The organism is Priestia sp. TRM10 (genome assembly GCF_057808375.1).
This window is the reverse complement of record NZ_JBJZOT010000004.1, coordinates 1-57,671: the sequence shown is the minus strand read 5'-3', so window position 1 is coordinate 57,671 and position 57,671 is coordinate 1. Positions and strand designations below refer to the sequence as shown.

Genomic DNA, 57,671 nt, shown 5'->3' with positions numbered 1-57,671 from the left:
GAGTTCATATAATTTGCTAATAAAACTTTTTTAAAGATAGATAGTCATAACTTATAATTGAATAGTAGTCCCTACTTTGTTTTCAATTGCCTTTTTATAAAAATATTTAGCTACTATAATATCTACAACGGCTAGCCCAACCGATTTAAATACAGTAATTTCTTCATCCCCATCCCTTTTCTCACGTTCTCCAGCTACAATTTCTCCTAACTCTCCATAGATCTCGTTTGGATTAAAAATTCCTTCTTCTATCGGAACTCTTAAATCACCCGTCTCTTCTAGTGCAGCTTCCCTGGACTCTACTACCACTTTATCTGCTGAAGATATAGCATGAGATGGTAATTCCTGCATGGTAGGCCTAAATGAACCTACAGCATTTACATGAACTCCAGGTTTTAACGTTTCTGAAAATACAGGTGTGGAAGAATTTGTGGTTGTGACAATAATATCCGCCTCACGGACTGCCTCATTAGAATCCGTATATACTTTTGCAGGTTTACCAAATGTGGTCTTCACATATTCAGCAAATTCGTGAGCCTTTTGTTCAGTTCGGTTATAAAGAAGAATCTCTTCTATGTCTCGAATCGCTAATATTGCTTCAACTAAACCCTTTGCTTGCTCTCCAGTGCCGATAATACATAATTTTTTCGAGTTTTTGCGAGCTAAGTAATGTGTTGCAACACCTGATAAAGCACCTGTTCTAATCATTGTTAAGTAAGAGCCTTCTAAAAGGGCGAGTGGTTCGCCAGATTCGAAGTCAGAAAGCATTACGATTCCATTAATTGTTTTTTTACCTATCTTGTAGTTATTGGGAGCAACATTTACTACCTTTAAGCCTACGCTATTAAGACCTTCAGCTATAGATGGCATAATTAAAGCTGTATTTTGTTTATCATTAAAAGGAAGGGATGAACGAATGGGTGTAACCGTTCTCCCTGCTGAGAATTCCTTTAGAGCAACGGTAACATATTCTATAATTTCACCCATATCTACTAATTTTCTTTGTTCATCTGCGTTTATGATTAACATGATTCCTCATCTCCATTTCTATTTCGTTTATTAAGGTTTTGGTCTATTAAATATTCGGTTGAATGACAGGAAGCTTTTTATACATCAGCTATAAAAAGGAGAGTATGGAACGACTCATACGTATAACCTCTTATCTAGGTAAAAACAAGTTAAGATGATAAATATCTAATAAACGTATCTCTTTAACTTCCTATTTTTCTATCTGCTATTTTACTAATTGGATTACTATCCACTTCTTCCTCTACTTCATCATAATCAATGATTGCTCGAGGTAAGGCAGTATACTGACTCCAAATGAAAGATAAAAGAGCAACAGCTGCTACACTAATCAGATCAAAAGGATATTTTAAAATACCGATTCCTCCAAATGATCCTAAATAGGAAACAATCATCATCCCTAGATAGAAAGCTAACATCCACCAAACAGACTTTACTTGTTGTTTAAAGCTAACCTCTTGCACAGGAACTTTCTTTTTAGATGCCCAATAGAAAAGAAACATTAAAAATTGAACTCCTAAAATCCATGACACGGTTTTCCATCCGGCCCAGTATACGATAAAGGCGGCAAAGATAAAGGCTAATGGAGCTACTATCCTCATTCCTCTAACTCGATAAGGTCGCTCAACATGTTTAGCATTCTTTCTTAAAGCCGCAGCCGAAACGGGTGCGATGGCGTAGGAAAGAATAAGAGCCACTGAACACACATTGACCAAAGTATTCCAAGAAGGAAACGGTAATGTCCAAAAAACGGACATTAAAAAAGTTAGAAACAGTGATGCTTGAGGTACACCGGTTTTATGATTAATAGAAGCGAATTTTTTAAAAAATGTCCCGTTTTTCGCCCATGCATACATTAACCGAGAAGTTGTAGCCATATAAATGTTTCCATTTCCACCAGGAGAAATAATAGCATCTAACGCCACTAAATTAGCTAACCAAACTAAGCCAAGGATGATAGCTATGTCTTTGAAAGGTAAACTAAACTCCCTATGTACATCTCCCCAACCATTTGTCAGCATATTAGTAGGGATACTACCTACAAAAGAAACTTGTAAAAGTATATATATTATCGTTGATACAATAATCGTTAGAATTAATGCAATTGGCACCGTTTTTTTAGGGTTTTTCACTTCGCTGGCGGCCGCAACAATAGGATGTAAGCCTAGATAGGCAAAAATAACACCACCAGCTGATATAGCTGACTGAATTCCAGTTGCACCAAATGGTGCAAATCCATGAACAGTGAAATTCGCCTCATTAAAATGCATAAACAGAACTACAATAATTAGTATAGGAACAATATATTTAATAAACGATATGGATGTATTAAATTTAACAAATGCTTTTACGCCCCCATAATTAAGAAAGAAGAAAGCAGCCAGTAATAGAAACTGTACAAACCAGCCAAGGAGAGTAGGAGAATCAGATCCTTCAATGGTTAATGAAGGCCACCAAAATGTTGCATATTGACGAACCGCCACAACCTCAAGTGCAATAAGACTTGTATAGGCAATGATGGTGATAAAAGAAATCATATACCCCACTAAAGGTCCATGAGAATATACAGGATAACGTATAATACCTCCAGCTCTTGGCAAAGAGGAACCGAGTTCTGCATATACAAACCCAAGAACCAAGATGATCAAACCAGCAATAAGCCAAGAAATCCAGCCAGCTGGTCCTGCCATAGAAGCAACGTTACTTACAGCAAATAACCATGCGGAGCCAAAAATGGCTCCTAAACCTATCAAGAATAAATCTAGTAATGATATTTCCCTTTTGAATTTCCCGTTCATATCATCCCCCCTGTATGTCTCTGAGAAATTTAATTAAGCAGAAATCCCCTATTAAGCGGATCTTTTGGACTGATTACAAATTGATGAAATCCTGTTATATACGCTTTACCTGTTACTTTAGGAATGATGGCATTATAACCTTCTACATTTGCAAGAGTATGTACTGCCCCTACGAAATGTTCATCCGTTATACATTCATGCGCGAAACTTTCTCCTTCTTGAAGTACGCCGTGTTCATAAAGGGTCGCAACTCTAGCTGCAGTACCCGAACCACAAGGTGAACGATCTATCTGTTTATCAGCAAAGATGGTTACGTTTCGTAAATCAGCCTCACTATTCTTTGGTTCGTCAGAGAAAATTACACCATAGATTCCTGTTATATCTTCATAAGGGTGGATGACTTCCATTTGGCTTTCAATATAATGCTTGATTTTATCTCCCCAAAGTTGTAGACTCCATAAATCTTCATTATTCACTTTTAAACCCATTTCTTTACTATTTACAACGGCATAAAAAGCTCCACCATAGGAGATGTCTACAAGAAACTCATAACCATCAATTTTGACTGGAACGTCTTTTTTATAAACAAAAGAAGGAACGTTTTCAAAAGAAACAGCCTCCACTTCACCTCCATTACATTTTGCATAAGCCGTAACTGGACCACACGGACAATCGATGATGAATTTTTGTTCTTCCCCTTTAATCTCTACCATTCCTGTCTCAATAGCCATTGTTACGACAGCAATCACTCCATGTCCACACATTGTGCTCCAACCTTCATTATGCATAAACAGTACTCCCAAATCGGCTTCAGGACTTGCTGGTGGAGTGATAATACAACCATACATGCCATGATGGCCACGTGGTTCGTACATTAATACTTCCCGTACATGATCTAAGTGTTCCATGCAATAGGCACGTCTTTCTAGTTGTGTTTTCCCTTTAATCTCAGGTAGGCCCCCCGTAATAATACGTAACGGTTCTCCCGCCACATGAACGTCAATAGTAGTAAATAGTTTATTAAATTTCATACTTATTCCCCCAACTTTCGTTTTACTTTTTAAAATTAAATATAAATTTTAAAGAAAAAATAGTAACTCCTTTCTCACAAGCCCACCCCTTTCTAAGATTTTGAGATAACTAGATGTCCCACTTTAAATCTTGCAAGTTTTATGCCAACTTTTAAAAAGCCTATGTTATTAACATTTCTTTATAAAATATTTACAATATTTTATAATTAATGTATTATTTATTAACAAAAACAATATACAAAGTGTATACATAGTAAACATTTTTGTTTTATAAAATTTAAGAGGTGATTTTATGAAAATTCCAGATTCTTTTGCTGTTCATACCTTAAATACATTACTGGAAAATTTAGAGGAATCTATTTCTATTGTGAATAAGGACGGAGAAATGATTTATTGGAATGAAGTTGCAGAGGATACTTTTCATATAAAAAAGGAGGAAATTATAGGAAAAAATGTAACGGATTTTTTTCGTGAAGAAGATGTTATGAACTTGAAAGTACTTAAGTCTCAAAAGGCTGTTCGCGAAGTTCACCATCAGCCTCTTCCCAATCATCATGTACTCATTAGTACCATCCCTATTTTTGACGAGCATAATCAGCTTATTGGTTCGATGTCAGTAGAAAAAGATATTACCACTACGATTAGACTAACTGAGAAGTTATCAGCCAAATCACAAGAGTTGCAGCAATTAAAACAAAAAATCTCAGGTAATGACCTTAATGATCCATTTAATAAAATAAAGGGAACCAGTAAATCCCTTCATCGTGTCATAAATGATGCGAAAAAGGCAGCAAATTCAGATGCAACGGTGCTGATTACGGGTGAGAGTGGAGCTGGGAAAGAACTCTTTGCACAAGCTATCCACCATGAAAGCTCACGAAGCAAGAAAGCCTTTATCCCTATTAATTGCGGTGCTATTCCTGAATCTCTGTTTGAAAGTGAACTATTTGGATATGAAGGAGGAGCCTATACAGGAGCCTCAGACAAGGGTAAACCTGGAAAAATAGAACTAGCTGAAGGAGGGACCTTATTTTTAGATGAAGTGGGAGAACTTCCACTAGATATGCAAGTTAAATTATTGAGGGCTTTACAAGAAAAAGAAATTTACCGCATAGGGGGACAAACTCCGATAAAAGTGAATGTAAGAATTATCGCAGCGACAAATCGCATTTTAGAGAATATGGTAACAGAGGGAACATTCAGAGCTGATTTATTTTATCGTCTAAACGTGATCTCTACTCGAGTTCCTCCTCTCCGGGAGCGACTGGAAGATATTCCTATTTTAGTTTATGATTTCTTGAAAGAATTCTCTTCTATATACAACAAATCAATCCCAACTATTCATCAAGAGGCCTTTAATCGATTGTGTAAATACCACTGGCCAGGTAATATAAGAGAACTACGTAATTTAATTGAGAGAATGGTTGTTCTTCACGAAGGTAATGAAATTTTCGAACCGGATATTAACCATTTATCCCCAAACAAAATGGTAATCTCAAAATCTTTTAATCCAATTCCCTCTTCACTTACTGATGAAAAAGAAAGCTTAGAAAGAGAACGTATTCTCCAAACTTTGGAGAAAACATATAGAAATAAAAGTAGCACTGCAAAAGAATTAGGAATATCTAGGGCTACTCTTTATAAAAAGATGAAGAAATATGGGATTAGTTTTACAAAATAAGCTACCTTACATTACCAACACAAAATAGGTTATTAGCTATCCATTGTGATTGATATTAGGTGCTCATGATTCAAAACCGAAAAATGGATAGATAGATCTCTAAGGGTGGATTAATTTGAAAACATTATTGAAGGTTATAACTATAGTTTTATACTTATTTATTTTAAATTACATCCCAATTATATTTGATATACCTAGAGATAAGTACTTTATCATGTTATTCTTACCGTTAACTGTAGGCGGTGTTTCTATAATTGATTATCTATTCAAAGAAAAAATAAGAAGTGATAGAAAGACATCCATAATGATGGATGTCTTTCTTAATATTTTATATTCTTTAGCTTTTTGTTAATAAACAACCTAAAAAAAGGAATGATGCTAATTTGTAGGTTGTATTAATATTAAGGGGCACATTTAAGATCCTTTATGGGGTTACAAGATTTCTTAAAACCACATCTTATCAGGAAGCCTAGATTCCTGTTGATATGATTCCCTTTAAGTGCATAGTACCACACTAGGCCTAGGAAGGCATTCCCTACAAGGCGGTCCTTTTTACTTCTTGTAATATGTTTTATGTTAACTAAATATGTGCACAATAATTCGTTATGATAAGTAGTCTTAAGACACAAGTTATTTTTCAAAAGGAACTGTACTAATAAATAAAAAATTAGTGGGTTTTTCTGTCTTGTTAAACCAGTTATATGGTATTGCTGAATCCATATGAATGCTATCACCAGAGAAAAGGTCGTATTCAGTGCTATCAAGAATAAGGGTTAGAGTTCCTTCGGTAACATAAATAAATTCTTGTCCTTCATGAGAAAAAAGAGTCTCTCGCTTGTTACCAGGTAATAAGGTAACTAGAATGGGAACAAATAAGGGACTGGATACATTTCCGGAAAGATTTGAATAAATAAATGATGACTGATGTTCTGATTGTTTATGCGTTCCCCGTCTAATCATATCTCTGTCCATTTGTATTGTATCAGGAAAGAAATAACTAGGACTAACACCTAGAGCCTCAGCTATTTTACGCAAGGATTGTAATGTAATAGAACAAAGAGAACGTTCTACTTGAGATAAAAAACTTATAGATAAATTAGTTTTTTCTGACACTTCCCTCAGTGTCATTTTCTTAGACTTACGAAGTCTTTTTATTAAATTTCCCATATCGGAATCCATGTTATCAACCTCAACTATAAACTACTGTAATAAAGTACATAAAATGCTTAAATCTTTGTAAAGCTACTGCAATCCAGGTAATCGTAAGTAGTATTATTCCTAGCAATTAGCCTTCCCCTTATAATTTAGCCCTTTAAGTAAAAAGAATGGAATTAGTTAAGGAACTCCAGCTGTTATAGTACCTGCAACTCCCTATTCAATAAATATTGTCTAACAACTTGTACAAGCATATAAGATGGGTACTGACTCTTAATTCCGTTCTAGCGTCCTTATATTGTAGTATTATACAGAACGTCGTATTTAACGCAATAAAGGAATTATTACAATTAAAATTAATTAAGATATAACACATGTATAATTTGCAGGATACAAAAATAAACGGCTACCAATGCCAATAAAAAACTGTCCTTCCGTTTAATCACCTATTTTATGGTAAACATTATTCAATTGTTTGAGTTTATGGCCCCATCTCTTTCACATATTATGCGTGTCGATTCTTTCGTATATATCGGCCATATCAAGAGTTCAAGTATACAGACAATTGAACTCTTGATATGGCCTAATTTCCTTTTCAACTCAAAAAAAGTCAAATCGCATTTATTAGTGTCTCTATATAAGAAGTCAACTCTTTATCTATATTGGCCAAATAACTTCTCACCTGTCGTTTTAATACCATAAAATTGGGGAAGACTACCTGTGCTCCAAATTTTTAAAAGGTAGGTTTTTTTATGGATACCAATCAAAATCAAGAAAACATCTTAAACGATGTAAATACGGTAGTGTTTGATATCGTTGGAACTCTTCTCGACAGTACTGGTACCATTAAACGTGAAACTCAAGAGGTGTTGATTAGTTATGGAATTGATGAGAAAATTTCTCAAGATATAGCCGATGAGTGGATAGAGGGACAAGATTCTTTCCAACAAGCTATAATTGATGGAAAGCAACCTTGGGTGGTTGAAGATGATATTCGCCGATATCAGCTTGCATCTATTATGGAGAAGCAAGAGATTGTTCTAAATCATGATGATTTTGAATATCTAGCCACTGTAGGGAGACGTTTTGTCCCATGGCCAGAAGCATCCCGACAGCTCAACGACCTTAGTTCTTTAATTACAACGACCGGACTCACAAATTCAGGTTTTATTCAAATCATTGAGGCATGTACTCACGGTGAATTACGTTGGCACGCACTATTTTCAAGTCAGTTCGCTCGTACTTATAAACCACATCCGGCTGCATATAAGGTAGCTATTGACGGACTCGAAATCGACCCAACAAAAGCACTTTTTGTTTCTACCCATCCATGGGATTTACGCGCTGCAGCCTCTCATGGATTCCGTACTGCATATCTGCCACGTGAAAACGCACAAGGTCCAAAACCAAAAGATAACTTTGATTTAAACCTTGAGTCACTAGACGACCTTACGAATATGCTGCGGAGAGTAAAATAACATCCCATATGATGGTTCAAAAATCACTAGATAATATGAAGTGAACCTCAAAATTTAGACATTCATTTAAGCAGTTAATGAGGGTTGATTTCTGTATTGTACAGGAGTCAATCCTTCTAATTTTGCTCTAATTCTCTTGTGATTGTAATAGAAAATATAGGCTCTAATGCCTGTTTAAAGTGCTCTATACTGTTAAGCTCTTAAAGGAAAAATAACTCTGATTTTAATAAACCAAGGAAGTTTTCTATAACTATGTTATCTAAATAAACACCCTTATGGCCCATACTTTAGATTCCAGAGGTACCACATAGAAAGTGAGGAAACCGTGCAATTGTATACTAGTCTATTTTATTAAATATCAACAATATTTTATTTTTATCTTAATATTGAATTTAAAATAAATATTTGTTATAACTATATCATACTTAATCGATCGAAATAGTAATAATAAGAGGTTGACTAGACAACTAGAAACGACTCTTTAGTCTTATTAATTATGGTTAATAAGACTAAAGAGTCGTTTTTATTATTCTAACTGGTTTTAGAATTCTGTTCTTAATTTTGATAAAACATCTTCTACATTAAACACTTTAGTTCATACCTTTAAAGCTCCATATAGTATTCATCTATTAAAACGTTTATCAATCATCCCATTTCCATTATAAAAAGGATAATAATTGAAGAGTTAATTTAACTTAATAATAAAATTTCATCTAAAAAAAGGAGATAGTAAATGAAAAAAATACCTTTATGGATTCAAGTTATTATTGCATGTATACTTGGTGGGCTATTAGCAACTTTTAATAAATCATTAGGTGTAGAGGCGAAAATTTTAGGTGATGGTTTTATACGTTTAATCCAAATGACAATTGTACCTTTAATATTCCCAATAATAGTACTTGGAATTTCTCAAATAAGTTCAGTAAAAAGACTTGGTAAATTAACTTTTAAGACACTTCTCTATTTCTTTAGTGTCACTACACTAATCATAATTATGTCAGTATTTCTTTCAAATATATTTAAAATTGGGGAAGGAGTTAATTTGGCTGAAGGAGATCAAGCGAGTATAGCTAGTTTTGTAGGGAAAGAAATTAACTTTAAAGAATTTTTACTTAACATAATTCCTCAAAATGTATTTGTTAGTTTCTCAGAGGGACACATATTGTCAATATTATTCTTTGGTATCATTTTTGGTATAGCATTAGGATCACTTAATGAAAAAGCTAAACCATTAGAGAATGTATTAGAGTGCTTAGTTGCTGTAATGTCCAAAATTCTCAATTTTGTAGTAAGCTTATCACCCATTGGTATTTTTGGTTTTATCTCCTACAGCGTGGCCTCATACGGATGGGATAAAATTAAATTCCTAGATGATTTAGTCTTAGTAGTTTATATAGGACTTGCAGTGGTTGTACTATTTATTTTTCCAATTATATGCAAAATTTTTGATATTAAATACTTTGCATTACTCGCAGAAATTAAGGATTTGTTATTAATAGCTGCAACTACTCGAAGTTCTGAATCAATACTTAGTCCACTTATGAAAAGACTAGAGAATTATGGTGCACATAAATCAGTAGTATCTTTAGTATTACCTCTTGGATTTTCGTTTAATTTAGATGGAGGAATGACATACTTTGCACCAGCCATTTTATTTTTAGCTAATGCTTACGGTATGGATTTATCAGTGGCAGAACAAATTCAAGTAGTTCTGTTAATTATGTTGCTCTCGAAAGGTATGGCTGGAGTTGTTGGAGCACAGTTCATCATTTTAACATCCGTAACAGCAGCAATCGGATTGCCAACTGAAGGTATTGCGCTCCTTTTTGCTGTTGACTTCATCATGGATATAGCCCGAACCGCAACGAATGTAATAGGTAATGCAGTTGCCACAGTAGTGATGTCCAAGTCAGAGCGAATGTTTAAGCCTAACCAAAAACTTGTAGTAGAGCAGGTAAATAGTTGACTACAAAACTGTAGGAGTAATTTAGTTTTATAAAATGGTAGAAGGAGATTCTTATGGAAAATATTTTTTTAATTAATGCTTTCACTCAAAACCCTTTCAGTGGAAACCCAGCTATCGTTTGCTTACTTGACTCTCCACCGGATGAACTTTGGATGAAAAAGGTAACAAAGGAGTTAAATCAACCTGTTACTGCGTTCATACATCCCAAACAAGATGGGAGCTATTACTTACGGTGGTTCAGTCAGACAAAAGAATTGAAACATTGCGGCCATGGAACGATAGGTTGTGCCCATATATTATGGGAACAGGGTTTTGTGAAAACAGATGAGACAATAAAATTTCATACATATAGTGGACTATTTTGTACCAATCGTAATGAAGGTGAAATTCAATTAAATTTCCCATCTTATCAGTCAAAACAGGTTGAGGCACCTCAAGAGCTGTCGGCTGCATTAAATATACAATTAACATTAGTAGAAAAAAATCAGTTGGGGTACTTAGTTGAAGTGGACGATGAGGATATGGTAGGGTCCATACGTCCTGACTTTGAACTCTTAGATTCTCTTGCGGTTACCGGTATTATTGTAACCAGTAAGTCTAACTCCTCCTCGTTTGACTTTATATCTCGATATTTTGCTCCAAGCATAGGGATTAATGAAGATCAGGTAACAGGTTCAGCCCATTGTGCACTGGGCCCATATTGGTCAAAGAAACTTGGGAAAAATCCAGTGTTGGGTTATCAAGCTTCTCAACGTGGAGGAGTTATTAAAGTTAAAGTGGATGGTGATCGTGTACAATTAATAGGTCATGCTGTTACCATTTTTAAAGGGAATTTTCCTAGAATTCAGTGAGGAGATAGATAGGGAATACTGTGAAGAATTATTTTATAAATTTACATCAATTACTTTTAATTACCTTGTGACTCGATAAAAAATGAACATAAACAGATAGTTCGCAAAGTAAATGTCCGTAACAGTATACTTTTACGGACATATTAATACACACAATATCTTTTAACATAATTTGATTAAAGTTATTTCAAGGAGATACACTTATTTCGCATATTTAGAATCCTCTTTTAGTCTTCTCTAAAACACCTATAAATGTCATTTGTAAAACAATTTAATTTTTAGATCCTATGGTAACATATAGAGACCTAAATTCTAAGGAAGGTTGAGGATGATAAGTTGTGACCCAAGAAGAATTTATAGATTTCCGCAATGAGAGAGAACTTTATTTAGGGGTCATTATGGAGAATCCTGCCACACGAAAAAAAAACATTGAGGGAAGAAAATTTCTTTATAGAAAGTTAGATCAATGGCGTGATATAGCTCTCTTTATTTACTCTGAAAATGAGAAAATGAATCACTAGTGACCCACACATCACTAGTGATTCATTTTTATTTAGAGTTTTTTATATCTTCCACAAATCCCCTTGTTGCTCGTTTACCTCTCTTTCACACAAAAAGAAAGCTTTTTATTTATTTTCATATCTCTTTTCTAAAAGGAAAACATTCTTACACCTACCACAAGACTTCTTATCGTACTTTTCTCTAAACCCTGTTAATAAAACCTGTAGGTATAGTAATCTAAAAAACTGGTTAAACTAGTAAAGTATTCTCCCCTTTTTGTATATATTAAAAAGCCTTCGCTATTACTGAGCAAAGGCTTCTTTTTTATTAAAAGAAATTTACATAAAACAGGTTCGGGGAAGTAACAAAAAAAGCTTGAGGGTATAGAATCCAGAGCTTTTTTGTTCACATTTAAATTGTATTAATTATCGGACCTTAGCTGCTCTCTGTTAGACAGTTTTCCCTTTCCTGCAAAAAAAGCAACAATAAGGGATATAAGTAATAATCCACAAGAAGTTAAAAATACAGCGTGTATCCCATCTACAAATAGAGTAACAATCTGATTATACAGTTCTTCAGGCAAAACTTCTTTATTCGTGATGATTTGTTGAATATTTTCACTTAAAACAGGTTTAAACTCCATATTTTGACTAATAAGCGTTTCGAGTCCATTTGAAACTCGGTTGTTTAAAACAGCTCCTAATATACTAATCCCTATCGTAGCTCCCAAAGAACGGAATAAATTTACTGAGGAAGTGGCCGTTCCTATTTGGCTTTTAGGGACTAATTCTTGAGTTAAGGTATTTAACGCTGGCATAAGTATTCCCATTCCAATCCCCAAGATTCCTGCATAGATGGCTACGCTCCATAAGGAAGAATGGGCTGTAATGGTCGAAAATAACACAAAACCTATTACCATAATGGAAAGACTTCCCGTTAAAAGTAGTCGGTAACTGAGTTTTGGTAAAACAAATCCAGCTAATATTCCAGATACCATTGCTCCAATCATCATAGGCATTAATAAGTAACCCGAAGTAGTTGCCGAAAGTCCTTGTACATTTTGCAAATAGAGTGGAAGAAACGATATAGCTCCGAACATGCCAAGTCCCATAAAGAAACTAATAATCGATAGAATAGAAACGATTTTATTTTTAAACAGAGATAGAGGTAAGATTGGTTCTTTTACCTTTGTTTCAATCCACATAAAAATTCCAATTAATACCGCACCACTACCTAATAATGCTAAAACAAGTGGGGAAGTCCAGGAGTAAGATGCTTTTCCACCATTTTCTCCTCCAGTTAAAATAGTGGTTAACAACACAGCTATAATTCCAAGTGATAAAGTCACTGCCCCCCACCAATCTATTGATGGGCGTTGTTTTTGACTAGATTCTTGATATCCTATCCATATAAAGGAAGCAGCAAGAGCCGCAATGGGAATATTCACAAAAAATATCCAATGCCAACTAAAGGTTTCCGTAAGTATTCCTCCAATGGCAGGACCAATAATACTTGAAATCATAAAAGTAGATCCTAATAATCCTTGTACTTTTGCTCTTTTTTCAACTGGAAGAATGTCCGCGACCATGGTAAAGGCTAATGGCATTAAGGCACCAGCCCCTATTCCTTGAATTCCTCTGGCAACAATGAGAAATACTATATCTTGTGCTAATCCGCATAATATCGAACCTACGACAAAAAATCCAAGACCAATCAAATAAATTTTCTTTCGGTCAAATAAATCGGATAGCTTACCGAAAATAGGAATTCCAATTGATTCTGTTAACATGTAGACAGCAATCACCCAACTATAAAAAGCTAGGCCACCTAAATCCCCGACAATGGTAGGTAAGGCAGTAGAAACAATGGTCTGATCTAATGAAGCAAATAACAGACCAAGCATCACCCCTGCAATTACTAATTTATTATTAGTTTGTTTAGCTGTCATAGTGAATCCGCCTTCTTATACTGAGTATACCTATCGATCAATAGATGAATATCTTCCCTTAGCTCTTCATTTTGGGAAAGAAAGTAAGTCAGAGAGGTAATCAGATAGCTTCTAGGGTTTTTACATTCTAATTCTTCTTGCAATAGCTCTATATTAGATAAATATATAGATTCCTCTTCTTTGGAAAGCTTTTGTTTACCAATTAACTTTTTGAGTTCTTTAATAGAAATAGCTATCATCTCTTCTTTAGAGTAGGTCTTAACAGTTTTCAGAGGCTCTGCCAATTCAAAATCTTTCATTATTTCTTTAGTAAGTAAGGGAGCTGAAGCATCCCCTTTTTCTATATATGAATCTAAACAATGAACAATCATTAATGCAGACTGGTCGAAATCAATAACTGATTTGTTGAAGGTTATTAAATCCACATATTCATTAATTAGTCCTACATAAATAAGAACGAGGTCCCAAATTTTTTCATCTTGATTGTAAACTTTAAGCAGATTATTTTTATGAATTTGATATGTTTCAATTTTGTACTTTTTTATTTCTGCATCCAGTTTATAGATTTCTTCCGGCGGTAACACTTCCAAGAATGTTTGAAAGATTTTTCGATTGGATAAGGAACTTTCCATTATTTCCTTTGTCTTTTGAACCAGCTTAACTTTGGGATCAAAATTACTTGCATCAATTAATGAACAACTCTCTAAGAGGGAATCTTGTAAATACAATAATACATTAAAATATAAGTCTTTCTTTGATGTGAACAACTTATAAAAAGAACCTTTAGATACTCGACAGTCCGTAGCAATATCCTGTACAGATGTTGCGTTGTATCCTTTTTTTTTAAATAATCGTATAGCTGATTCCATAATGTCTTTTCTTTCCGCCAATGTACAATCGCTCCTTTTATAAAAAAAAATGATATACATTGAATAATATAGTACTAGTTAGTTCTTTGTAAATAAATTAATTGTAAAAACCAATGTTTACAAGGGAACTCATTGGTTTTTACAATTAATTTATATAAGGAAACATCATAGAATTTAAAGAATCTTACTTTACATAATACGTATTATAGGTAGCAACCTTTTTCATGGATCTTTTTATACAAAAATAGCGCCCCATTATTGGGGCGCTATTCCTATGTAAAAAATATAGAGATTTCGATATTAATAGTAATCAATCTGCATTTAGATAATGAGATAAAGCAACTTTATTCAAATAAAAAAGGACATTTCTTATATGCCCTGCTTCCCTGTATCAGCCCCACCTACGCTAAATACTGTGACAGCCACTCATGCTATCCCGCCTATCCTTAGTATAAATGAAAGCGATTACAAAGTAAAGAGAATATTTAATGATATGTTTTTCAGGTGAATAGTCTATTCATTCCTAATTAACTTAAAATATGTTATCGATATCTATCTTTATTGTAGATTTAAAATAAAGTTTAATCAAAAATACCCCGCAGAACCTCATTTTTGAGCAAATAGAAAGAATCCGTTTTGAAAAGAGATTGATCAAAATGGATTCTTCTCTTGTGAATTAGTATACATTTTTCATAAAAAGGTTTGAGCATTTTATAGCTGCGACCTTCAACAATCGTGCCCATATTATGGTGTTAGTGCTCTTACAATGTAGTAATAATTGGTCCTTCCTTGGTAAGAATAATCGTATGTTCGTATTGAGCCACAAAGCTTTCATTGGTTAGGAAGGTCCATCCATCTTCAGATTGGAAAACTTCCTCTTCAAATGTAGAGATCATAGGCTCAAAGGCAATGACCATACCATCTTTTAAAATTTCGTCATCCTCGTGAGAGTAGTAATTAAAAATATGTTTTGGTTCTTCATGTATCGAACGCCCAACACCGTGTCCAGTCAGATTTTTTATGACGGTTAAGCCATGCTGTTTGGCTACATTGTGTGCAGCTTTTCCGAGCGCGCTTTTTTTCGAACCTGGTTTTGCCTTCCTAAGTCCAGCGTCGAATGCTTCTTTAGCAACGTCACATATTTTCTGTAAAATGATCTCTCCTTTCCCTACTACAAAGGAAATTCCGGTATCTGCGAAATACCCGTTTTTTGAACCTGAAACATCAATATTTACAATGTCCCCTTCTTGAATGATCCGTTTATTCTTCGGAATCCCGTGCGCTACTTCTTCATTTATGCTAATGCACGTATATCCAGGAAAATTGTATTCTCCTTTTGGGGCAGATTGAGCCCCTGCCTTTTCAAACATCACTCTCGCAATTTCATCCAGTTCTTTTGTGGTAATTCCAGGTTTCGTACAATGAACTAATTCTTCTCGAATCGCTCCACAAATTTCACCAATTACTTTTAATCCATTAAGATCCTCTTTAGTCTTTGCAACCATTGTATCTCCTCACTTTTTAAAGTATTTTATGATTAGTATTCCATTTAGTTTCTAGCATAAACGGAACGGTTTCTCTTCAATTTAAACTATGTGTTCCATTGTATCTACATTCTATTCCGGCTAAACATGAACTTACTGCAATCAAAAGACATCTCCCTAGCTAAATACCTTTTTATACCAGTTTAACATAATCATTCTTAAAAAAGTCATGTATATCATATTCACTTTTTGTTACCATAATGTTAATTATCGGTATCCAATTTTCATGGAATTGATTTTAAGATACTTATCCATAGGTACTAAAAAACAAACAAGAAGTTTTCAATTTCTTATTTATTAAAGTATTCTTTTTTCCCTGCCTTTTAACGCTGTAATCATGAGCGCTTTTCTCCATTAAAAACCGATGTTCAGTCAAATTTAAGAGGATCCCCATTGAATGGTTCATCAGCAACTTTAATTGATTCTGTTGGGCACCCTTCAAAAGCATCCATAAGATCGTCTTCTAGTCCACCTTCTATTGCGATTGTACCTTGATTATCATCTATAACAACAAATGCAATTCCTTCTTCATCATAATCATAAATATCTGGAGCCGCCGCCCCACAAGCACCACATGCAATACAAGTTTCTTTATCTACTATCGTATATTTAGACATCTTCAAACTTCCTCTCTTACTATTTTTATTAACTCTTAAATTTTACTTATAAGCTTTCATCGGTAAATAAGTCAGGGACTGTCCTGTAGCAGAAGCCGTTAAGTTTTTTTCTAATTCAAACCCTTCCACTGATTCGATACGAGAAAACTTTTGTAAGAATGTCTCTAGTGCTATTTTCATTTCTAATCGTGCTAGAGGTGCACCTAAACAGAAATGTGGACCACTTCCGAATGTCAAATGCTTTTTATTATTGGAACGATGAATGTCTAGAGAGAACGGATCGCTATACATACTTTCATCCATATTGGATGCACTCATCCACGCAATGACTACATCTCCTTTTTTTAAGTCAACTCCTAATAAATTATTATCTTGTTTGACCGTACGATCTCTTCTTGAAATATGGAAACGATATCGAAGCATTTCTTCAACGGCTTTCGGGACTAATTCCATATTATTTCTTAGTTCTCCATATAGTGATTTGTCATCATAAAGCAATGAGTAGAACGTATTCGCTATCGCATGGCTGGTTGTTTCAATCCCTGCCCCTAAAAGAAGCATGGTGGCCTGAACAATCTCCTCATCCGTAAATGTTTCTCCATCTACTTCAGCTTGAATCAGATCAGAGATAATATCATCGCAAAGGTTCGAACGTTTTTGAACGACAATAGGATAAAGATATTCAAAATATTCTTTAGCTGCCTTTTGTTTTTGTTGTTCAATGTCTTCTAACCTTTCTTTGTCGTATGGCTGGAACAAAATATCAACCCATTCTTTAAACTGACCTTGCCCTTGTGCAGGTACGCCAAATAAATCGGCTATTACTAGACTAGGGAAAGACGACGCCAAAGCTTCCACAATATTAATTGTAGAATTTTCTTGTATATTTTCTACAAGCTCCGTTGCAATCTGTTGAATACGAGGCTCCCACTCTTTTAAACTGCGGGGAGTGAAAGCTGATGCCAATAAAGAACGCACTTTTCGATGATCAGGAGGATCAAGGAACGTAATCATTGTTATAGGTGATGTATTTTTTTGCTTTTTATTGTCACCGACAAAAATACCACTTCTAGGTCCGTGACTCGAAAAAATTCCATAATTTGTTAACACCTGTTTAACATCTTCATACTTAAACACATTCCATGTATTCGTTTTTGCGTGAAAATAAACAGGGTGATTGTGAAGCATTTTCTTGTACCATTCTATAGGGAAAAATTCTTCTGCACGTGTTTGAAAATTAGGGATTTCTGTAATGGCAATAACTTCTTTATTCATTGATATTCCTCCTTGAAAATTATATAAATTACTTTATAAATAATCATATTTTCAGTACATCAACTTTCCACCGTTCATAAGGATAGAAGCGATTTATTGCAAACATGTTGACTAACACATGGTATGGTATAGGTTGCTTCTTTTCTATCCAGAAATTCAAATGACTTTTAATGAGTTCTTAATTTCTTTGTTGTTACCGCCTCTGCAGAATTGTTATCTTCTAATTCAGAAGTCTGTTTAACTTTCTTTATAAAGAAGGAAAGTAGTAATCCGATGATACCAATTCCAATGATGACAAGATAAGCATCATTAACTCCCTGTATGGAGGCTTCTGTAACAAGCTCTCCTTGAGTCAAACCTTTAGAAGCTGCGGTAGGCATCATATCCTGCAGGTGCGATTTCGTACGGTCTGACATTACTGTCACGAGAAGCGAAGTACCGACAGCACCCGCAACTTGGCGAATGGTATTGCTTATTGCTGTTCCATGTGCATTTAACCGTTGTGGCAGTTGATTTAGACCAGCAGTTTGTATCGGCATCATCATTAAGGCCATTCCAATACGACGCCCTGTTGACATGAGGATCAAATAGGTATAACTAGTTGAATCCGTTAAGTTGATAAAACCAAGAGTTGTTACAATGGTCACAATCATGCCGATAATAGCTAACCATTTCGCACCAAATCGATCGAATAGCTTTCCTGTCACTGGCATAAGGAAGCCCATTACCAGCGCACCTGGAAGAAGTAGAAGACCAGACTCAATAGGTGTGTAACCACGCATATTCTGGAGATATAACGGAAGTAACATCATATCGGCATACATCACCATCGTAACTGCGATATTAATGCTGGTTGTTAAAGAAAACATATTGTATTTAAATACCCGCAAGTCAAGCAGTGGATCTTGAGATCTTAATTCCTTCCATGAAAAGAGTGCAAGAGCCAAGATACCTACAGCAATCGTACTTAATACCTCTATATCTGACCATCCAAGACTTCCGGCTTGGCTGAAGCCATAAAGTAATGCACCGAAACCAATGGTAGAAAGAGCGACACTTAGGATATTAAATTTTGTCTTGATGCGGTCGGATACATTTCGGAGGTAAATGAACCCTAGCACAATGACAAGAACAGCAAATGGAATCATTCCGTAAAACATTGTTTCCCATTTATAGTTTTCAAGAATGTATCCCGCAATTGTCGGCCCTATTGCGGGAGCAAAAATGATGGCAAGCCCGACCATTCCCATCGCTGATCCTCTCTTTTCACGAGGGAATATGGTTAAAATAACCTGTGTAAGTAATGGCATAATGATGCCTGCACCTGCTGCTTGAATCATACGTCCAGTTAATAAGATAGGAAACCCTGTTGCTACAGCTGAAACAATGGTTCCAGCTAGAAAGATAAACATGGAAGCTTGAAAAAGTTCACGTGTAGTAAACCGTTGCATTAAATAGGCAGTAATAGGAATCAAGACACCATTTACCAGCATGTAACCTGTCGTTAACCACTGGGCTGTTGTAGCCGAGATTTTAAATTCAACCATAAGTTCAGGAGTAGCAACGCTCATGAGGGTTTGGTTTAAGGTGGCAAGAAAAGCACCTAAAATCATAATGAACATAATAGGTCCTTTTTTTATCGAATTAGGGACTGTTTTAGTTTGAGTATTCAATTCTCTCTTATCCTTTCTCATTTTGCTGTAGACTTTTTTTACAAAGTGTTTAATAATTTACACTATATAAATTACATTATGAAAAGTCATGATGACAACAGACAATTTCCTAAGAACTGTATATTAGTTATCACTTCTTTTGATTTCTGTTGATAAAACCGAGAATAATAAACAAAATTTAGATAATTGTAAATTTCCAATTTACAGGAAAGGTGATTAGATATGACAGACCATCTCAAATCCCGTGTAGACCCTCGAGTCATTCGTACACGTCAGTTAATAAAAGATGCTTTAATAGACCTTCTACAGGAGATGGAAATTAGTAAAATAACCGTTAATAAACTTGCAGAACGTGCGACCATTAATCGTGTTACGTTCTATCTCCATTATTGTGATATTCCAGACTTGTTGGAGAAGATGGCGCAGGAAATGGTCAGAGATATTGAAAGGATAATGACGAGTACAGAAAATCCCTCAGATTCCTCTGAGGGTATAGAAGGGTTAAAACTTTTAGACCTACTTGAGTACATTGCTGACAATGCGAAGTTCTATAAAGTCGTTCTTAGTTCTAGACGAACACCAATTTTCACAGAACGTTTGTTAATTACACTTTCGAACAAAATAACAGAGAGAACAGAAAATGACTCTTTTCTCGCTACTACGGATATTCCAAAAGATATTGCGATCTGGCACGGTTCCTCAGCTTTAATCGGAACTATTGTAGCTTGGTTACGCGAGGATATGCCTTATACTCCACGATTTCTTGCTAAGCAGTTATCTATACTTTTTAAATTGGGTCATAAATAACAGAAGTTTGATGAAAAGGCAATCAAGGAAGGAGAGAATGGAAGCTTAAAGAATCAGTTCTATTTATTAAACGTTGATTGAGACATTCCTCTTTTAATTTTGCAACTGCAATGTCAGTAGCTACTACTTTCGCTCCCTCTTTTGCAAATAATTTTGTCGCAGCTAAGCCCATGTCACTTGCTACATCTGTAATAATTACAAATTTGGTATCTAAACGTCCCATGATAACCCCCCCGATTTATTTCCGAAAAACTCCTTGTAAAAGAGTTTAGAATAATAGAGGCAAATCAAGCAATAAGAGCTTGATTGCCCTCTGTTATTTCATTAAATCCATTGACTTCACTCAGCGTCAATCCAACAACATTTCTTGTGTTTAAAAGGAGACCGGAAGTGAGGATAGGCCTTGAGCGGCCAGCTTAAATTGCCAGCTGACATTCTCCCTTGGGATACTGAGTTGCAGATTTGGCATGCGCTTTAGCAGAGTGGTAAACGCAATATCTCCTTCCACACGGGCGAGAGGTGCACCTAGACACATATGAACACCCTGTCCAAAAGCGAGATGACGTTTGATTTTGCGCGTAATATCCAGCTCTTCAGAGTTTGTAAAATGTTTCTCATCCCGATTTGCTGACTTTAATAATGGAAAAATCATATCCCCTTTCTTAATCTGTTGTCCACCAAGCTCAAGATCCTTTTTCGCATAACGCGGTCCAGCAGTTGTTGAAGGGCCATTAAAACGCAATAATTCTTCAACTGCAGACGGGATTAAACTATGGTCGGCTTTAAGAATTTCCAATTGTTCCGGATGATCCAACAACATTAAAGTGCCAATAGAAATCAAAGTTGAAGTGGTTTCGTGCCCGGCAAAAATTAATAACTGAATCATCGAAATTAGCTCTGTTTCATCAAGTCGATCTCCTTGCTCTTCAATTGAAATTAATTGGCTGATTAAATCATCAGAAGGCTGCTTACGTTTGTGTGTTACAAGCTGCTTAATGTAGTCACCGAATTCTTTCAGGCTTTCAACAGTCTGTGGATCAGCAGTTCCCACACCAAGACCGTTAGCGATCCCCTCTGACCACTCATGTATCTTTGAATGATCCGATATAGGGACACCAATCATGTCAGATATAACATTGATTGGTAAGGGATTCGCATAATCTTTAACAAGATCCATCTCCCCTTTGTCCTGAACCTGATCGAGCAATTCATCTGCTAATTTTTGGACACGTGGGCGTAAGCTTTCCATATATCTTGGTGTGAAAGCTTTGGATACTAATATACGCAGCCGTTTATGATCAGGCTCATCAATGGCGTTCAACGAATTAGATAGAAATAGATCAGAACTGGATGAATCTGTGTTACCTGTCAAGGATTCCTTCACATTACTGTTCTTATCAATAGACTTGGGGTCAACGCAAAAATGCTCTTGATCTTTTAGTACCTTCATCGCCTCATCAAGATGTGTAACAGCCCAAGCTTGATTATCAGAGTCACCCATTGGAAACGGCAGTCTTACAACTGATCCCTTTTCTCTGGTTTGTGCGAATACTTGAAATGGATTGCTTCCGCCCTTTCCACTTAGTACCCCTAATAACGCTTGCCCTGGTGCCATTTGGTCTGATTGATTCATAAATAAATCATCCTTTCTCATTTTACTGTAGACTTTTTTTACATAGTGTTGAATAATTTACACTATATAAATTACATTATAAAAAGTCATGATGACAACAGACAATTTCCTAAGAACTGTATATTAGTTATCACTTATTTCGATTATTGTTGACAAAGTTGAAGATAATAAACAAAATTTAGGTAATTGTAAATTTTCAACTAATAGGAAAGGTGATTAGACATGACAAAACATCCAAAGTCCCGCGTAGACCCTCGAGTCATTCGTACACGTCAGTTAATAAAAGATGCTTTAATCGATGTTTTACAATAGGTGGAAATTAGCTCAATACTTTTATATGGCACATATTAAGGGTAGTAAAAAAGCGCAAACCTGTTTAATAAAAACGAGTTGGCGCTTTTTTCTATTATGAACGAGCATAATTCCTATATCCGTTAATTACCTTTCCATTCTATAGAAAGTAAACCTAAACCAAAAGTGCGCAAAGTGCACGTCCGTAAAAGTGGACTCTTACAAATTGTTGTTTTGAACTCCTAGTATTCTCTATTTTATAATCTATAAATTATAGGAAGTTTAAATAAAAAATTAGTGGAATAAACGTAATTTATAATTCAAATCGTTCTTTAATCATTTTGGTTACCACTTCAGCCTGCAAATTTTCATTATTAATTCTTATATAATTTTCCTTATCGATTTCTCCTTTTTCAGAGTTCAATCTAAATTTATCCATGGTCCTTAATAAATTTTGTTCAGATAAATGCAAAAATCGGGCCTATATTTGTTTGTACTCTCTGCAATAACTACTATATGCTTGTGGGAATAGTCCCTACATATTCCACAACTCCCCTTGTTGCTCATTTATTTCTCTTTCACACAAAAAGAAAGCCTTTTATTTGTTTTAGCACTTTCTTTCTAAAAGGAAAACACCCCCACATCTACCACAAGACTCCTTGTCGTACTTTTACCTAAACCTTATTAATAAAATCTATAGGTATAGTAATCTAAAAAATTGGTTAAACTAATAAAGTATTCTCCCCTTTTCGTATATATTAAAAGGAATTTAGAATTAAATTAGTTTACATAAAATATGTTACAGGTAGTAAAAAGCACAAACCTGTTGATTACCAATGAGTTTGTGCTTTTTCTTTTCCCTTGCAGATACATTTGCTGTCGTATGTGCATCAAATGCCATGTAATTTCTATGTCTTTATTAAACATTTTTTGCACCGGAATCCCTAACACAGGGTTTGTTAAAATTGTATATCAACCGATTGACGCATGAAACCGGTTGACATATAATAATTTTGAAAGTGTTTTCATTAATTGTTCTTTTCCATGTAAAATTCCTGCTCTTATAAACCATGATTTAAATTAGATACTATCAGGAGATGCCTAGTATGAAAGACCACATGCTTGAATTTTTTCCCTTTTCTTATTTTAAGATAAATAGTAAAGGTTCCATTTTAGTTAGTTCTAAACGAGCCCATGCCCTATTTAATATCCCGTTAGATCTATTAAACATTGTTCACATCGATGATCAGACAAAGGCTTTAGAATTTCTAACATCATTTGCTCATAACGAACCATTAACAACAAGTTTACGTTTGAAAATGGTCAATGGTACATTTATTTATTTTACATGTACAATTAACTGGGAACAAAGTATAGGACATTTAGTTTGTATAGAAAAAAAACCTCTTGTACATTAATTTATAAATCTAAACCTAAAAAATAAAGAACTGCAATTAGAATTTTCAGTTCATTAAACGAATACAATTAGAAACTTGTTTTGGTTTTTATAAATGTAAAAGTTTAGGGTAAAATACTCCATAAGGTTTATATTATTGGAGGTAACAAATTTGACTACGAATGACGATCGATTGACTTCCTCAGAAATTACAAATCTGTGGGTACAATATATTCGAGAAACTATGGCAATTTGTATAAGTAAATACGTGTTAGCAACCGTTAAAGATTCTGAAATTCGTTCTCTTTTTAAATTTTGTCTAGAATTATCTGAAAAGCATCTCAAAGTGTTAAAAAGGTTTTTAAATAAAGAGAACTTTCCTCTACCCATTGGTTTTACTGGTAAAGATGTAAACCTAGAAGCGCCTCCTTTATTTACGGATCTCTTTTGGTTGCAGTATATATATACCATGACGACTCATGGGCTATCAGGGTATAGTATGTCATTTGGTAGCTCCGTGCGGAAAGATATTAGGAACCATTACTATCAATGTAATATGGATACAATGGATGTTTATAATCAATCCATTGATATTCTACTGTCTAAGGGAATTTATGAAAGAGATCCTTATTTTTCTACACCACAAAATACTGAATTTATTACCGAATTAGGATATGCGATGGATATATTGGGGAAGAAAAGACCTTTAAATACAATGGAGGCTGGAAATATATATATTAATTTGAGAAAGAGTATTGCGGCAAAAGGCATTATTCTGGGTTTTCAGCAAGTAACTAAGGACAAAAAGATACGTAAATTTATGGATGATGGTTTAAGTTTACTTAATAAACATATAGGTGTTTTTTCTTCCATACTACAGGAAGAAAACCTTCATTCACCACAGTTATTAGATACCCAGGTTACAAATTCTAAAGTGGCTCCTTTCTCTGATAAATTAATGTTATTTCATGCAGGTTTTATGTTCAACCTAGGTATGGTGTATTATTCTAATGCTATGGCTGTAAGTATGAGGGTGGACGTAATAACACATTGTGAATCATCTATCCTAAGAGATTTAAAACTTACGACTAGTTGGGGAAACATTATGATTAAAAAAGGATGGATAGAAAAACCACCTCAAGCAAATGATCGAAAGAAATTACCTGATAAGTAGAGGTAATCTTATCTCCTTTATTTGTTTAGGGCATTTTTTATGGGGTTTATCAACCCCTTAGAGTAAGTAAAAAAGCGCGAACACGTTCAGTAACAACGAGTTGGCGCTTTTTTCTTTTCGTTTATATATACTTTTATGGACTGGTTGTAAGCATATCATCTATATCTAACACAACAAAAGAAGAGATTTAGATTCCCTTCACTTGTTGTATTAGGTACTTTAATTTAAATTGGTTTTGACTCTTGTTTTATTACTTTTATTTTCCCAGCATCTATTCTAAAAGTAAGTATCTCGATACTTTCTGGGGGATTATGTGCACCTGTATATGTACGATATTGTACTTTTACAATAAAATCAAACATTCCCTCATTAGCCTTTTTCTCTCCTGGTGTTCTTCCTTTGTTTACACGCTTAACTGAAATAACCTTCGCATTAAATAAATCATAAGGTTTATTAATAGCTTTAATTGCATAAGGGTTTAGTAAAGTGAGATAGGAGTCATAAAAATCTTTTTGTGTTATATTCTGAGCTTGAGCGCTGTCTAAGTTTACGCTATACAAAATAGATAAAATAAATACAATACTTAGAATGAATTTTTGTGTCTTCACTATATTTTCCTCCAGCAATTGTTATATATAGCTATTCTTCCTCATAAAAAACATTTTATCTGCGTTTCCTTCACTATCATCTGTAAAATAATCAATATTTGTAGGGTTATCGTCTATATACCAAAATACTTTTCCCTTATTACGCAATTTATCTTGCTGTTAGCTTATTAGATAAAGTATAGGGCTAGAATTTTGCATTTAATGGGTTATTCATAAGTTAAATGCAAAATACGGCCTTATATTTTTTTGTTTTCATGGCAACAACTACTATATGCTTTTGGGAGTATTCCCTACATTCCCCACAAATCCCCTTGTTGCTAATGTACTTCTCTTTCACATAAAGAGAAATTCCCTTATGCTATTTTTAAGCTTTATTCCCAAATGGAAAACGTCCCCACACCTACCACAATCACCCTGGTTGTACTTTTAATACGGGTAAGATATGTGTATATCAATCTACAAAATTGTCCATAATACTAGTGTATTCCCCGATGTGCAAAAACCCTTTGCTAGTGCTGAGCAAAGGGTTTTTTATTAAAAGCCAATTGGAAATAATTACAGGAACTTTGTTATTTCGGCTTTCCAAAGGTTCCTATTTACGATATACTTGCACCTCATTTATTACTAAATAAATACTTTTTTAGCTTAAAGTGGGGGATATTATGCATTTATTATTGCTTATCATTTTATCAACTATTGTTGGTTACCTTTTATTACTTCTTGGTCCTTTAATTGGAGGAATCATTGCCTTTGGAATTATAGTAGGCTGCTTACTTAGGGGACTATATTTATTGGGAGATATAAAGCAAAGAATTTCACAAACATCTCCAAAACCAAACAAAGTGGAAACGGCTTATAACAATTATTTAAAAGAAAAAAGAAAAACTACGTAAAAGATTAGTAAAAAAGCACAAATTCATTGGTTCCCAACGAATTTGTGCTTTTTCTTTTCACATAGGTATACTTTTACTAATCGGATTATTTGTACAATATTAATTTAAAATAAAGTTTGATCATTTTCTAACTATGTTGCTCAACAATAACGCACTTTAACTAAACATTTTAAATACTAAAGCAATTAGATAAAGTGGTACTCCAACAATCAACATCCCTGCAAAAATGTAAGATATACATTTAAAAATAAACTTAAAGAAATCATAGATTGACCCGGCTAAATCATCAATAAATCTTGCCATTGCTATCCCTCCATTACCTGTCCGTTACTTGATTAGGATACCTGTAATTAGTTATAACAACTTACAATATTTTCTATATTTTAACACAATTATAATTTATTTAGTTACCATAATGTTGATTATTGGCAGTATAAAAGGATCTCCCAATTTGAAAGGTCCTTTTATACTACTTATTAAACAAACCAATCTGTTAATTTAAATGCAATAACTTACCATGTCGTCATACTTTAAACGAGCCAGTCATCTCCTGACATGACCAGTCTTTTGCATGTTTCAACGTAATATCAATAAACATGGATAAAGCTGGGGAAATCCACTTATTTTTATGATATGCAATTTGGGAGAAAATCTGTCTAAAACCATCCCCGCAGGGAATAATCTTTAACTTCTCCTCCTTGATTTCATCATTTACAGTCATTAAAGGTAAACAGGCAATACCAAGCCCACTCATTACACAACGTTTCATCGCTTCAATACTCCAAAGCTCCATCGTGTTGTAAGGAACGATTCCCCGTTCCAAGAGGTATTCTTCAAACAATTTCCGATAGCTACATTCTTTCTCGTTAACAATCAAACAATCGCTTATTTTCTGATTTTCATACCCTTCGCCTGAAAGATTTAGCGAACAGTCAGGGCTTCCAACAAGGACAATAGGTTCATCCAATAATGAATGGACAATCAAATCAGAATCCTGCAATGGTGGCAACATGACAAATGCAATATCTGCATCACCATTAAGTATAGCTCTTTTGTTATCTCCGCAGTTGGCGTTACTTAAACTGATGCTTACATGAGGAAACTTCCTTCTATATTCCCTCAATATTGGCTCTAAACGATATACCGTTAAAGACTCAGGAGCAGCTATTTTTATCTCTCCCCGAACATCCTTCTCTTCCATTGCAATGTTTTCAATTTTCCCATAGGTTTCTAACATCTCGTGCGTATAGTGCAACAACTTCTTACCAATATCCGTCACTCTTATCGTTCTACCCATTCGATCAAACAAAGGTGCACCTAAATGTTCTTCAAGTGCTTGAATGTGTGATGTCACCGTTGATTGGGTGTAACCTAAATGTTCAGCTGCTTGTGTGAAGCTCCCCATTTCAATGACCTTTTTAAACGTTACAAAATGCCGTATCTCCATGATTTCACCCACTTTTATTTTTCTCTTCCTTCTATAGTATCAAAAAAACCAATGGATAATTTCACAAACTTCAATTTTACTAATAATTAGTTACACGTTAATGTTTAAGTAGGATAAGGAAAAAAGGAGGCTTTATATGAAGACAATATTGGATGCACTTCAAATTGAAATAGTTGAAGTATCAAATGAGAAGGTTAAGGCAACGATGCCTGTTCATGATGCAACCAGACAACCCTTTGGACAGCTTCATGGGGGAGCCTCTGTGGTCTTAGCTGAAACTGTGGCAAGTGTAGGCACATGGAATCTCTTAGATAGGGAGAAAGAATATGCAGTTGGATTAGAGATTAACGCGAATCATATACGCGGAAAGAGTGAAGGAACCGTGAAAGCAACAGGGGTACCCATCCATAAAGGGAAAACAACCATGGTGTGGGAAATTAAGATTACAGATGAGCAGAATGACAAGCTTATTTGTATTTCTAGATGTACAATGGCTGTCATTAAAATAAAGAAAGAAAAACCTTAACTTTGAATAGAGTCACCTTTATATACACACTAGGAGGAGTTCATAAATGATTACGGTTTACGACGATCGATATAAAGAAGAAGTCATTAATTTAATATTGTACATTCAAAATATTGAAGCTGGTGTTGGGATTAGTATAGAAGAACAACCAGATATTCTGGATATTCCATCAAATTATATAAATGATGGGGGAAACTTTTGGGTGGCATTAAACGATAACGGTGAGGTTATAGGCTCTATTGGTTTACAAAAGAAAACCGATGAGATAGCCATACTAAAAAAATTTTTTGTTTATAAAGACTATCGAGGAAAAGAACTTGGGACAGGAAAGAAGCTTTATGAAGCTTTGCTTGATTTTGCAAAGAATCAAGGGTTTTCTAAGGTGATTTTAGATACTCCATCTCAAGCGACTAGATCACACAGTTTCTATGAAAGGGTAGGATTTAAGAAGATTACAAAAGAGAATTTACCCATTAAGTATGACTATCCTGATCGCGATTCATTTATATTTTTATTAGAACTATAACTCAAGTATAGAAAGAAGTTATTTTTTATAAACAAGTTAAACGGAGGGTTAGTTTGAGGGATAGGATAATATTGTTTTGTTTACTAAGCACTGTATTACTTGGTGTGATGAATAGTTTTTTCTTTCATATAGCCGTCGTTCCCATTTCGAAAGACTTAAATATCTCTCTAGCTTCTAGCAGTTGGTTTATCTTAGGGTATACCGTTATGGTTACAATTGGCTCAATAGTATATAGTAAGCTCGCTGAAAGTATTCAGTTAAAAAAATTATATCTAATTGCTTTAGTTATCTTTGTTCTATTCTCGATTTTGGGATATTTTATGAATAATTTTTATTTGCTTATTTTATGTAGACTAGCTCAAGGGGTTGGAGGGGCAGCCTTTATATCATTAACAATGGTTGCAGTTATGGATGTACTTGATCGATCATTATTACCAATAGGTCTAGCTTTTATTAGCTTTGCTATGGCCTTGGGATCAGGTCTAGGTCCTTTACTAAGTGGTATTCTTCTTTCTCTAACTAATTGGCACATATTATACTTATTTATGAGTTGTGCAATTATTTTTATACCCATTTTATATCTTACTTTTCCAGAAATAAAATTAGAAAAAAAGACTCCATTTGATTGGCTGGGAATGTTCTATTTATTAATGTGTATTATCTTTTTATTATGTGCCTTGAACATTAATTTTCTGTTGATTGTTTTGTGTCTTATTTTTTTTCTATTATTTATTCGCCATATCAGCGCCATTTCTTATCCAATCATTAATAAAAAGATATTTAATAATTCATCTTTTGTTAGAATAACTAGTCTTAGCTTTTTATTATTTTTATTGCTGGGAGCAAATGTATTCCTTCTCTCTTATATATTTTCATCTATTTTAAATTTTAATTCGATACAGTCCGGAGGCATACTTTTTATCAGTTCTTTAATAGGAGGTATAGCAAGTATAGTAGTTGGGAAGAGGATGAGTAACAAAAATGCAAAAAACTTCTATAAGATAGGATTATATATTTTTTCTATAGGTTATTTCATTAGTATTTTTGATTCAAAGACTGCCATAGTATGCATTTCAATAAGTATTTGTTGCTTCATTGCTTTTTCTTTTGTACAAATTGCTTTAAATTATCTTTTAGATTCAGCACTTCAAGAATCTAGGAAAATATATATTGGTATTTTTAATTTGTGTAATTTTATTGGTATGAGTATTGGGGTAGCACTATTTAGTAAATTAATAATTATCTTTAATATAAATATCTGCTTTGTTTTTTTATTAGCTACTGTGATTATAAAAGGGTTTATGTCAACCAGTATTAGTACAGTAAAAAGCAAAACAAAAGAGTATTTTTAATGTTTATTGAAACTAAAGGGTTTTTTCAGACCGAACTGCCATTGGAATGTATTGTTATTTTTTAGAACAACAGTTTTAGCCACTGAAATATACAATTCATATGCTAACCACATTATCGAAAACCACATAAGAAGAGCTTCTTTTATATGGTTTTTGATAATGTGATTATGGAAATTAAATTTGTATATGGTATACGTAAATTAACGTCTCTTTTTTCATGTTTTTTTCTTCATACGGATCTTGGCTCACAATATACCAGTAGTGAGTTTGTTCGGCATGTCTACAAATACGAGGTGAAGCAGTAAACGTAAAAAAATAATAAATCTGCCCAAACGTACGTATTCACCATTAAAATACTTTGTTACGATTCTCTTGTTCAATAGATTGATTAAAGAATTGAGAGGAGAACGATATGTCTAGATTGTTATATAAAATAGGTGGATGGTCTGCCAGAAACAAGTTTAAAGTCCTTGGCGGTTGGATCCTTATAATGGTTGCCATTCTTGGAATTGCTTTTTCCTTGAAACCAACATTCAGTGAGGAAATGACCATTCCAGGCACCCCTTCTGAAAAAGCAGCTGACATCATTTCAAAAGAATTTCCATCTGCACCCGATGTCGGGTCGATACGGATGATTTTCGGTGCTGGGGAGAATGAGAAACTTGATTCAAAAGAGGCTCAAGAAGCTATCTCAGATGCCCTTGCTAAAATATCGCAGGATAAGTCAGTAAAATCTATTGCAAATCCTTATCAGGTAGGCACCATCAATAGTAAAGCTACTGTTGCCTATGCCGATATTACCTATAAAGTAAAAGCTGAAGATATAACAGAGAAATCCAAAGAACTAGTACAAGATAGCGCCAAGATGACAGAAGATCAAGGTATCCAAACAGAGTTAAAGGGGGATATTAGCCTTTCCAACTTTGAGGTTGGAGGTATATCTGAAATAATCGGAATCATTATGGCATTCATTGTATTGGCTGTAATGTTCACTTCGTTTCTAATTGCAGGATTACCAATTTTCACTGCTGTTATTGGGTTAGCTACAAGCTTGGGGATTACGCTCCTGGCAACTAATTTCTTCGATATCTCGTCAGTAAGTATGACGCTATCTATTATGATTGGTTTAGCAGTCGGTATAGACTATGCATTATTTATTTTCTCTAAGCACAGACAACAACTGTCAGAAGAGATGGATATTCACAAATCCATTGCTCTAGCAACGGGAACGGCTGGAGGAGCCGTTGTGTTTGCCGGTTTGACCGTTATGGTAGCGCTCTGCGGTTTAACTGTGGTCGGCGTACCCTTTCTCGCAGCTATGGGATTAACTGCAGCTATTAGCGTTTTAATGGCCATCCTTATCTCTATTACGTTAGTTCCAGCTGTCTTAGCTTGGATAGGTAATAGAATGAGACCTAATCATAAGGTTGCAGGTATTTTTCGATTCATTACGAAAGGAAAAGAAAAGAGTCAGAAGCAATCAACCAACTGGTGGGGAAGATTCCTTAAACGTCAACCATTGTTGATTACAATTATTAGTATCTTGCTTCTATTAACTATCAGTGTACCTGCCCTTCACCTAAGGTTAGGTCTTCCAGATGATGGCATGAAAGGTGAAGATACACCCGAAAGGCAAGCCTATGATTTAATGGCAGAAGGGTTTGGTAAAGGAGTTAATGGTCCACTTGTTACATTGATTGATGTATCTAATGTAGATGGAAATAAAATGGATGAAATCAACAGCATGGCTAAAAAGCTAACAGAATTAGATAATGTAGCTAGCGCAACTCCCCCAGTACCAAGTAAAAATGGAGACTATGCCATTGTTAATATCACGCCTAAAACCGGACCTAACGACGAAGAAACTACAAATTTAGTACATGATATTCGAGATATTACTTCATCGGATAGCAAAGCTAGTCCAAACCTATACGTCACAGGTATCACGGCAATTAATATTGATATAGCAGAAACACTGAATGACGCTATACCGTTATTTGCTGCTTTAATTGTAGGATTTGCCTTCTTGTTACTACTGGTTGTATTCCGATCTCTGCTCGTTCCTCTGACTGCAGTGCTAGGTTTCCTATTAACTATGACAGCTACGTTAGGCTTTACGGTATTCATTTTACAAGATGGTTATTTAGGGGGGATATTTGGAATTCCAGCAGAAGGACCAATTTTAGCCTTCTTACCAATTCTTGTGATTGGTATTTTGTTTGGTCTTGCTATGGACTATCAAGTCTTCCTTGTTAGCCGTATGCGAGAGGAATACGTGAAAACAGGGAATGCGAGAGAATCTGTTCAAGCCGGTATCAAGTTCAGTGGACCCGTTGTTACTGCTGCTGGATTAATCATGATTTTTGTATTTGCGGGCTTTATATTCCCTGAAGACCTACAAATTAAATCAATGGGATTAGCTCTCGCATTTGGTATTCTCTTTGATGCCTTTATTGTTAGATTAACCATCATTCCAGGGCTTATGATACTGATGGGGAAAGCATCTTGGTACTTACCAAAATGGTTAGATAAAATCATCCCAAATGTTGATATTGAGGGCCATAGTTTAAACAAAGTACTAGAAAGAGAAAAAATTAGAGAAAGAAAAAAGCATAGCTTAGGATATGATAAGTAGCAAAAAGACCTCTACATAGTAGAGGTCTTTTTGTTACTTGTTTTATTTTTTACTTTATCGGTTCATTTTTATATTATAAATGAATGATACCTGATTGAATGGCTACAGCTACAGCTTCAGCTCTGGAATTAACCCCTAATTTATTATAAATACTGGTTAATTTAGATTTTACGGTCCTCTCTGCAATCCCTATGTCATAAGAGATTTCCTTACTTGTAGAACCACGTGCCACGGCTTGTAAGATAGCCCTTTCTTTTGGTGTTAACACTACTTTAGCTTTACTTTGCTCTTTTAAAAGTTTAGTTTTGTAATTTTGAATTCGTTCTGTGATTTCAGGTTGTAGCAAAGTTTCTCCTCTAATGGCTGAATCGAGAGATTCGAACAAGTTTTCCATGCTTGTATCTTTTAATAAATAGCCCTTAGCTCCTGCTTCGATTCCTTCCATCATCAGTTGATCTTCATTATAAGTAGTAAGGATAATGATAGGGATTTCAGGGTTTGTTCTTCTTATTTCCTTGATTGCTTCTAGCCCACTCATTACCGGCATATACAGATCCATCAAAATGACATCTGGCTTTAGCTTTTCTACTAGATCAAGGGCCATTCTCCCGTCTTTGGCTTCCCCTAGAATTACAAATTTATCACTTGTCTCAATCAGTAATTTAAGACCCTCTCTAACTACAAGATGATCGTCTACAATCAATATTCTATGTTGCATTTATTCAGCCCCTTGCAGTGGGATGTTAATTTGTATATTTGTTCCCTTATCCTTCTCACTATCAATGTTTACTTTTCCTCCTATAATACGTACTCTCTCTTGAATACCTAACAAACCATAGTGATTCCCCTTGGTTATGTTCCTATCAGTATTAAAACCAACCCCGTCATCTTTCACTGAAAGGGAAAGAACCTCTTCCTTTTCTTCAATACTAATCCAAACATTTGTTGCTTTTGCATGACGTGCTATATTTGATAAACATTCAGTTATAATGCGTAAACAGTGTTCTGATGTAGTACTGGAAAGCTGTTGCATAACCCTAAATTTAAAATGGCATTCTAGTCCGGTTGCGATAGTAAAGTGCTGTACTTCATCTATAATAGATTGTTGGAAATCATATTCTTCCTTAGCATGAAGGCGTAAATTATCAATCGCTAATCGTGCACCAGCTAATAATTCACTAACTCTCCCCATAGACTGCGTTACAATTTCTTTTGCTCTTTTGTCATTCCCCTTATTAAGATGAACATTTGTTGCTTCTAATTGCATTTTTAGTCCAGCCAATCCTTGTGCCAATGTATCATGTAAATCCCTTGCCATCCTTTGGCGCTCGTTATGTAGCGTAAGCCGTTCAACTTGTTGGTGGGCCAATTCAATTTCTTCTAAAATATACTGTGTTCGTATTCTAGCGTTAACTTGATTAAAGAATATAACCGCATAAGATACAGTAATCACCATAATGGGGATGGTTATCATCAAAAATCTGTCAATGGATTCAAGAGGTACGATAACTAATGTATTTATAGTAAACAAAACCAGAATGATCAAAAATAAATAGTTTTTTTTGCGTCCTGTGGTTCCTATCACTTGTCCAATCAATAAGGGGTAAAGAGTAATGATTACTACAGGCGTACTCAGCATAAAAAAGGCACTGATATATACAGTGAATGATTGCATGACGAAGTATAACCAATATCGTCTTGGTAAAAATAAGTTAGAATAACAGTAAATAGTCGCAAAAAGTATGAGAAGTATCGCGAAAATCACACGTCGCTCTATCGGAACTGCAGTTTGAACTTGTAATATTAAGGAGACGATGTAAGTTATAAATACCCATATTAGTCCAGGTACTCTTGCAGCAATCATATTGTTATATTCTTTCTCATCCGGTGTCCTACCATAAGACGTCCTATTCATAACTATTCACTTCCTTTAGTAATAAACATAATATAAATTCTCCCTTTATATATGCCCTTAAGGGCAATCAAAATTACTTTAGTGTATTGTATCCATATTTGAGAGAAGAGGATTAATACACTGGCCTTCCTAATTATATAAATAAGAGCCTATATTGCAGAGACTTTTAATCATACGTTTTTCATTTTTTTGCTAGGCAATCGGACCTTATATTCTGTTTATATAAATACCAATTTTAATTGGGAGCTTTAGAAACATGACAATATAGCCTAATAATCATAATATTATTTTAGATAAGTATGTATAAAAGAAAAAGAAATTCCGACTGTTTAATGTGCAAAATCAGTTTACATAACACGTATTATCGGACACTCCTAAAAGAGGTCTTTTTATCACTATTAAGAATAACTAAAAAAAAATAGACGACCAAAAGGTCGTCTGTTCCTCAAAAATGACATGTTTATTAAAACTACAAGGTCAACCCTAATTGTATTCCTTTATATAAACCTGGAGTTGACAGGAAGACGCATTTAAATCAAAAATATCGGTAAATAGATATAATTCTAAACAATGAATTACATGTAGTTTGTTTTCAAGTATAAAGTTCTTTAATTGAAGCATTTTCTCATTTCGATTTTTATTTGTGTAGGATAAAGTTAAGTAATTTCCTGTGGGAAGGATAGAGAATAAATCTTTATTTTTAAGATAATCTTCTTTATTTATTAATTCAAAAATAAACGTTGGTATTGGATGACCTGTTTCATCAATATAATACAGAGTTCCACTTTCATAATTGCTCTTTATTTTATAGTTCTCCATTAAACAATCTAAAGTCGAATAATCTAATAAATCTGATGACTCTGTTCCTTCAGTAGAAGGTGTAGTTATCAAGTAACGCTCTTGAAAATGTGTTACTTTAAAATCGTCATCATTCATTATATGGACTGAATCATCGATTCTTTTCCTGAGAATATCGATTTTATTTTTAGCCGAGTTTAATTGATTTATTTGTGCAACAATATCCTTTTTCTTTTGCTCTAAGAAAAATAGCAATTCTTCAGTATTTGCAGAAGAAAAAATTTTTCGCATTTCTTCAATACTTACATTCAATTGACGTCCAGTCTTAATAATATCAATATGGATAAATTGTTCAGCAGAATAATATCTATAGCCAGTACTTTCATTAATGTATGCAGGCATAAGAATTTTTTCTTTATGGTAGTATCTTAAAGCTTTAATGGATAAATTCTTAAGTTTGGAAGTTTCACCTATGGAATATAGTTTAGATCTTTTTTTCATATTACCCCTCGCATAAAATCCTTATTAGTCATAGCTATTATGATATTGACAGGTTTTAAATAAGAATTCCTCTAATTAAAAGATATAGGTAGGTGTTTCTTGAATTTTATATTGTGACAATCTGACACAACCCAGTTGATAAATACCTTCAACTGGGTTGATCCTAATATATCTCCTTAAAAGAGCTTGACAGGTAACTGTTTCAAACCACGAATTATAAGACTTTGTCGCCATTCTAATTCAGACAGGTCAGCTGCAAGAGTAAGGTTCGGGTATTCCTCGAGTAAAATCTGAATGGCAATTTCCCCTTCAAGTCGAGCCAGTGGAGCACCTAGGCAATAGTGAAGACCTTTACCAAACGCAAGATGCGGACTTTTCTCTCTTGTAATATCGAGAGTACCAGGATTCGCAAACACCGCCGGATCATGATCAGCTGATGCAAGTGAAACAATAACGTGGTCCCCCTTCTCAATCTGCTGGCCCATAAACATAAAGGATTCTTTCGCCCAACGGTCTGTACTGAACTCAACCGGTCCGTTAAAACGTAGCAATTCTTCAATAGCCTGAGCCACAAGGGAAGGGTCTGCTTTTAGCAACGCAAATTGCTCTGGATGTGTAAGCAGAGCCAGTAAACCGTTAGCAATGAGATTTACAGTCGTTTCATGTCCCGCCACAATAAGAAGCATAACGACTCCATACAATTCACTTACGGTTAACCGTTCTCCTTCTTCCTCGACTTGAATTAAATAAGACATTAGATCTTCTCCAGGAGAAACACGCTTTTGTTCGGTCAATTTATCCAAATAATCCATAAATTCCATATTAATTTCGTCATACTGAGAATCATCATTTATATCCACTAGTGCATTGGACCAGCGTTGGAAATCAAGCTGATCTTCAGATGGGATGCCAAGTAATTCACAGATGACTCTAATTGGAATCGGAAACGCATAAGCTTTAATAAAATCAACTGTTCCTTTGTTATCCATGAGCTTAGCTTGTTCTCTTGCAATTTCCTCAATGCGCCCCCTTAACTTCTCAATCCTTTTTGGTGTAAATCCACTTTGTACTAGGCTGCGTAAGCGATGATGATCTGGCGGGTCAACAAAAAGCATGCTTTGAGCCATTGGAGGTAAATTTTCATCTGTCATCTCGTCAGGAAAGACGGTCCGCATATCTTTTATAAACCTCTTATCTTTTAATACGGCTTCTGCTGCCTTATACGTAAAAGCCATCCATGTATTGTGTCCCTCGTTAAACATCTTCACTTTTGCAAAAGATTGGTGTGGGCGAATTTTTTCGTAATAATCATAAGGATTTTGGTGGAACTGTTGCGAAAATAAATCAAGCGATTTAATATCCATAAGGATTGCCCTCCTTTTCTAAACTCCGTCCTTTTATCATATCTGCATGTTTAAGTATCCTTTTCCTTAAGTCATAACAGCCTATAACTAGTGACAGTTATATTCTCCGTTAAGAATATTTTAAACTTCTCTATACCACAGGACTTGTTAATAACTACTGTCTGATAGTACCTTATGAAGGTATGCCGATAAGGTTTTATTGATGAAATGCTTATCTGTTATGAATTAACCAGAATTAACCAGAATATTAATGAGTTTCTGTATTTCTGGATAAACACTTTTTCGAACTTCACGATATAATACAATCCATATCCAAACACCCCTTCTATTAATTTATAACTTAAGTTTAATGTCTACCCTAAGAGGAGAGTCAATCTTTTTTGTGGAAGGATCTGTTAGATTAAATTTTTGGTTTGCTATACAAAATAGGGTTGTCTCTATTCTAGTTTATATAAAACATGTTCGAGGAAGTAAAATAAGCACAAATCTACTTATTTACAATTAATTGGAAATTAACACATCATGAGTGAGCACAATCAAGTTATCTATTAATTACCTTTTAATTCCATAAAAAATAAAGATAAGCAAATGGTTCGCAAAGTGAACGTCCATAAAAGTGTACTTTTACGGATATTTCTTTTCGATTAGAAATCTAGCCTTTTTTATGTTCATTTAAGTTAAAAAATAAATTACGAACGTCCCCCTAAATACATATACTTTAGCGAACGTTTTTGATAGAATAATAGGGAAAGAAGCACAAAAGGAGTATAAAAATGGAAAATAGAAAATTTGGATACATACGCGTAAGTAGTCGAGATCAAAATGAAGGTCGTCAACTTCAATCCATGGAGGAAGCTGGAATTTCTCCTCGTGATATTTTTCTTGATAAGCAAAGTGGAAAAAATTTCAATCGAGAACAATACCAATTAATGAAACGAATGATTCGTAAAGGAGATATTCTTTATATTCATTCTCTAGATCGCTTTGGCCGTAATAAGGAAGAAATTTTACAAGAATGGAATGCCATTACAAAAGAGATTGAGGCCGACATTGTGGTCTTGGATATGCCTCTGTTGGATACCACTCAGTATAAGGATAGTTTGGGAACCTTTATTGCAGATTTAGTTCTTCAGATTCTTTCATGGATGGCACAGGAGGAACGAGATCGCATTCGAAAACGTCAGCGCGAAGGCATTGATGCTGCATTAAAGGGTGGTATATCTTTTGGACGACCTAAAGCTCAGGTTAGCCAAGAATTTATTGAGGCTTATAACCGATGGAGAAATAAGGAGATTACAGCTGTCCAAGCCATGAAAGAAGCTAATGTTAAAAAGACAACTTTTTATAAATTGGTGAAAAAACATGAAGGTACGTTTAACAAGGAACTTATATAATAGGAAGAAACTCGTCAAAAAAACCTTTATTCTTAATGGACACATGGATTATTAAATTAACTTACGTACTTTTTGCAATTTTGCACAATCACTAAAAACATAAAAAAGGATAAATTTTTTAAAAAAGGTTGTGTTCAGAAGAGTATACCTTTTGGGGTACTCTTTTATGTTTGATATTGGGTAAATATATAATCTCTTAATCCGAAAAATCTAAATATGTGTATAAATAAAAAACATATAGACAATATTAAAGAATTATAATATTTTTTTGATACAGAAGTGGAATGTAACAGTAAACCATTAGACCAAATCTATTTAATTAATACTTCTTAAATTGGAATGACCAACAAAGTTTAAAGTTTTATAAGTATAAAAAAGCCCCTGCTTATTGTATGTACAGTTAAGCAAGGGCCTTCTAGTTATATTAATAAATACCAATTATCTTCATATTTAGTAAAGAGCGAGGACTTACTGAATCAGAAATAAAATAACCGACCATTTTCCCCATCGCTGTACTAAAGTCACCACTTGTTTTACCACCATCAATAGTTAATAATTCTTCTGTTGAAAGCTCTTCAAATTCCGTTAAAAAATCCTTAGTTTCCATCTTCAAACTCCTCCTATTAAATTATATAAGGTTTAGCTATCATTTATTGCAACACTAAATTGGTACAAGTTATCTTATCCTTATTCAATATAGGCTATATGTAATAAAACTTAGATTACCAACCCCAGCCCTCTTTTGCTCCTTCAACGAAGCCACCAGAGAATTTCCAAAGTTCATTTAAAGCAGCTGCAGCTCCACCGATTGCAAGCCAGTTACCCCCATCAACCTCTAGCATTTCTTCATTAGTTAATTCAGTAAGATTAGCTTCCATGTTCAACTTATTATTTTCCATAATAATACTCACCTTCCATTTTTTTATTTATTTACCATTATAATCCTAACATATTTATAACATTATTTCTACAATTTAGGTAAAAAAAACTAGTTAATTTAATGTTTTTTAATAAGTTTGTACCTTTTGAATGGGGGGATTCCCAAATGATTTTAAATAATAGATACGGCGTCGATTAAATTAACAAATTATTGATTTTTACTAGTTCTATATTTTATAAATAATATGCTCATAAATATTGTTAATACAATAGCATCAAAACTTATTCTTTTTGCCACAATGAGTGTGTAAGAGAGAGAAATAACTCCATACAAGATACCAAAACCTGTTATTTTAACTAATGTCTTTCTAGATTTTTCGCTCATATATACAATACTCCTTTAATCTAATAGTCTTTATCCATTGTTGCATTGAACTGGGGGAATTGCAAAAGCACCAATGTATAGAATGATTTATTATATAAAACTTAGCTTCTCTAGGAAAATTGATAAAGGCTTTTTATGATCCACTATTATTACTGCTTGGCCTAATGAACCTGAATATAACTTCTCAGGAGTATCGGAATTAATAGAGCCCTCTGCAATAAAATAAGTTTTGCCATCTTTCTTATTAGTTATAGGATCTTTGTATATTTGTATTATCCTTCCATAGTGAGATTTTTTCCGTGTATCAAAGGTATATTGAATTTTGTCATTAACAGAGACAGAATTGACATCATTTGCATTTATATATAGAAGGACTTTATTTTCAGTCTTAACAGGAGCTATAGAGAAAAGGGTCTGATTTAATTCTACTTTATCACCTTTGTTGATTTCTTTAGGCATTTCTACTATCCCGTTGTACGGAGCCTTAATTACTTTCTTTTTCTCAGATACACCTAATTTATCAAGTGATTTATCCAATTCTTGCAAGTTCACTTGTATCTCTTCAATTCTTGACTCAATATCCAACAATTTAGATGACTTAGCTTCCTCTAATCCATTTAAAAATTTATCCTCCTGACGTTCTATACTACTCTCTATTGATGACTTTTCACTATTAAGTATTTCATTCCTATTTTCTATCTGTTGCTCTTTCATATCTATTAGACTATTAGTGTTTTGAATTTCTTTCTCAGCCAAGGATTTATCAGGTTTATTCATTTTATCTAGATTTTTATTCAAGGAATCTAATTCATACTTAAGTGATTTAATATCACTTTCTAACCCTAAAATTATTTCATCTTTAGATTTATTTATGGTTTCTAATTTATTAGAATAAATTTCTTTATTCTCCTCATTCTCTATCTCCATTATAGTTATCTTATTTATATAATTCTTATACTCGACCTGAATGAGGCTTTCTGCTTCGGATATTAAATTAGAATCTTTATCTTGTATGGCTTCTTTTAAATTCTCTAAATCAATTAACTTATTTCTAAGTTTCTTTTGTTTTTCTTGAATATACTTATTCTCTTGTTCAAGTTCTGGGTTGTTTATACTGACTAATATCTCTCCTTTTTTAACTTCTTTACCTGATTGAATACTAACATCAGTTACAGTACCTGATATATCTGGCTTTACAGATACCGTCGATACCTTAGATTCAATACTAGCAGTAGAGTCAACAGTTATGTCTATTTCACTGCTATATGCCCAAATTAAAGATAAAATAATAATTAAAATTAATATCGAAAGAAATATTTTTATAAAGGAAGGTGGTTTTTTTTCCATCATCTCGATACTATCCGTTAACTCTCGTATATCCCTAACTTTTTGAAACATTTTGGTACCTCACTTATTCTATGAATAGATAGTTGTAGTCAATAATTCTTTTGGCAACTGATTCTCCCATAGAGAACGATAATTCCCATCTCTGTTTATTAAAGTATTATGGTTACCTTCCTCAACAACTTTTCCTTGTTTTATCACAAAAATGTTATCACAATGCATTATAGTACTGAGACGATGAGCAATCACAATAGTAGTTAAGTCTCTATTTCCAATTTGATTTAAGTTATTAACAATTTTCCTCTCACTTGTAGAATCTAGATGACTAGTAGCTTCATCTAATATAAGGATGTCCGCATCTTTTAATAATGCCCTAGCAATTGATAACCTTTGTCTCTGTCCACCTGACAAATTTGAAGCATTTTCCTCTAGTGGTGTATCATAACGAAGTGGAAAATTACTTATAAAATCGTGACAATCTGCTATTTTACATACCTCTATTATTTCTTCCAAATTAACATTCCTGTTAATACCAAAAGTTAGGTTGTCAAATATACTAGCGCTGAAGAAAAAGGATTCCTGTGCTACATACGAAATTTTATTTCTTAAGGTTGTTCTATTAATATCCTTAATATTGTAAGTATCATATACAATATCTCCTTCTTCTACGTCATAGTATCTCATGAGCAATTTAGCTATTGTTGTTTTGCCAGATCCACTCTCACCAACAAAACCTACACTGGTTCCTCCTTGTATTTGAAAATTCAAATCCATAAGAACATTTCTTCTAGTTCCATATTTAAAGGTAACATTATGAAAGCTAATGCTATCAGTTAATGAACCAAGGTGGATTTTTCTATCATCACTCTCATTTTTCTCTAATTCTAAATCAAGGATTTCACTTAATCTTTTAGAAGCAACAAATGCAGATTGTAATGTGGGTTGTAAGTTGATGAGATTCTTTATAGGGTTTAAAAAGTAAATTAATAAAGCATTGTAGGCTATTAGTTCACCAATTGTCATTTCCCCATCTAATATTTGTAGGGCCCCTATCCAGAGGATTATTACACCACCTAAAAGTTCTATAGTTGATTTTAAAGATTCTTGACTATTTGTGAGAAGAAAACGTTTAAAAAACTTTTGTAGGAGGGATACTAAACGTTTTTCAGTCTGGAATTCTACTTCCTTTTCACCATTATAGGATTTAATGGTAGATATTCCGTTTAAGGATTCAACAATGTAGGAGGTCAATTCTGCATTGCTCTCCATTTCCTGTCTATTAATCTTTTCATATGGCTTTTTAAACAACCACATAATAATTAGATAAATGGGGATTTGTAATGCTGTTATGAAAAATAATGTAGAGCTCTGATGATAAAGTAAAAAAGATCCTACTATAACCATTAATGAGTCTATCATGACAATTAGCGTGGTATTTGCTAGTGCTTCACGTATCTTTGTTGCATCTTGAAAACGTGAGATTATTTCTCCCACTTTTCGTGTTTCAAAAAAATTCATAGGTAGTGATAAAACATGTTTATAATAACCAAACATTAATTTTATATCTAATCTTCTACTTAGGTATAAAGTTAGGTGGGATCTAAATAACTCTAATGTAACTTTAAATATGTATAAAACTATTACTCCAATTGAAAGATAATGAAGTGTATCTCGTAAATTCCCTGTAACAATATCATCTACAATTACCTTATAGTATATTGCTCCTGAAATTCCAAATAAGGTTATTAAAATAGAAGACAAGAAGATAGGTATAATTAAGCTTTTCTGTTTTTTTAATAAATTAAAAAACCTACTTATTGTAGCATTATCTTCGGTTTTTGGTTCAAATGATTCACTTGGTATCATTAATACTAGAATCCCTGTCCAAATCTCTAGAAACTGATCAATTTTACAGTTGACAATTCCCTTACCAGGATCAGCAATAATAATATTACCTTTGTTTGTAATCTCATGAATTACTACATAATGCAAAAGTTTCCCACCTATTATTACATGAGCAATGGCTGGTAGAGGAATCTTAGAAAGTGATTCCTTGTCTCCTTTAACACCTTTAGCTGTAAAACCTAATTTTTCAGCAGCTTGAGTCATACCAAGAACATTGGTGCCTTCTCTATCTGTGCCAGCTTTTTCTCGAATTTTTGATATAGGTATATGTAACCCGTACTGCTTGGAGATAGTAGCCAAACATGCTGCACCACAATCTTTCATATCGTGCTGCTTTACACAATGATACTTTTTAAAGAAATTCATATATACTATTACAACCTTTCTCAATTTGAGATTGACATGATGTTATTATTTATCAAATAAAAAAGATTGTATAAATATGATTTATACAATCTTTTTTATTTGATAAATAATAAGACAATTAGCATATTGCTTATATATCTGTAGTATCTTCACAATGTAAAATACTAAATACAATTAAGATAAACATGTTATTATATCTCATTATAAGTAAAAAGTTGCAAATCAATTTCTGTATGAGGGTTATTATAGTTACTATTTATTCAATTGGTGAAAATATTACCATATAATTAATTGTCAGTCCACCCCATTTTTATAATTATATTGGTTTTTAACCAATATAATCCTAAATAGTAATAGAAATGGAAGTGTTATTTTTTGACAAACAATGGAATATAAGGTAAATTATTGTTTTTAGGTAGAAAGAGAGGTTAATATGAAAAACACTTCAAAAAGCCCTTATATTTGGACTGTATCAGGGTATATTTTGGCTCTGATTTTTTTAGGGGATTTGATTATGCGTCTGATATATCTAACGGGGTTTCAATTAAATTCGAATTACTATAACAACTATCAGGAGTTTGTTAATAAGGAAATTCAACTAGGGTACTATGTGAGTTTCCTAAACCAAATTCTATTTATTATTGCAGTATGGATTCTGCTTTTTAAAACAAAGTGGTTTGGAAAGAGGAAAATAGACTTTAGGATAAAGGACATTCTATATTCTATTTATGGCTTTTTAATTAAACTTTTAATCTCCATCATAATGGGGATTGCTCTTAACTTATTGGGTATGGAATTTACCTCTGTTGCTCCTAACCAGGAAAGATTAGAAGAATTTTTACAAGCTTATCTAATTTTAGGTGGTATTTTCTCCATTGTGCTTGCTCCAATTATTGAAGAATTCATTTTTAGAAAAGTAATAATTGGACATATTTTTAAAAATCACAAATACATAGGGTTAGTCGTAAGTTCCATCCTATTTGGTTCTTTACATCTTCTAGCAGGTTTCTCGGTGCCCGGACTCATCATATATGTGTCATTAGGTTTTATCCTAGGATGGATATACATAAAAACGGAGCGAATTGAAGCTTCTATTACAGCACATACGTTTAATAACTTTATATCTGTTGTTCTTTCCCAATCCTTTAAATGAATCTTGTTCAACGACTACTACATTGGTACAGAACTCAAAACTACATTTTCCATAATCCACTTTACCGATGAATGACTTACATTTTAAACAAGGAGGAGAAGACAAGAGAAGGAGAACTCATGATAACAACATAATCTCGTCAATAAATAGAAATATATTTAGTGATTAAAGTTGCCTATCTAGGAATGGACAGTAAGAAAATAAGATAAGAGCAAACCTTTACCCCAATAGGTTTGCTCTTTTTTGATTTCACGATATAAAGTAGCTCTAGATATCCCTGTAGCCTCTTGTATTTCACGTACACTCAATCGTTTTGAATAATACAAAGCAATCTCTTGTTGTGATTTCTTTTAATCTACTTTAGGCCGTCCACCTATTCATCCTCGTGCTGCTTTAAGCCCATCCATCGTACGTTCGCGAATAATATCACGCTCAAATTCAGCTAAAACTGATAGCATTCCAAACATGGCTTTTCCTGCAGGCGTTCCTGTATCAATTTTATCTTGGATACTGATGAATTCTATCCCATTTTCTCGTAACATATCCGCAATCTCAATAAGCCGTTTTGTAGAACGGGCTAACCGGTCTAATTTATAGACAACAAATTTATCCCCACACCTAAGCATTCTCAAAGCATTTATTAAATTCTCTCGTTCGTCTTTTGCTCCAGATACTTTTTCTTGAAAAATTTCGTTACATCCATATTCCGTTAGGACGTCAATTTGTATGTTTAATGATTGATCAACTGTACTTACTCGAGCATACCCAATTATCATCAAGTATTTCTCCTGTATGTAAGATAAACATTCTTACTATGCCAAAAATACCCCTTTATGATACATAGATTTTGAGCTAACTTTTGATACAGAAATAAAGAATGATTAAGGACCAAATAGGCATGTTATTGATACCTCTCAAAAACCATGGTTTGTGAGGCAATTAAACTATAATTGCTTTCTAAACCAAATGTTACATTTTTATTCATTTTTAATGTCGTCTATAGATATTAAAATCTTTATATATCAACAATTCACAAAATCTCCATAAATAAGTAAAAGGAAAAACCATGGACTCCTGGTGAGGCAACGAGTCCATGGCTTTCTAGTTTCCGACAAAATTAATTATGTTCACTAGATTTTTATAGGTATTTATAGATTTAATGGTTTATTTTAAGATTTAAATTTGTTATCTATCTTCCTAAACTCCTCACTATCAATATCTGGTGGTTCACTCTCATCTTTTCTCAATTTCCAACCAATAAATCCAGTAACTAATGCAAAGATAAGTGTACCTTGCCATGCTATTTCAATATCTACCATGAAATTATCTATTACTTCAATTAATAAAAAGGTAAGGGCTGTATTTAAAATAAATGGTAGCCACCCTTTACTTGTTTGAAGTATGCCAACAGATTTTAAAGCTTTAGGTATTGCATCTGCAATAAAAGTAAGGGGTATTTCAAGGAATAAATACAAAATAAAGAACAATACTAAATCCCACAATGAATTATATTGGAAACCCATTATTTTTAAAAAGATATATTCAAAAAAAGCAATAAAGAGTAATATTATTAGTACGATAGAAATAGAGATACCTACCGTTTTAAACTTATTAATAAGAACTACCTCCCCCAAATTATTTTCCTTCTATTTTATTTATTCATCATCATTAAGGAATTATATGCATTCACTTTTCCTTCTCCAAAATAATTGTCCCTACCAGGCTCACCGATATCGAAACTTCCCTCCTCTAGATATTTAAGTACTCTATTAACAGAAGGCTGATTACCTGTTCGCTCTATATACTCTGAGATAATAAGAGCTGCCGTAGCGCTGACTTGTGGTACTGAATAACTTGTTCCTTCAGTTAGTGTGTATCCCTGAGGAATCCCAAGTGATTGATCTAAAGATGTATTCATTTTATTAATTGGGAAAGTTGTTATGATCATTTCATTTGTATTATCGAATCCATTATCATCAAAAAGGGAGCCGCCGGGCGCAGAAAAATCAACTTCCTTACCAAAGTTTGAATAATAGGCTAAATTATTATTCTTTGTATTACTTGAAACGGTTACGACATTATGTAAACCACCAGGTAAGTGCTTAAATTTAAGCTCTTTTAATTCATCTAAATCAAATCCATCATTTCCGGCAGAGGCTATTACAACAGACCCTTTTCTTTTTGCATATTTTACAGCTTTTTTATATGCCTTAATCAGTAACTTATCTTCTTTTTCTGACTTAATAAAATAAGTACCGACGCTTAAGTTAATGACATCACTATCATTATTAGCTGCATCAATAATAGCATCAATCACCCATACTGATTCCCCTCCTGTATTTCCAACAACCTTGTAAGGAACAATCCTTGTCTGTGGAGCAACATTAGATATAATTCCAGCAATAGTTGTGCCATGGCCTAATTCATCAGTAATATCCATTTCATCTGTAACATAATTTTTTGCTGGTTTTAAATCAATATTCCCTTTTATTAGTGGATGTTCCATATCTACTCCACTATCTATCAAAGCAATTGTCGAATGTTCTCCTTTATCAATGGATAAACTCTTATAATCACTGGTCAGATCTTTCAAATACCAATTAAAAGGCATAAAGCTTTCGGAGTTTAGTAATGGATATTTGATATTAGTGTTAAACTCATTAGATTCTTTAGACTCGTTAAGTATTGATTTTTTTGCTTCGTTTGGAATGTTATTTGGTGAAATAGTATCTTCGTAAGGTGGAATTAAATTTGGTAATTCCCCTTCGGCCTCTATATATTTCATAATTTTATTTTCAATTTTACTTACATCTACGTTTTTGGAATTCTCTACATATATCAATCCAATATCTTCAATTGCTGTTGTATTTAGAGATGGAGATTGTTTTTTAATTATCTCTAAAACTTCTTTAGTCTGTTTAGGATTTTTTAATAAATATGTATAGTTTTCTTGAAAATTATTTTCTTCTATAGTGTTATTTAATTCAGCAGAACTATAAATTGGAAATGATACTAATACAAAGGAACTGCATAGCAAAATACAAAAATACTTTTTCATTAGTTGCATTTTCTTACCCCATTTTATATAAATTTTCCAAACATTTAATATTGTATCAAATGAATATGTAGAAAACTTTGGTAAATTGTAAACTTAATGTAAAAATTAGGATGGGATAATTAATAAAAAATTGAAAATAAATGGTTTTTATGAATTTTATGTAAATATTTCTATAAATATGTTAATTATTTATAATTTTCCCAATTAAGGATATTAGTATGATATATTATGAATTGTGAAAAAAATTCACGGATTATAAAAGATTAGAAACGAGGGATAATTATTTTATGAAAATCAAAAAAGCTGTAACAATCGCATTAAGTTCTTCACTTTTATTTGGTGCTTTATCTACCACTGCTGCTGCTGCGACACAATCTGAATCATCTCAACTAGAGCAAACACAAAATACATTAACAACATCAAATAATGAGTTGGATAAAGCTATAAAGGCAGAAAAGGTTTCTCAGAAGGAGTTACTTCGATATAGTCTTTATGTAAAAACTCAAGTAAAGGAAACAGGAGAAGTTTCTCCTGAGTGGAAACTTGCAGCAGTTAAAAAGGCTGTTAAATTCATGGTTGATCATGCAGATACTATTCCTATTAAATCCGTTCGTGATGCTGTGAAAAAATATGGTTCTAAAATTAATAATGCAATGGACACTCTTGAAACATATTCATGGTGGGGCATAGCAAACGCATTAACTAAAGCTGGTGTGCCAGACAAATATGCTGATATGATTGCTGACTTTATTGTCAAATATATTTTATAAAAATTGAGTAGTTACGAGCAAAGAAAACCATTATTATAATTTTCAAAGTCCCTTTCGTTAGTAGAGAGGGACTTTTTTAAAGGTTTATAACGACCATTTAGGTTAGGAAAATAATAAGATGAGTAGAGTTTGATGAATGAATTGAACTTTATATAAATTTCCTCATAAATAGGGGCAAGTAGACCCACTTTTTATATAAAATCAGTTCTACTTACCCTTATTTCTTTTTAGAGGACTTTATATATTTCAAATTCTGTAGATATATCTGTAGGGCAATTGTTATACCAAGGGAAATACGATTGATTTTTAGTTAAGCATGATGAAAACTAATAAGACTGGAAAGCGAATTTTCAGGATAACTTTGCGATCTTTGCATGTTTTAATGCTCCGTGTCATCATGATAGGAAAGAATCCAACCTATTCTTTGACAATTGAATAGTTGAAGGGGGAAAAGGCGTCCCAATGAGGAAGGTAAAATACCCAGATAACAAGAATGAGTATTATCGATAAAAAACCCTTATATCTTTGTATAAGGGCTTTCTCTATACTAACTTATTTTACCCTAACCAATCATTTGTGTAGGCGATGATTCCCAATATAGCTCCTATAAGGGCTCCCAACAAGACACTATAGTATTTCCTTTTACTTGTGTTTGATTTATTCTCATCATCTTCCACCTAGATCTCTCCTTTCTATTGCACTAGTAAGTACGGTTCGAAAGGATCATAGTTCCAATAATTACAAATCAAATGAAATTTAAATTTTGTATTCTATATGCATTTCCAGTTAACATAATGAATGTTCTAGGAAACAAAAAAAAGGTGTCCCTTGGTAAATTAGGACACCTTTTAATCATTTAATTCTTCTTCATGAAATAAATTAGTTCTTTTCTGCTAAGATTATTAAAAATAACGGTCTTCCCGCTTCATATACCATTTCAGGGATACTTTCTAACCCTTCATTCCTTCATAAAATCATTAATGTGATGATACAATTTTTCAGGATGGGTGAGATTGACCATATGGTCAGCACCTGGAATTTCTATGATGAGAGCATCTGAGTGCCTTCGAAAGTAATCAGCAACACGAAGGTTATCAGGTGAATCCTCCTTACCAATTATCAATAATGTTTTAGTCGTCAATTCTCCTAATCTTTCGATGGCCGGTGGTTGCTGCCAAATCAATTTAACGGTTGGCCATTCAAACATTCGACTCATATGGTGCTTGAGCATTTGAACCATTAAATCCCGGTGAGGACTCATCGTTAGAACATGATACGATGAATCGTTGAGCAAAAGCTCAACCATCTTATCGATATCTGGGGCAGCTTGATAAATCTTCTTCATGCTCTCTTCAAATTCTTTGGAATAGGTAAATCCGGATAATCCAGGCGCAAGCAAAACCAGTTTTGAAACCCTTTCAGGATAATTAAGAGCGAATTCAGTAGCAATTTGGCCACCCATTGAGTGACCGATAAGCATTGCCTGGCTGATTTCTAAATGATCAAGTAGTGACAGCAAATCTTTCACAGGGTTGACATCTTCTAAAGGGACCGGCGATTTCCCGGTCCCACGTCCGTCAAAAGCAACAACCTTATAGTGTTTTGCTAAAAGAGGTACCATAAATGTCCAGTTCCGTACATCAGCACCGCCAGTTAGGAGAATAACAGGATAGCCATGCCCATTAACTTCGTAATACAAATCCATTGAAATTCCTCCACCCATTACAATTTAATATTATTTTATTGTCGAATGAAATTTTATTCATTGTTCAAAGGTGGTAGTAGGGTATCTTTATTTTAAAGAACCGATCACCTTGATCATTGATTTATAGCCATTCAAGTAATTTACTTCGTCTCATTTATAAAAAAACCTTTATGGGTTCTGTCCATTTTATGTTCCTAAGTTGTATATAGTCCTTATTCTTAGTTAAAATAATGAGTGTTATCGGAAATAATCAAATTGTTGATTATTAAACTTCAATTATTTTCAGCTTTTATATTACGAGTTCTAATTTGATAGGATAACGCTGCTAAACAAGTAGTGAGACCCCAAATAAAGAATCCTCCATAGGTAATCATAAACACCCATGGTTCTAAACCATCCATATTATCAGATCCTATACCCAATCCCAAAAGAATAAGTTCAAAAACAGAAAAACCTCCAAAAACTATAAATAGAACTCCTCCTGTCCAAGCAGGAAACAAGATAAGCCAACGGGGAACCTTTCGCTCCCTGAAAATGGGTACCCACATCGGGAAACGTTGCCCCCAGGGCCGAACCAACGCTAGGGAAAGAAATATAGCTATGACTGCCAAAAGAGCCGTGATATCAATTCCATATTGATATAAAAAACTAAAAACTGGACCACTATATGTTTCCATATTTGTATGCATACCTTCAATAACATCCTCAGTAGTACCCACAGGTACTCTAAGAGCCCACATAGTTTTAAATATAGCATAGGGAAGTAGTATGACTGATGATATATATCCCCATTTACTTGATTGAACCCAGGATTGAGTGCTGCTTTCTTTAGAAGTAGACATTTGTTTGTCAATCTTTGTCTTAGAATCCATCTAAAAACACATCCTTTGTAGTCATACTGTAAATCCTTATTTAACAAGTACTTAAGAAATTACTTTTGTAAGATAAACCTATATTTCTTCAATATATCTGTTCTTAAGTCCTTTAATTCTTATTTAAATTAAACAAGAATAATCTTTTACATTTAGAGCAAACTATTCAAGGTGCTGTGAGGCATCGGCTTGTAAAACCCAATGTTGTAAAAGAGAAAAAGCTACTGTATAGCCCAGTAGCTTTTCCTCTTTTTATGCTGTATATGATATACACTTTTAGTTAACATAATCTATCTTAGAGGAAGTGGAGAAGCTCCATATCCCTTGTCTCCCAAGGAGTCTGGAGCTTCTCTTTTTTCTCCTTTATGCAGGATTTTATACATCGTTGAGCTAGCAAGTTTTCTTGAATCCTTCCATACAAAAAGAGTGCATAAAAACCTGGAGGTTTATGCATTCAATAAATATAGGAATTCCCTTTAATAATGGACAGGAACACGATCTAAATTCTTTTTCTTGGCTACAAAATAACGACTATAACTATCTACAAGTTCGTGTGTATCTGGATTAATAATAATGGGTTTATCTACCGTTCCATTCTGCTCAATACTTTCTTCTACTGCCTTTTGTTTTGCTATTCCTGGGGTAAATTGAAGAAAGGTTTCTGGAACCTTAATTTCCTCTAAGGACATCCATTCCCTCGTCCCCTCTGGAACAAGAATCGGCTTTTTCTCTTGCTTTGGTTGACTTTCTTCTTGAGGTTGACTTTCCTCTTGTTTTTTAACTCTTGCACCCTTTTTCGGTGTTTGTTTCGGTTGTTTCTTCTCTTTTCCTTTGTCCTCAATTTCTTGTATCTGCATACAGATAACGCCAATCTCACCTGTACATTGCTCAAATGGAATATCCAAACAAGGCTCCCCTTGCACAAGGAAACGTCGTTGAGAAAATTCCTCTTGGGTTATATTTAATTTGTTAAATTGTTTTAAACTCACTACAACGGTATAGGTAATCGGATTACTTTTAAATGGAATTCCTTTTGGTGCATTGGGACTTCCCTTTTCCTCCATATCAAAAGCCAAGTACTTCCCATAGTCTTGAATTGAGCTAGTCGGACAGCCAGTTAAACTAATTTTATGAGCCATCTTTCTTCCTCCTTATCTCTCTATATGTCTAGTATATATACCCTTCCATACAATTGAATAGAGTCAAAATAAAAAAAATCCCAGTAAAATGATAATATACCATATTTTTATCATACTCCTTCTTTTTCCATGTTTGCTACAATAAAGAAGTAAAAGGGAAAGAGGTGTTATTAAATTGAAAAGTACAGGAATCGTGAGAAAAGTCGATCAATTAGGACGTTTAGTCTTACCAAAGGAACTAAGAAAAAACCTTTCTATTGAGAAGAATGATCCGTTAGAAATCTTTGTAGACGGGGATCAAATCATTTTCAGAAAATATCAGTACCATAAAGCATGTATGGTTACAGGGAAAGTATCTGAAGACAATATGGTATTAGCCAATGGAAAAGTAGTCCTCAGTCGAGAAGGAATGGAGATTCTTTCTAAAGAGGTAGGGAAAATCGACGTTTACGTCTAAAAGCTGAGTGACAGGTATAAATGAGTAGATATAGATGTGATAACAGGCCCGAATTTTGCATTTATCTTTTATCTAGTGGGTATTCTCCACTATATGCAAAATTCAGGCCTGTTTTAATGTTCAGTAACAATATCATTTGAAAATTCACCTTATGCAACAGTTTGTCTTGTTATCCCAACCTAGCTATTAACTTCCCTAACCAACCTATTCCTACACCAGGAATCAAAAAAAGCATAGGTAACCAAACAGGACCAAGTAACCAACCAAATATCCTTAAATTAGAGGAGTAAATTAATCCTATTGTTACAAAATAGGCTCCAAAGACAAAAGGAAGAAACGAATAGCGTTCTTTTCCTCCTCCTGCATCTTTAAAAGCATCCCACATCGCAAAAAAATAAAGACAGGGATAAAACATTAACCAGTTGTAATGGGTTTGTTCTATAGCCGATACAATGTCTCCGTGAAAACTTAACATAATGACTTCATTAAAATTAGCTTGCACATTGATTAGAATTTCCAAAAAAAGGATGAGGATACCTTTGATTAATTTACCATTTAGTATTTGACCAAAACCGGGTAGGGCAAGGCTCCACAATAGCTTTTCTTTTGCTTCCACATCGTTTTAACCCTTTCCCTTTTCCTTTGCCAATTCTTTTCTATCAGGGGCCAAAGGAGGCTGTTCAAGCCAGCTATTTTTTATCATGATGTTACTTCCATCTTCTGCATATTTCTGTGTCTCCAATGTTAATCGATTATACATAGCACCTAAATCCACTCTAGGACTTTCAGCAATAGCTGTACCATAATACCCCACTCCTAAAGTAATTAAAGCAGATGTATAAAACATCATGAGTTTTTCAGAAAATGTATGGGTTGTACTTTTGGTAACATCTGCATCCCATGTAGAGGAGATAGGGAGATTACTTTCTGCTAACTTTTCCCCCAGTATTTTAATATTCTTTTTGGCAATATCTGAGCCTCTTAAGAAAAATTGTGTGACTTCCTTTGTCTTTGCGACCTGACTAAACCCAACAAGAAAGGCACTTCCGAAACCATTTCTTTGAATGTTAGAGTATAGATTCGTTGTTTCCATAGCTGTCAAAGATCTTTTTTCTCCAAAGATATCCCATAAAAAACGTTGCTTTTTGACAAAGTCAGCTTGCTCTAGATTTGGAAAGAAAGGAGCTCTAACATATAAACCTTTTGATAATAATAGATCCTTTGACCTCTTATATAATTGCATGGTCTCTGTGAGACATTCTTCATAGTAGCTTGTAATGTCTGATCTTGTAGAGGAAGCTAAACTAGCTGAATAAGCAGTAAGTCCAATCTTAGCCATCTGGTGGACAAAATTTAAGGCAAAACTGTCCGAAAACAATCTAGGAGCCGTTAAATCTACATCCTCCTCTAGCTTAAATCCGTGAGGGATGTGATTCTTTTCCTCCGTAAGTATGACCGTTATTTTTTGAATATGAGCTTGAGATTGCTCTAAAGCATACTCAATGATAGGTTTAATTTCTAGATCCTCAGCCTTTTCTAAAAAGTAAGTTAGCATACAAATACTTGAAGTATCATTCATGTACTGCTGCCAAAGTTGAGCGATTTCTCCGGCTGTAAGCCTCACCTGTTTTCCTTGTTCTTCCATAATAAACAACCTCCTATTCAATCCTTATGTATAAAATTCCCGAAAAAACAAAAAGTATAAGTAATAACCAACTACCATATTCAATCCGAATGAAAAAAGGGAGCTATTATGCTCCCTTTTTTATTAAACCATTTTATTATTTTTTAAATGACTTCATTATAATGAAACATTTACTACATGCTTTTCATTATTTATATCTCTTTCATAAACAAAAAAAGAGTCCACTCTTGAAGAGTAGACCCTTAGTGCATTAACTCTGCGTATTATAGCCTTTAAAATCATACCCGTAAATCTCCGTTAGCTTACTAAAACTTTTATATGAGTAGGTAATGTTAACCGGTGTCCCTACTTGAACTTTATCATAGAGCTTTTCCACATCTGCATTATGCAATCGAACGCATCCTTGACTCACATATTTTCCAATGCTACTTTCATTGTTATTTCCATGGATTCCATACGTATCACCATAGGTTCCATTGGCATTGATCCCCAACCAACGCTTTCCTAATGGATTACGAGGATCTCCTCCAGGAATCTTTCCTGTGTAATAGGGACGATTCTTAATTTTATTCACCACTTTAAAAAATCCAACCGGTGTTTTATCCCACGTCTTCCCTGTTGCTACGGGCACCACCATTTCAAGGTATCCATTATGATAATAAGCTAATTTATTATAATACTTGTTAATAATGATGAGATCTTGATTGGCTGTGTTACTCGCTGCTTCCGTTTTGCCTGTCATCATTCCGCCGATTAAAAATACGAGTAAAGCTAAAACTGTCATGTTTTTAATAAGTATACTTTTCATAACAACTGTTCCCCTCTTAGATGTTTTTTTAAAATCTGTAAATTCTAGTTATACTTTATAACAGCACAGAAAATAATCATATACAGTTTACAATTTCTACATATAATCTAAATTATTTCTTAACAAAAGAAGCACCTTCCATAAAGAGAAGATGCTCGCTCATTAAAACATGTTAAATTGAAATTTTGATGAAAAGAGTGATCCTTAGTTGCCCTAATAAAATTTAATCACTCTCAAGGTACCTAAAGTTTATTTTCAACTTGATTTATAACACTATTAAAATCCTTTTCTTTGTCTATTCCCATTGAAAGTGTTATGAGATAACCGTCAAGGTCTCTCAAAACCAATTCACGAGCATTCCAAAGACGGTCAATAGGACCTTCTAACACTACCGCATTGGCCTTGCTTGCTTTTTTTGAATATAGATCCACATCTTCTACAGAAAAGTTCAAAACAATTCCCTTTCCGTTAGAACTCATATCCTTTTGTTCTGATTCTGCAACTAACATTATATCTTGATACTTTTTGCTTCGAATATGAGCCATCATAATCTTTCCATCTTTGCCTGGTAACTCAAACACAGATTCAAAGTTTAAAACTTCCTTATACCAACAAAGAGAGTTTTCCATATTACTGACAGAAAGTTTTACAAACAAAGGCATAGGATAAAATTCCATTATATTCCCCTCCATAATTGAGATACATAAAACATAAGCTATCACGTCACGTGAAGGTCAAGCGTTTATTTTTCAGCTGCCACTTTCACCTTAATATTGGCCAAATGTAAAAGCTTGGCTTCTCCTTTTTATTTGGTTTGTTCACGAAAAAAGGCCTGCGTTTCAAGCTGGCCTTTTTTCGTGAAATCCCTTTTTCTTTTGCCAATTCATCAAACTTTTTTATAGCCGTTGGATCAATATTTCGTATGATAATATCCATTTGATTCAACCTCTCTCGAAATTCTGTGCTCTACACCCAAAAAGAGAGAAGAGCATAAGGGGTTTTTGCTATCACATAGGGTGATAGACTAGGCAAAGCCTAGTAAAACGGTGATATCAAAGAAAAGCCCGAAGTGTTGACCTACTGCCGATATACTGTTGATATAGTGTTGATATTAAAAATCCGTAGTGTAGATATACAGTCGACCTGACTTTTTTCAGTTTTAGTAAAGATCTTGCTCTTTTTCTTTCAACTTTTTGAGATTTTCCTTTAACATTTTCTTCTCATCTTTATAGAGACTAATGCTCTCTTCTTTCATCCGAATCTCGTCTTCTTTCAAAGAAATTCGAGCTTCCGTTTCAGCTTTTTCCGTCTCAATTTGATACTTCATATCGGCTTTTAATTCGCCAATTTCTTTTCGTAAAGAGCTCTGATTTTTCACCTCAACTCCAATCGCTTTTTCGTAAGATTTCATTTTCTTTTTGACTTCTTTTTACCGAATGTCGACTACTAATAATCCATAAGCTTGCATATTTTTTGATGACTTTTCGGGACTCGTAGGCGTTTTCGGTTGATCGAAAGAGATGGTCTGAACAAGCTCATCTTCAGGCTCTTCTTCCTCTGTTTTTTCTTCACTTCCCTCCACATCCACAATTTCTTCTTCCACTTTTTTTTGATACAAATCAAATGCTAAGACTTCCAAATCTAAAGATAATCGTTTTAACCTCCCCACGTCTCTGATATAAAACTTTAATCCGTAAGTCTATCCTTGAATGGACTTTTTCCAGGCCTTAAAAGGAAACGTCTCTCCATTTTATGTATTCAACTTTTTATCTTATCTCTATAAAAAATAGCCTTCACATGATGTGAAGGCTATACCCTATTCCCTAAAAATTATCAAAAAATCGATTTCGGGTTAACCTTTTGATAATTGACTTTATTTTTGGCTTCTGATTTATTCGGTTCTTCACGTACTGGACGTTCCTCTTGTATAGGAGAAGACGGTTTCTCAGGGGTAGATGGATTTTTTCTTGAAGATCCCCCTGAAAGAATACTCTCCTTTACTGTTAAGGCCTCTTTTCCCCTAAGAGCCTCTAAAATGAACATATCTCGACTCATTTCTTTATCGACATGATGATCTAAAATACTATCCGTCCCATACAATTCAATGATATGGTACACCATTTTTCGTAAAGAGAGCGCGATATTATCTTGATTTTCAAACCACTCGTAAAATTCATCGGTCTCATTGCTTTTGAACTTCCAGTTGTACTGTGTCTTTCTCTTTTTTTCAGTCGTCATACCTTTACATCACCACAGTTTCTTTGTATTCTTCTGTAAATAGCATGTTGCGATTTAAGATATCTAATCCTTTCACGTTCATATCAACGGCATATTGTTCTGGAATCCAAAGGACTTTTGCATCCACCGAATCTGCAAATTCTTTTAGATACTTATACATATCTTCTTTAAACTCAATGGATCCTCCACCATAACAAGCTAAGTATTCCGGTTCACTGGATAATGTAGTCGTATACTTACGTTCTACATCTTCCAGAATGAAATCAACTTGAT

At 33.9% G+C, this 57,671-nt stretch carries 54 protein-coding genes and 3 pseudogenes; 17 read left to right on the top strand and 40 right to left on the bottom strand.

Annotated features, from left to right (window positions below):
- Positions 1–51 precede the first annotated feature (51 nt).
- From ACK3CR_RS04395 to ACK3CR_RS04385, 3 genes are all read right to left on the bottom strand, one after another.
- Positions 52–1,029, bottom strand: a complete 978-nt coding sequence (locus ACK3CR_RS04395; protein ID WP_488974902.1) for an ornithine cyclodeaminase family protein — start codon at positions 1,027–1,029, stop codon at positions 52–54.
- Positions 1,030–1,211: 182 nt separating this feature from the next.
- The gene (locus tag ACK3CR_RS04390) at positions 1,212–2,825 is read right to left on the bottom strand and encodes an APC family permease (protein ID WP_488974901.1); all 1,614 of its coding nucleotides are present in this window, start codon (positions 2,823–2,825) and stop codon (positions 1,212–1,214) included.
- 29 nt (positions 2,826–2,854) lie between these two features.
- Complete coding sequence (locus ACK3CR_RS04385; protein WP_488974900.1) at positions 2,855–3,856, bottom strand: proline racemase family protein; 1,002 nt, start codon at positions 3,854–3,856, stop codon at positions 2,855–2,857.
- 292 nt (positions 3,857–4,148) lie between these two features.
- Here ACK3CR_RS04385 and ACK3CR_RS04380 point away from each other — a divergent pair, with 292 nt between their 5' ends.
- Complete coding sequence (locus tag ACK3CR_RS04380; RefSeq protein ID WP_488974899.1) at positions 4,149–5,537, top strand: sigma-54 interaction domain-containing protein; 1,389 nt, start codon at positions 4,149–4,151, stop codon at positions 5,535–5,537.
- Between the two features lie 630 nt (positions 5,538–6,167).
- On the opposite strand, the gene ACK3CR_RS04375 is transcribed toward ACK3CR_RS04380, so the two are convergent.
- Positions 6,168–6,716, bottom strand: coding sequence for a helix-turn-helix domain-containing protein (locus ACK3CR_RS04375; protein WP_488974898.1), 549 nt, complete (start codon positions 6,714–6,716; stop codon positions 6,168–6,170).
- Between the two features lie 728 nt (positions 6,717–7,444).
- Between ACK3CR_RS04375 and ACK3CR_RS04370 the strand changes: the two genes are divergently transcribed.
- Positions 7,445–8,170: an HAD-IA family hydrolase gene (locus ACK3CR_RS04370; protein WP_488974897.1), complete on the top strand. Its 726-nt coding sequence runs from the start codon at positions 7,445–7,447 to the stop codon at positions 8,168–8,170.
- A gap of 66 nt (positions 8,171–8,236) precedes the next feature.
- On the opposite strand, the pseudogene ACK3CR_RS04365 reads toward ACK3CR_RS04370, so the two are convergent.
- Positions 8,237–8,457: pseudogene (locus ACK3CR_RS04365) on the bottom strand (IS3 family transposase); the annotation flags it as partial.
- Between the two features lie 446 nt (positions 8,458–8,903).
- Between ACK3CR_RS04365 and ACK3CR_RS04360 the strand changes: the two are divergent.
- The 3 genes from ACK3CR_RS04360 (at position 8,904) to ACK3CR_RS04350 (ending at position 11,508) form a co-directional block, all read left to right on the top strand.
- Positions 8,904–10,136: a dicarboxylate/amino acid:cation symporter gene (locus ACK3CR_RS04360; protein WP_488974896.1), complete on the top strand. Its 1,233-nt coding sequence runs from the start codon at positions 8,904–8,906 to the stop codon at positions 10,134–10,136.
- A 53-nt stretch (positions 10,137–10,189) separates the two neighbouring features.
- Complete coding sequence (locus ACK3CR_RS04355; RefSeq protein ID WP_488974895.1) at positions 10,190–10,987, top strand: PhzF family phenazine biosynthesis protein; 798 nt, start codon at positions 10,190–10,192, stop codon at positions 10,985–10,987.
- 338 nt (positions 10,988–11,325) lie between these two features.
- Positions 11,326–11,508 carry a hypothetical protein gene (locus tag ACK3CR_RS04350; protein ID WP_488974894.1) on the top strand — a complete coding sequence of 61 codons (183 nt, stop codon included), beginning with the start codon at positions 11,326–11,328 and terminating at the stop codon, positions 11,506–11,508.
- Between the two features lie 401 nt (positions 11,509–11,909).
- Here the strand turns inward: ACK3CR_RS04350 and ACK3CR_RS04345 are convergent, their stop codons facing one another.
- From ACK3CR_RS04345 to ACK3CR_RS04320, 6 genes are all read right to left on the bottom strand, one after another.
- A complete protein-coding gene (locus ACK3CR_RS04345) occupies positions 11,910–13,436 on the bottom strand; it encodes an MDR family MFS transporter (RefSeq protein ID WP_488974893.1) in 1,527 nt (508 codons plus the stop codon).
- The gene (locus ACK3CR_RS04340) at positions 13,433–14,326 is read right to left on the bottom strand and encodes a TetR/AcrR family transcriptional regulator (protein WP_488974892.1); all 894 of its coding nucleotides are present in this window, start codon (positions 14,324–14,326) and stop codon (positions 13,433–13,435) included. Before ACK3CR_RS04340 ends, ACK3CR_RS04345 begins: the two co-directional genes overlap by 4 nt.
- A 740-nt stretch (positions 14,327–15,066) precedes the next feature.
- Positions 15,067–15,810, bottom strand: coding sequence for a type I methionyl aminopeptidase (gene map, locus ACK3CR_RS04335; protein WP_488974891.1), 744 nt, complete (start codon positions 15,808–15,810; stop codon positions 15,067–15,069).
- Positions 15,811–16,217: 407 nt separating this feature from the next.
- Positions 16,218–16,466, bottom strand: coding sequence for a ferredoxin (locus ACK3CR_RS04330; protein WP_488974890.1), 249 nt, complete (start codon positions 16,464–16,466; stop codon positions 16,218–16,220).
- 42 nt (positions 16,467–16,508) lie between these two features.
- A complete protein-coding gene (locus tag ACK3CR_RS04325; protein WP_488974889.1) occupies positions 16,509–17,741 on the bottom strand; it encodes a cytochrome P450 in 1,233 nt (410 codons plus the stop codon).
- A gap of 167 nt (positions 17,742–17,908) precedes the next feature.
- Positions 17,909–19,435 carry a DHA2 family efflux MFS transporter permease subunit gene (locus ACK3CR_RS04320; RefSeq protein ID WP_488974888.1) on the bottom strand — a complete coding sequence of 509 codons (1,527 nt, stop codon included), beginning with the start codon at positions 19,433–19,435 and terminating at the stop codon, positions 17,909–17,911.
- Positions 19,436–19,636: 201 nt separating this feature from the next.
- Here ACK3CR_RS04320 and ACK3CR_RS04315 point away from each other — a divergent pair, with 201 nt between their 5' ends.
- Positions 19,637–20,221, top strand: coding sequence for a TetR/AcrR family transcriptional regulator (locus ACK3CR_RS04315; RefSeq protein WP_488974887.1), 585 nt, complete (start codon positions 19,637–19,639; stop codon positions 20,219–20,221).
- Between the two features lie 22 nt (positions 20,222–20,243).
- Here the strand turns inward: ACK3CR_RS04315 and ACK3CR_RS04310 are convergent, their stop codons facing one another.
- Both ACK3CR_RS04310 and ACK3CR_RS04305 read right to left on the bottom strand, forming a co-directional pair.
- Positions 20,244–20,444 carry a hypothetical protein gene (locus tag ACK3CR_RS04310; RefSeq protein ID WP_488974886.1) on the bottom strand — a complete coding sequence of 67 codons (201 nt, stop codon included), beginning with the start codon at positions 20,442–20,444 and terminating at the stop codon, positions 20,244–20,246.
- A 150-nt stretch (positions 20,445–20,594) separates the two neighbouring features.
- Positions 20,595–21,854: a cytochrome P450 family protein gene (locus ACK3CR_RS04305; protein ID WP_488974885.1), complete on the bottom strand. Its 1,260-nt coding sequence runs from the start codon at positions 21,852–21,854 to the stop codon at positions 20,595–20,597.
- 1,397 nt (positions 21,855–23,251) lie between these two features.
- On the opposite strand from ACK3CR_RS04305, the gene ACK3CR_RS04300 reads away from it, so the two are divergent.
- Together ACK3CR_RS04300 and ACK3CR_RS04295 are read left to right on the top strand one after the other, a co-directional pair.
- Positions 23,252–23,563 carry a hypothetical protein gene (locus ACK3CR_RS04300; RefSeq protein WP_488974884.1) on the top strand — a complete coding sequence of 104 codons (312 nt, stop codon included), beginning with the start codon at positions 23,252–23,254 and terminating at the stop codon, positions 23,561–23,563.
- Between the two features lie 150 nt (positions 23,564–23,713).
- Positions 23,714–24,715, top strand: a complete 1,002-nt coding sequence (locus ACK3CR_RS04295) for a DUF3231 family protein (RefSeq protein WP_488974883.1) — start codon at positions 23,714–23,716, stop codon at positions 24,713–24,715.
- Between the two features lie 224 nt (positions 24,716–24,939).
- Here ACK3CR_RS04295 and ACK3CR_RS04290 read toward each other — a convergent pair whose 3' ends face one another.
- The gene (locus tag ACK3CR_RS04290; protein WP_488974882.1) at positions 24,940–25,323 is read right to left on the bottom strand and encodes a DUF3888 domain-containing protein; all 384 of its coding nucleotides are present in this window, start codon (positions 25,321–25,323) and stop codon (positions 24,940–24,942) included.
- A gap of 662 nt (positions 25,324–25,985) precedes the next feature.
- On the opposite strand from ACK3CR_RS04290, the gene ACK3CR_RS04285 reads away from it, so the two are divergent.
- Positions 25,986–26,216, top strand: a complete 231-nt coding sequence (locus ACK3CR_RS04285; RefSeq protein ID WP_488974881.1) for a hypothetical protein — start codon at positions 25,986–25,988, stop codon at positions 26,214–26,216.
- A 156-nt stretch (positions 26,217–26,372) separates the two neighbouring features.
- Here the strand turns inward: ACK3CR_RS04285 and ACK3CR_RS04280 are convergent, their stop codons facing one another.
- Both ACK3CR_RS04280 and ACK3CR_RS04275 read right to left on the bottom strand, forming a co-directional pair.
- Positions 26,373–26,519, bottom strand: coding sequence for a hypothetical protein (locus tag ACK3CR_RS04280; protein WP_430240552.1), 147 nt, complete (start codon positions 26,517–26,519; stop codon positions 26,373–26,375).
- A gap of 220 nt (positions 26,520–26,739) precedes the next feature.
- Positions 26,740–27,663 (bottom strand): LysR family transcriptional regulator, encoded by a 924-nt coding sequence (locus ACK3CR_RS04275; protein ID WP_488974880.1) that lies wholly within the window; start codon positions 27,661–27,663, stop codon positions 26,740–26,742.
- Between the two features lie 136 nt (positions 27,664–27,799).
- Between ACK3CR_RS04275 and ACK3CR_RS04270 the strand changes: the two genes are divergently transcribed.
- The 4 genes from ACK3CR_RS04270 (at position 27,800) to ACK3CR_RS04255 (ending at position 32,702) form a co-directional block, all read left to right on the top strand.
- Complete coding sequence (locus ACK3CR_RS04270) at positions 27,800–28,189, top strand: hotdog fold thioesterase (RefSeq protein ID WP_488974879.1); 390 nt, start codon at positions 27,800–27,802, stop codon at positions 28,187–28,189.
- 46 nt (positions 28,190–28,235) lie between these two features.
- Complete coding sequence (locus tag ACK3CR_RS04265; protein ID WP_488974878.1) at positions 28,236–28,715, top strand: GNAT family N-acetyltransferase; 480 nt, start codon at positions 28,236–28,238, stop codon at positions 28,713–28,715.
- Positions 28,716–28,768: 53 nt separating this feature from the next.
- Positions 28,769–30,067 carry an MFS transporter gene (locus ACK3CR_RS04260; protein ID WP_488974877.1) on the top strand — a complete coding sequence of 433 codons (1,299 nt, stop codon included), beginning with the start codon at positions 28,769–28,771 and terminating at the stop codon, positions 30,065–30,067.
- 412 nt (positions 30,068–30,479) lie between these two features.
- Positions 30,480–32,702 carry an MMPL family transporter gene (locus ACK3CR_RS04255; RefSeq protein WP_488974876.1) on the top strand — a complete coding sequence of 741 codons (2,223 nt, stop codon included), beginning with the start codon at positions 30,480–30,482 and terminating at the stop codon, positions 32,700–32,702.
- Between the two features lie 73 nt (positions 32,703–32,775).
- On the opposite strand, the gene ACK3CR_RS04250 is transcribed toward ACK3CR_RS04255, so the two are convergent.
- From ACK3CR_RS04250 to ACK3CR_RS04235, 4 genes are all read right to left on the bottom strand, one after another.
- Entirely contained in the window at positions 32,776–33,420 is a 645-nt protein-coding gene (locus ACK3CR_RS04250) for a response regulator transcription factor (RefSeq protein WP_488974875.1), read from the bottom strand.
- Positions 33,421–34,617 (bottom strand): sensor histidine kinase, encoded by a 1,197-nt coding sequence (locus tag ACK3CR_RS04245; protein WP_488974874.1) that lies wholly within the window; start codon positions 34,615–34,617, stop codon positions 33,421–33,423. It abuts the gene before it with no gap.
- A gap of 483 nt (positions 34,618–35,100) precedes the next feature.
- The gene (locus ACK3CR_RS04240) at positions 35,101–35,916 is read right to left on the bottom strand and encodes a MerR family transcriptional regulator (protein ID WP_488974873.1); all 816 of its coding nucleotides are present in this window, start codon (positions 35,914–35,916) and stop codon (positions 35,101–35,103) included.
- 176 nt (positions 35,917–36,092) lie between these two features.
- The gene (locus tag ACK3CR_RS04235) at positions 36,093–37,280 is read right to left on the bottom strand and encodes a cytochrome P450 family protein (RefSeq protein WP_488974872.1); all 1,188 of its coding nucleotides are present in this window, start codon (positions 37,278–37,280) and stop codon (positions 36,093–36,095) included.
- Between the two features lie 773 nt (positions 37,281–38,053).
- On the opposite strand from ACK3CR_RS04235, the gene ACK3CR_RS04230 reads away from it, so the two are divergent.
- Positions 38,054–38,674 carry a recombinase family protein gene (locus ACK3CR_RS04230; RefSeq protein ID WP_488974871.1) on the top strand — a complete coding sequence of 207 codons (621 nt, stop codon included), beginning with the start codon at positions 38,054–38,056 and terminating at the stop codon, positions 38,672–38,674.
- Between the two features lie 424 nt (positions 38,675–39,098).
- Here the strand turns inward: ACK3CR_RS04230 and ACK3CR_RS04225 are convergent, their stop codons facing one another.
- The 5 genes from ACK3CR_RS04225 to ACK3CR_RS04205 form a co-directional block, all read right to left on the bottom strand.
- Positions 39,099–39,281 (bottom strand): ComC/BlpC family leader-containing pheromone/bacteriocin, encoded by a 183-nt coding sequence (locus ACK3CR_RS04225; RefSeq protein ID WP_488974870.1) that lies wholly within the window; start codon positions 39,279–39,281, stop codon positions 39,099–39,101.
- A gap of 115 nt (positions 39,282–39,396) precedes the next feature.
- A complete protein-coding gene (locus tag ACK3CR_RS04220; protein ID WP_488974869.1) occupies positions 39,397–39,573 on the bottom strand; it encodes a hypothetical protein in 177 nt (58 codons plus the stop codon).
- A 188-nt stretch (positions 39,574–39,761) separates the two neighbouring features.
- On the bottom strand, positions 39,762–39,938 hold the full coding sequence (locus tag ACK3CR_RS04215) for a hypothetical protein (RefSeq protein WP_488974868.1): 177 nt from the start codon (positions 39,936–39,938) through the stop codon (positions 39,762–39,764).
- A gap of 90 nt (positions 39,939–40,028) precedes the next feature.
- Positions 40,029–41,336: an HlyD family secretion protein gene (locus tag ACK3CR_RS04210; RefSeq protein ID WP_488974867.1), complete on the bottom strand. Its 1,308-nt coding sequence runs from the start codon at positions 41,334–41,336 to the stop codon at positions 40,029–40,031.
- Between the two features lie 18 nt (positions 41,337–41,354).
- Positions 41,355–43,553 carry a peptidase domain-containing ABC transporter gene (locus ACK3CR_RS04205; protein ID WP_488974866.1) on the bottom strand — a complete coding sequence of 733 codons (2,199 nt, stop codon included), beginning with the start codon at positions 43,551–43,553 and terminating at the stop codon, positions 41,355–41,357.
- A gap of 514 nt (positions 43,554–44,067) precedes the next feature.
- Here ACK3CR_RS04205 and ACK3CR_RS04200 point away from each other — a divergent pair.
- Positions 44,068–44,706, top strand: coding sequence for a CPBP family intramembrane glutamic endopeptidase (locus ACK3CR_RS04200; protein WP_488974865.1), 639 nt, complete (start codon positions 44,068–44,070; stop codon positions 44,704–44,706).
- 179 nt (positions 44,707–44,885) lie between these two features.
- On the opposite strand, the pseudogene ACK3CR_RS04195 reads toward ACK3CR_RS04200, so the two are convergent.
- The 3 genes and pseudogenes from ACK3CR_RS04195 to ACK3CR_RS04185 form a co-directional block, all read right to left on the bottom strand.
- Positions 44,886–45,482 (bottom strand): annotated as a pseudogene (locus tag ACK3CR_RS04195) (recombinase family protein).
- Between the two features lie 393 nt (positions 45,483–45,875).
- Positions 45,876–46,340 carry a YrvL family regulatory protein gene (locus tag ACK3CR_RS04190; RefSeq protein WP_488974864.1) on the bottom strand — a complete coding sequence of 155 codons (465 nt, stop codon included), beginning with the start codon at positions 46,338–46,340 and terminating at the stop codon, positions 45,876–45,878.
- Between the two features lie 17 nt (positions 46,341–46,357).
- On the bottom strand, positions 46,358–47,773 hold the full coding sequence (locus ACK3CR_RS04185) for a S8 family serine peptidase (RefSeq protein ID WP_488974863.1): 1,416 nt from the start codon (positions 47,771–47,773) through the stop codon (positions 46,358–46,360).
- 278 nt (positions 47,774–48,051) lie between these two features.
- Between ACK3CR_RS04185 and ACK3CR_RS04180 the strand changes: the two genes are divergently transcribed.
- Positions 48,052–48,534, top strand: a complete 483-nt coding sequence (locus ACK3CR_RS04180) for a hypothetical protein (RefSeq protein ID WP_488974862.1) — start codon at positions 48,052–48,054, stop codon at positions 48,532–48,534.
- 958 nt (positions 48,535–49,492) lie between these two features.
- Here ACK3CR_RS04180 and ACK3CR_RS04175 read toward each other — a convergent pair.
- The 3 genes from ACK3CR_RS04175 to ACK3CR_RS04165 all read right to left on the bottom strand — a co-directional run bounded on the left by ACK3CR_RS04175 (position 49,493) and on the right by ACK3CR_RS04165 (position 52,250).
- Positions 49,493–50,239, bottom strand: coding sequence for an alpha/beta fold hydrolase (locus ACK3CR_RS04175; RefSeq protein ID WP_488974861.1), 747 nt, complete (start codon positions 50,237–50,239; stop codon positions 49,493–49,495).
- Between the two features lie 272 nt (positions 50,240–50,511).
- On the bottom strand, positions 50,512–51,111 hold the full coding sequence (locus ACK3CR_RS04170) for a hypothetical protein (protein ID WP_488974860.1): 600 nt from the start codon (positions 51,109–51,111) through the stop codon (positions 50,512–50,514).
- Between the two features lie 476 nt (positions 51,112–51,587).
- Complete coding sequence (locus tag ACK3CR_RS04165; RefSeq protein ID WP_488974859.1) at positions 51,588–52,250, bottom strand: ParB N-terminal domain-containing protein; 663 nt, start codon at positions 52,248–52,250, stop codon at positions 51,588–51,590.
- A gap of 175 nt (positions 52,251–52,425) precedes the next feature.
- Here ACK3CR_RS04165 and ACK3CR_RS04160 point away from each other — a divergent pair, with 175 nt between their 5' ends.
- Entirely contained in the window at positions 52,426–52,707 is a 282-nt protein-coding gene (locus ACK3CR_RS04160; protein ID WP_488974858.1) for an AbrB/MazE/SpoVT family DNA-binding domain-containing protein, read from the top strand.
- A gap of 169 nt (positions 52,708–52,876) precedes the next feature.
- Here the strand turns inward: ACK3CR_RS04160 and ACK3CR_RS04155 are convergent, their stop codons facing one another.
- The 9 genes and pseudogenes from ACK3CR_RS04155 to ACK3CR_RS04115 all read right to left on the bottom strand — a co-directional run.
- The gene (locus ACK3CR_RS04155; protein WP_411239905.1) at positions 52,877–53,323 is read right to left on the bottom strand and encodes a hypothetical protein; all 447 of its coding nucleotides are present in this window, start codon (positions 53,321–53,323) and stop codon (positions 52,877–52,879) included.
- Positions 53,324–53,329: 6 nt separating this feature from the next.
- Positions 53,330–54,352: a DUF3231 family protein gene (locus ACK3CR_RS04150; protein ID WP_488974857.1), complete on the bottom strand. Its 1,023-nt coding sequence runs from the start codon at positions 54,350–54,352 to the stop codon at positions 53,330–53,332.
- Positions 54,353–54,602: 250 nt separating this feature from the next.
- Positions 54,603–55,160, bottom strand: coding sequence for a L,D-transpeptidase (locus ACK3CR_RS04145; RefSeq protein WP_488974856.1), 558 nt, complete (start codon positions 55,158–55,160; stop codon positions 54,603–54,605).
- Positions 55,161–55,402: 242 nt separating this feature from the next.
- Positions 55,403–55,837 (bottom strand): VOC family protein, encoded by a 435-nt coding sequence (locus ACK3CR_RS04140; protein WP_488974855.1) that lies wholly within the window; start codon positions 55,835–55,837, stop codon positions 55,403–55,405.
- An 85-nt stretch (positions 55,838–55,922) separates the two neighbouring features.
- Positions 55,923–56,096 carry a hypothetical protein gene (locus ACK3CR_RS04135; protein WP_488974854.1) on the bottom strand — a complete coding sequence of 58 codons (174 nt, stop codon included), beginning with the start codon at positions 56,094–56,096 and terminating at the stop codon, positions 55,923–55,925.
- Between the two features lie 223 nt (positions 56,097–56,319).
- Positions 56,320–56,571: a hypothetical protein gene (locus ACK3CR_RS04130; protein ID WP_488974853.1), complete on the bottom strand. Its 252-nt coding sequence runs from the start codon at positions 56,569–56,571 to the stop codon at positions 56,320–56,322.
- An 18-nt stretch (positions 56,572–56,589) separates the two neighbouring features.
- Entirely contained in the window at positions 56,590–56,829 is a 240-nt protein-coding gene (locus tag ACK3CR_RS04125; RefSeq protein WP_488974852.1) for a hypothetical protein, read from the bottom strand.
- 164 nt (positions 56,830–56,993) lie between these two features.
- The gene (locus ACK3CR_RS04120) at positions 56,994–57,398 is read right to left on the bottom strand and encodes a hypothetical protein (RefSeq protein WP_488974851.1); all 405 of its coding nucleotides are present in this window, start codon (positions 57,396–57,398) and stop codon (positions 56,994–56,996) included.
- 4 nt (positions 57,399–57,402) lie between these two features.
- Positions 57,403–57,671, bottom strand: a pseudogene (locus ACK3CR_RS04115) (ParM/StbA family protein); the annotation flags it as partial.

What these genes read in the sequence shown, in the direction of transcription:
- map (WP_488974891.1), bottom strand. Translation starts at nt 15,810, where the DNA reads ATGGTTGCAAAGACTAAAGAGGATCTTAATGGATTAAAAGTAATTGGT.
- ACK3CR_RS04225 (WP_488974870.1), bottom strand. Translation starts at nt 39,281, where the DNA reads ATGGAAACTAAGGATTTTTTAACGGAATTTGAAGAGCTTTCAACAGAA.
- ACK3CR_RS04205 (WP_488974866.1), bottom strand. Translation starts at nt 43,553, where the DNA reads ATGAATTTCTTTAAAAAGTATCATTGTGTAAAGCAGCACGATATGAAA.
- ACK3CR_RS04120 (WP_488974851.1), bottom strand. Translation starts at nt 57,398, where the DNA reads ATGACGACTGAAAAAAAGAGAAAGACACAGTACAACTGGAAGTTCAAA.
- ACK3CR_RS04380 (WP_488974899.1), top strand. Translation starts at nt 4,149, where the DNA reads ATGAAAATTCCAGATTCTTTTGCTGTTCATACCTTAAATACATTACTG.
- ACK3CR_RS04215 (WP_488974868.1), bottom strand. Translation starts at nt 39,938, where the DNA reads ATGAGCGAAAAATCTAGAAAGACATTAGTTAAAATAACAGGTTTTGGT.
- ACK3CR_RS04360 (WP_488974896.1), top strand. Translation starts at nt 8,904, where the DNA reads ATGAAAAAAATACCTTTATGGATTCAAGTTATTATTGCATGTATACTT.
- ACK3CR_RS04375 (WP_488974898.1), bottom strand. Translation starts at nt 6,716, where the DNA reads ATGGATTCCGATATGGGAAATTTAATAAAAAGACTTCGTAAGTCTAAG.
- ACK3CR_RS04165 (WP_488974859.1), bottom strand. Translation starts at nt 52,250, where the DNA reads ATGGCTCATAAAATTAGTTTAACTGGCTGTCCGACTAGCTCAATTCAA.
- ACK3CR_RS04275 (WP_488974880.1), bottom strand. Translation starts at nt 27,663, where the DNA reads ATGGAGATACGGCATTTTGTAACGTTTAAAAAGGTCATTGAAATGGGG.
- ACK3CR_RS04135 (WP_488974854.1), bottom strand. Translation starts at nt 56,096, where the DNA reads ATGGATATTATCATACGAAATATTGATCCAACGGCTATAAAAAAGTTT.
- ACK3CR_RS04370 (WP_488974897.1), top strand. Translation starts at nt 7,445, where the DNA reads ATGGATACCAATCAAAATCAAGAAAACATCTTAAACGATGTAAATACG.
- ACK3CR_RS04150 (WP_488974857.1), bottom strand. Translation starts at nt 54,352, where the DNA reads ATGGAAGAACAAGGAAAACAGGTGAGGCTTACAGCCGGAGAAATCGCT.
- ACK3CR_RS04395 (WP_488974902.1), bottom strand. Translation starts at nt 1,029, where the DNA reads ATGTTAATCATAAACGCAGATGAACAAAGAAAATTAGTAGATATGGGT.
- ACK3CR_RS04265 (WP_488974878.1), top strand. Translation starts at nt 28,236, where the DNA reads ATGATTACGGTTTACGACGATCGATATAAAGAAGAAGTCATTAATTTA.
- ACK3CR_RS04175 (WP_488974861.1), bottom strand. Translation starts at nt 50,239, where the DNA reads ATGGATTTGTATTACGAAGTTAATGGGCATGGCTATCCTGTTATTCTC.
- ACK3CR_RS04210 (WP_488974867.1), bottom strand. Translation starts at nt 41,336, where the DNA reads ATGTTTCAAAAAGTTAGGGATATACGAGAGTTAACGGATAGTATCGAG.
- ACK3CR_RS04280 (WP_430240552.1), bottom strand. Translation starts at nt 26,519, where the DNA reads ATGGCAAGATTTATTGATGATTTAGCCGGGTCAATCTATGATTTCTTT.
- ACK3CR_RS04180 (WP_488974862.1), top strand. Translation starts at nt 48,052, where the DNA reads ATGAAAATCAAAAAAGCTGTAACAATCGCATTAAGTTCTTCACTTTTA.
- ACK3CR_RS04300 (WP_488974884.1), top strand. Translation starts at nt 23,252, where the DNA reads ATGAAAGACCACATGCTTGAATTTTTTCCCTTTTCTTATTTTAAGATA.
- ACK3CR_RS04235 (WP_488974872.1), bottom strand. Translation starts at nt 37,280, where the DNA reads ATGGATATTAAATCGCTTGATTTATTTTCGCAACAGTTCCACCAAAAT.
- ACK3CR_RS04255 (WP_488974876.1), top strand. Translation starts at nt 30,480, where the DNA reads ATGTCTAGATTGTTATATAAAATAGGTGGATGGTCTGCCAGAAACAAG.
- ACK3CR_RS04240 (WP_488974873.1), bottom strand. Translation starts at nt 35,916, where the DNA reads ATGAAAAAAAGATCTAAACTATATTCCATAGGTGAAACTTCCAAACTT.
- ACK3CR_RS04170 (WP_488974860.1), bottom strand. Translation starts at nt 51,111, where the DNA reads ATGGATTCTAAGACAAAGATTGACAAACAAATGTCTACTTCTAAAGAA.
- ACK3CR_RS04390 (WP_488974901.1), bottom strand. Translation starts at nt 2,825, where the DNA reads ATGAACGGGAAATTCAAAAGGGAAATATCATTACTAGATTTATTCTTG.
- ACK3CR_RS04185 (WP_488974863.1), bottom strand. Translation starts at nt 47,773, where the DNA reads ATGCAACTAATGAAAAAGTATTTTTGTATTTTGCTATGCAGTTCCTTT.
- ACK3CR_RS04200 (WP_488974865.1), top strand. Translation starts at nt 44,068, where the DNA reads ATGCGTCTGATATATCTAACGGGGTTTCAATTAAATTCGAATTACTAT.
- ACK3CR_RS04385 (WP_488974900.1), bottom strand. Translation starts at nt 3,856, where the DNA reads ATGAAATTTAATAAACTATTTACTACTATTGACGTTCATGTGGCGGGA.
- ACK3CR_RS04315 (WP_488974887.1), top strand. Translation starts at nt 19,637, where the DNA reads ATGACAGACCATCTCAAATCCCGTGTAGACCCTCGAGTCATTCGTACA.
- ACK3CR_RS04305 (WP_488974885.1), bottom strand. Translation starts at nt 21,854, where the DNA reads ATGAATCAATCAGACCAAATGGCACCAGGGCAAGCGTTATTAGGGGTA.
- ACK3CR_RS04285 (WP_488974881.1), top strand. Translation starts at nt 25,986, where the DNA reads ATGCATTTATTATTGCTTATCATTTTATCAACTATTGTTGGTTACCTT.
- ACK3CR_RS04130 (WP_488974853.1), bottom strand. Translation starts at nt 56,571, where the DNA reads ATGAAATCTTACGAAAAAGCGATTGGAGTTGAGGTGAAAAATCAGAGC.
- ACK3CR_RS04330 (WP_488974890.1), bottom strand. Translation starts at nt 16,466, where the DNA reads ATGTCTAAATATACGATAGTAGATAAAGAAACTTGTATTGCATGTGGT.
- ACK3CR_RS04230 (WP_488974871.1), top strand. Translation starts at nt 38,054, where the DNA reads ATGGAAAATAGAAAATTTGGATACATACGCGTAAGTAGTCGAGATCAA.
- ACK3CR_RS04145 (WP_488974856.1), bottom strand. Translation starts at nt 55,160, where the DNA reads ATGAAAAGTATACTTATTAAAAACATGACAGTTTTAGCTTTACTCGTA.
- ACK3CR_RS04250 (WP_488974875.1), bottom strand. Translation starts at nt 33,420, where the DNA reads ATGCAACATAGAATATTGATTGTAGACGATCATCTTGTAGTTAGAGAG.
- ACK3CR_RS04355 (WP_488974895.1), top strand. Translation starts at nt 10,190, where the DNA reads ATGGAAAATATTTTTTTAATTAATGCTTTCACTCAAAACCCTTTCAGT.
- ACK3CR_RS04310 (WP_488974886.1), bottom strand. Translation starts at nt 20,444, where the DNA reads ATGGGACGTTTAGATACCAAATTTGTAATTATTACAGATGTAGCAAGT.
- ACK3CR_RS04140 (WP_488974855.1), bottom strand. Translation starts at nt 55,837, where the DNA reads ATGGAATTTTATCCTATGCCTTTGTTTGTAAAACTTTCTGTCAGTAAT.
- ACK3CR_RS04320 (WP_488974888.1), bottom strand. Translation starts at nt 19,435, where the DNA reads ATGAGAAAGGATAAGAGAGAATTGAATACTCAAACTAAAACAGTCCCT.
- ACK3CR_RS04220 (WP_488974869.1), bottom strand. Translation starts at nt 39,573, where the DNA reads ATGGAAAATAATAAGTTGAACATGGAAGCTAATCTTACTGAATTAACT.
- ACK3CR_RS04245 (WP_488974874.1), bottom strand. Translation starts at nt 34,617, where the DNA reads ATGAATAGGACGTCTTATGGTAGGACACCGGATGAGAAAGAATATAAC.
- ACK3CR_RS04345 (WP_488974893.1), bottom strand. Translation starts at nt 13,436, where the DNA reads ATGACAGCTAAACAAACTAATAATAAATTAGTAATTGCAGGGGTGATG.
- ACK3CR_RS04270 (WP_488974879.1), top strand. Translation starts at nt 27,800, where the DNA reads ATGAAGACAATATTGGATGCACTTCAAATTGAAATAGTTGAAGTATCA.
- ACK3CR_RS04325 (WP_488974889.1), bottom strand. Translation starts at nt 17,741, where the DNA reads ATGAATAAAGAAGTTATTGCCATTACAGAAATCCCTAATTTTCAAACA.